Source organism: Streptomyces sp. NPDC090025, assembly GCF_044748125.1.
In the GTDB taxonomy this organism is placed as follows: domain Bacteria; phylum Actinomycetota; class Actinomycetes; order Streptomycetales; family Streptomycetaceae; genus Streptomyces.
The window spans coordinates 1-45,901 of sequence record NZ_JBIVFL010000025.1 but is presented as its reverse complement, the minus strand read 5'-3'; the positions used below and the strand labels follow the sequence as shown (position 1 = coordinate 45,901).

Below are 45,901 nucleotides of genomic sequence, written 5' to 3'. Positions count from 1 at the left end.
TGGAAGCCCAGTAATGGGTGGAGCTGACCGGTACTAATAGGCCGAGGGCTTGTCCTCAGTTGCTCGCGTCCACTGTGTTTGTTCTGAAGCAACGAACAGTTGCTGGTATGAGAGCAGAACACAACTTTAAAGTGTGCTTGTTCGCTCGAAACCGATAGGGTTTCGGTGGCCATAGCGTTAGGGAAACGCCCGGTAACATTTCGAACCCGGAAGCTAAGCCTTTCAGCGCCGATGGTACTGCAGGGGGGACCCTGTGGGAGAGTAGGACGCCGCCGAACAATCTTTCAGGACCCCTGGTCCCAGCGTTCACGCTGGGACCAGGGGTCCTTTTGTTTTTCCTTGAAATTGCTGAAAGCGCGCCGCGGTGCCGGCTGCGCGAGAATGATGTAGTACCCGAAGACAGGAGTCACGTCGATGTCCACCAACTCTCCCGACGACCGCCCCGAGCGCGAGCCGCGCCGCCGGGACGGTGGCGAGCGGGGCGGCTTCCGTGGCCCGCGTCGTGACGACAGCCGCGGCGACAACCGTGGTGGCGGCGGCTACGGCGGCGGTGGCGGCGGTTACCGTGGCCGCGATGACCGCGGTGGCGACAGCCGTGGCGGCGACCGTCCCTCGTACCCCCGTCGTGACGACAACCGCGGTGGTGGCGGCGGCTTCCGCCGTGACGACCGTGGTGGCGACAACCGTGGTGGCGGCGGCTACGGCGGTGGCGGCGGCGGTTACCGTGGCCGCGATGACCGTGGTGGCGACAGCCGTGGCGGCGACCGCCCGTCGTACCCCCGTCGCGATGACCGTGGTGGCGACAACCGTGGTGGCGGCGGCTACGGCGGCGGTGGCGGCGGTTACCGAGGCCGTGACGACCGGGGTGGCGACCGCCCGTCGTACCCGCGCCGCGATGACAACCGTGGCGGCGGCGGTGGCTACCGTGGCCGCGACGACCGGGGCGGCGACCGTCCCTCGTACCCGCGCCGTGACGACCGTCCGGACTTCCGCCGCGACGACCGCCGTGACGACCGTGGTGGCGACCGTCCGTCGTACCCCCGTCGCGACGACCGTGGTGACCGGGGCGACCGCCCGTCGTACCCGCGCCGTGACGACAACCGTGGCGGCGGCGGTGGCTACCGTGGCCGCGACGACCGGGGCGGTGACCGTCCCTCGTACCCCCGTCGCGACGACCGTGGCGGCGACAACCGCGGTGGTGGCGGTGGCTTCCGCCGTGACGACCGGGGTGACCGTCCCTCGTACCCGCGCCGTGACGACCGTCCGTCCTACCCGCGTCGCGACGACCGCGGTGACCGGGGTGACCGTCCCTCGTACCCGCGTCGTGACGACCGTGGTGGCGACAGCCGTGGTGGCGACCGTCCCTCGTACCCCCGTCGCGACGACCGTCCGGACTTCCGTCGCGACGAGCGTCGTGACGACCGTGGTGGCGACCGTCCGTCGTACCCCCGTCGTGACGACCGTGGTGACCGTCCCTCGTACCCGCGCCGTGACGACAACCGTGGCGGCGGCGGTGGCTACCGTGGCCGCGACGACCGGGGCGGCGACCGCCCGTCGTACCCGCGTCGCGACGACCGTGGTGACCGGGGCGACCGGGGCGACCGTCCCTCGTACCCCCGTCGTGACGACCGTGGTGGCGACAGCCGTGGTGGCGGCTACGGCGGCGGGTTCCGTGGGCGGGACGACCGTGGGGGTCGTGACGACCGCGGTGGCGACCGTCGGTTCTCGGACCGGCCGCCGATCAAGCGGCTGCCGATCCCGCCGGAGGTCACCGGTGAGGAGATCGACCAGGACGTGCGGCAGGAGCTCCTGAGCCTGCCCAAGACGCTGGCCGAGGACGTCGCCCGCAACCTCGTCATGGTCGCCCAGCTGATCGACGAGGAGCCGGAGAAGGCGTACGAGTACTCCCGCGTCGCGCTGCGGCTCGCGTCCCGCGTCGCCGCCGTCCGCGAGGCGGCCGGCTTCGCCGCGTACGCCACGCAGAAGTACTCCGAGGCCCTGGCCGAGTTCCGGGCCGCCCGCCGGATGACCGGTGGCGTGGAGCTGTGGCCGGTCATGGCCGACTGCGAGCGCGGTCTCGGCCGTCCGGAGCGGGCCCTGGCCATGGCCGGTGAGCCCGAGGTGCAGAAGCTGGACAAGGCCGGGCAGGTCGAGATGCGGCTCGTCGCCGCCGGTGCCCGCCGGGACATGGGGCAGCTCGAGGCCGCCATCGTGACCCTGCAGAGCCCCGAGCTGGCGTCCAGCGCCAACCACCCGTGGACCGCGCGACTGCGCTACGCCTACGCGGACGCGCTGCTCGCGGCCGGCCGTGACGGCGAGGCCCGTGAGTGGTTCGCCAAGGCCCTGGAGGCCGACAAGGACGGGTCCACGGACGCGTCCGACCGGCTCGCCGAGATGGACGGGGTCGAGTTCGTCGACGCCTTCGACGACGAGGACGAGGCCGACGACGCCGAGGACGCCATCGAGGCGGAGGAGGCCGCGGCCGAGGCCCGGCTCGACGCCGAGGCCGACGACCGTGACCGCGACGACGACCTGGACGAGGACGACGACGCGGACGACCTCGACGACATCGACGCCGATGACGACGTCGACGGTGCCGACAAGCGCTGATCGCTGAGCGACGCATGACGCACGAAGGGCGCCACCCCCACCGGGGGTGGCGCCCTTCGGCGTTCGTGGGCTCGTTTCCGGGCCCACTGGGCTCAGTCGAGCGCGAGGCTGCGCAGCACCAGGCCGGTCGCCGGCTTCGGGCCGAACGACGTCGACTTGCGCGGCATGGTGACGCCCTGCCGGGCCAGGTCGCGCACGACCTCCTCCTTCACCGGGTGCATCAGGACCGCCGTACCGCCGCGCCGCTCGGCCTGCTCGACGGCGGCGCGGGTGTCGTGGATGTAGCTGATGTCCTCGGGGGCGTCCGGGATGCCCCAGACGTGGTCCAGGAGGGTGGCGTGCAGCACGGTCGCGTCCAGGGTGCGCCATGCCTCGGGGCGGTCGGTGCGGACGGTACGGGCGAGCAGCGCCGGGTCCGGGCGGTCGAGCAGGTGGTACGTGCCGTCGCCCGCGAGCAGGAACGCGTTGCCCTCGGCGCTGGCGGCGGCCAGGGCCTCCTGGGCGGCCGCGAGCGGGCCCTCGACGCGGGTGACCCGGAAGGCGTCGCCGACGGCGGCGAGCGCGTCGGCGACCGGGAGCCTGCCCAGCAGCCGGTGGATGGCGCGGACCCGCAGCGGATAGCGGGCGGTGTCGATGAGCAGCACCAGGCCGTAGTTCCAGGGGCCCGGCACGGTGTGCTCGTCGCGCAGCCGCAGGTAGGTGGCCCAGCGGTGGTGGCCGTCGGCGATGAGGGCCTGGTGGCGGGCGAGCTCGGTGGCCACGGCCGTCAGGTCGGCCGGGTTGGTCACCGCCCACAGCCGGTGCTGGAAGCCGTCCTCGGTGGTCGTGGTGAGCAGCGGCTCGCGCTGGACGACCCGGTCGACGACGGCGCCCGCGCCGTCGCCGTCGCCGCGGTAGGTCAGGAGCAGCGGCTCCAGGTTGGCGGCGGTGGTGCGCATCAGGTCGGCGCGGTCCTCGACGACGTGCGGCATGACGTCCTCGTGGGGGAGCACGATGCCCTCGGCGGGGGTGGACAGCTCCAGGGCGCCGATCAGGCCGCGTTGCAGGATGCCGTCGCCGCGCTGCTCGTACACGTAGATCGCGGGGTCGGGGTCCGGGGCGAGGACGCCGTCGGCGAGCCAGCGGTCGAGGGTGACGGCGGCCTTGCGGTGCCGGGTGCCCGCGGTGATCGCCTGCGGCAGGATCAGCCGGACGATGTTGTGCGGGTCGGCGGACTCCAGCTCGAGCAGGCCGTCGGGCCGGACGACGACGTCGTACGGCGGGGAGGTCACGGCGGCCAGGCTGCCGACCCGTTCGGGGACGTAGCGGAGCCCCCGGAAGGGGCTCAGCCGGAGACCGGGGGCGCGGACGTCGTCGGCCGCGTGACCTGAGGTGTTCATCTCGTCATCGTAGGTGGCGGAGGGGCATGAGAGATGATCGGGGGAGCGGTGGAACAGCTGTGAGCGACGTGAGGAGTGCACGACATGACGGGATTCGGCCACGGGCGGCAGGTCAGGACTCGGCCGGATGCCAGTGAGCGGCCGTTGAGCGAGGCGTACGACACCGCCCTGCTCGATCTGGACGGGGTCGTGTACTACGCGGGCGGGAGCGCGATCGCGCACGCCGTGGACGCGCTCGGCGCGGCCCGCGCGGGCGGGATGCACCTGGCTTACGTCACCAACAACGCGCTGCGCCCGCCGGGGGTCGTCGCGGAGCATCTGACCGAGCTGGGGGTGCCGACCGGGCCCGCCGACGTGATCACCTCGGCGCAGGCGGTGGCCCGGCTGATCGCCGACGAGGTGCCGGCCGGTTCGCGGATCCTGCTGATCGGCGGTGAGGGGCTGCGGGTGGCGCTGCGCGAGCGCGGTCTGGTGCCGGTGGAGTCGCTGGACGACGACCCGGTCGCGGTGGTGCAGGGGTACGGCGGTCCCGAGCTGCCGTGGGGGCGGTTCGCGGAGGCGGCGTACGCGATCGGGCGCGGGCTGCCCTGGTACGCGTCGAACACCGATCTGACCATTCCGAGTGCCCGGGGCATCGGCCCGGGCAACGGGGCGGCGGTGGAAGTCGTCCGGATCGCGACGGGCGCCGAGCCGAAGGTCGCGGGCAAGCCGTTGCCCCCGATGCACCGTGAGACGGTGCTGCGGACCGGTGCGCGGCGGCCGCTGGTGGTCGGGGACCGGCTGGACACGGACATCGAGGGCGCGTTCAACGGTGAGGTGGACTCGCTCCTTGTGTTCACCGGGGTGACCGATGTGCGGCGGCTGCTCGCGGCGGTGCCGGAGCACCGGCCGACGTATGTGGCGGCGGATCTGCGCGGGCTGCTCACGCCGCAGCCCGGGGTGTCGGAGACCGCCGCCGGTCCGCACACCGGGTTCGCGTGCGGCGGCTGGACGGGCTTCGTGCGGGGCGGCGCGCTCGGTGTCGAGACGGACGGGGACGGGAGCGTGGCCGGGCTCGACCCGATGGACGGGGTACGGGCGCTGTGCGCGGCGGCCTGGTCGTACGCGGGGGAGGGGTCGTGCGACCTGGACCCGGGGAAGGCGCTGGCCCGGCTGGGGCTGAACTAGGGCGGGTGTCGAGCGCTGGGGCCCGGTGGAGCGGGCGGGGCCGTGGGGCGGCAGGCCCGGGGCCCGGCCAGCGGGCCCGTGCCAGGGGATCGATCACCTCTGGGAGGGTAGGCTAACCTAACCTGGTGTTGGTCGAGAGTCCCACCCGTGCGAGCGCGGAGCCGAGCGGTCCTGCCCAGAAGCCGACGCGCCGCGATTCGCTGCGTGCCGTCGGACTGGTCGCGGCCGTCGGTGTCCTGCTGCTGATCTGTGTCCTCAGCATCATGATCGGTGCCAAACCGGTGCCGCTCGGCGATGTCTGGCACGGCCTCTTCCAGAACAGCGGCATCCGCAACGACGTCGTCATCCACGACGTCCGGGTGCCCCGCACCCTCCTCGGCCTCCTCGTCGGCATCGCCCTCGGCCTGTCCGGCGCCGTGATGCAGGGCCTCACCCGCAACCCGCTCGCCGAGCCCGGACTGCTCGGCGTCAACGCGGGCGCGGCCGCCGCCGTCGTCACCGGCATCGCGTTCTTCGGCGTCACCGACGCCTCCTCGTACGTCTGGTACGCCTTCGTCGGCGCGGCCGTCGTCTCCGTGGTGGTCTATCTGCTCGGCGGCAGCCGCAGCGCCACCCCGGTCCGGCTCGCGCTCGCCGGCACCGCGGCCACCGCCGCCCTGTACGGCTACGTCAACGCCGTACAGCTGCTGAACTCGGCCGCCCTGGACCGGCTGCGGTTCTGGACGGTCGGCTCGCTCGCCGACGCCAACATGGACACGGTGGGGCGGGTCGCCCCGTTCATCCTGGTCGGCGCCGTCCTCGCGCTGCTCATCGCCCGGCCGCTGAACGCCATGGAGATGGGCGACGACACCGCCACGTCGCTCGGCGCGAACCTCAACAGGACCCGGGTGATCGCGATGGCCGCCGTCACCCTGATGTGCGGCGCCGCGACCGCCGCCTGCGGCCCGATCGTGTTCGTCGGCCTGATGGTCCCGTACATGGTGCGCGCGATCACCGGCCCCGACATGCGCTGGATCCTGCCGTACGCCGCCGTCCTGTCGCCGGTGCTGCTGCTCGGCTCCGACGTCATCGGCCGGGTCGTGGCCCGCCCCTCCGAACTCCAGGTCGGCATCGTCACCGCGCTCATCGGCGGGCCCGTCTTCATCCGTCTCGTCCGTCGCAAGAGGATGGCCCAGCTGTGAGCACCAAGTCCCTGCGGACCGCGGGCGGCCTGTCGATACGGTACGAGCCGCGCGCCCTCCTGTCCGTCCTCGGCCTGCTGGTGGCCGCGCTCGCCACCGCCGTCGTCCTCATCGGCAGCGGCGACTTCCCGATGAGCCCCGGCGACGTCGTCACCACCCTGCTCGGCAACGGCACCGAGGTGCAGAAGTTCGCCGTCATGGACCTGCGGCTGCCGCGCGTCCTGGTCGCCGTGTTCGTCGGCGCCGCGCTCGGCATCGGCGGCGCCGTGTTCCAGTCGATCTCCCGCAACCCGCTCGGCAGCCCCGACATCATCGGCTTCGGCCAGGGCTCCAGCGTCGGCGCGCTGCTCGTCATCGTGCTGTTCCAGGGCAGCGCGGCGGCGACCGCGGGCGGCGCCGTCGTCGGCGGACTCGTCACCGGCACCGTGATCTACCTGCTCGCCTGGAAGCGCGGGGTGCACGGCTACCGCCTCGTCCTCATCGGCATCGGCGCCGCCGCCATGCTCACCGCCGTCATCCACTACCTGATCACCAAGGCGCAGCTGGTCGACGCGACCCGCGCCGTGGTGTGGATGACCGGCTCGCTCGAAGGCCGGGACTGGGCGCAGTTCTGGCCCTTGTTCGCGGTCTGCTGCCTGCTGATCCCGCTGGTGCTCGGGCACGGCCGGGCGCTGCGGATGCTGGAGATGGGCGACGACGCCGCGTACGCGCTCGGCGTCAAGGTCGAGCGGACCCGGATCGTCCTGATGGCCTCGGCGGTGCTGCTCGTGGCCGTCGCCACCGCCGCGGCGGGCCCGATCGTCTTCGTGTCGCTGAGCGCGCCGCAGCTGGCCCGCCGCCTCACCCGCTCGCCCGGACCCAATCTGGCGGCCTCCGCGATGATGGGCACCGCGCTGCTCCTGATCGCCGACTGGACCGCGACCAACGCCTTCGGCGAGCGCCAGCTGCCCGTCGGTGTCGTGACCGGCATCCTCGGCGGCTGCTACCTGCTGTGGCTGCTCGTCAGCGAGCGCAAGGCGGGCCGCCTGTGACCGCCGTCGCCCACGACCACGGCCAGATCCACGGCCAAAGCCACAGCCACGACCGCACACGACCTGAAGGAAACGGGAGCAGGGGCATGAAGACCGCGCAGGGTACGAACCGGCAGCAGCAGGGTCAGCGGCTCGGCGCCGAGTCGGTCACGCTCGCCTACGACCAGCGGGTCATCGCCCGCGACCTCAGCGTCGAGATCCCCGACAACTCCTTCACGGTCATCGTCGGCCCCAACGCCTGCGGCAAGTCCACCCTGCTGCGCGCGCTGTCCCGGATGCTCAAGCCCACCCAGGGCCGGGTGCTGCTCGACGGGCAGTCCATCCACTCCATGCCCGCCAAGAAGGTCGCCAAGACCCTCGGGCTGCTCCCGCAGTCGTCCATCGCGCCCGACGGCATCACCGTCGCCGACCTGGTCGCCCGCGGCCGCTACCCGCACCAGGGCCTGCTGCGCCAGTGGTCGCCGGAGGACGAGCGGGTGGTCCAGGAGTCGATGGCCGCGACCGGGGTCGCCGAACTGGCCGAGCGGTACGTCGACGAACTGTCCGGCGGTCAGCGCCAGCGGGTCTGGATCGCCATGGCCCTCGCCCAGCAGACGCCGCTGCTGCTGCTCGACGAGCCGACCACCTTCCTCGACATCCAGCACCAGATCGACATCCTCGACCTGTGCGCCGAGCTCCACGAGAACCAGGGCCGGACCCTGGTCGCCGTGCTGCACGACCTCAACCACGCGGCCCGCTACGCCACCCATCTGATCGCCTGCCGCGACGGCGAGGTCGTCGCCGAGGGCCCGCCGGGCGAGGTCGTCACCGCCGAGCTGGTGGAGCGGGTCTTCGGGGTGCGCTGCCAGGTCATCGACGACCCGGAGACCGGCACCCCGCTGGTCGTCCCGGCGGGCCGCCAGGCGCGCCGGAAGCCGGCCGCCGCCCCGGCCGGGGCCGAGGCCGCCGACGGGACCGCCGCCGGTACCGACGCGGGGATACGGGACGGGCTCGTCGTGCCGGAGCCGGCGCGGGCCTCGTAAGGGCCTCGTACGGGCGCTCGCGGCGCGGGCCTCGTAGGGGCGCCCCCAGGCCCCGGCCCGTACCGCCGGGCCCCGGCCCGTACCGCTGTCGTCGGCGTCGCTAGAGCAGCGCGCGCAGGCGCAGCAGGTCGCGGAAGCCGGCCTCCAGGCCGACCCGGCCGGAGGCCCACGCCTTCGCGAAGTTCAGCTCGCCGCCGACCATCGCCACCAGGTCGTCGCCGGTCATCCGCAGCCGGATCTGGGCCTTCTCCGGGGGCGGGCCCGCGACTGTGTCGCGCACCTCGATCCGGCCGTCGACGAGACGGCCGGTGAAGGTGGTGTCCAGGTCGGTGATGTGGCAGCTCAGCGTGCGGTCGAGGGCGGCGGCGCCGCGCACCTCGCCGTCCGCGCGGGCCAGGTTGTCGGAGAGCTTGTCGAGTGCGGCACGGCACTCCGTGATCGTTGCCATCGGGGTCGACCGTACCCCACCCCTTCGCGGTAGCGTCGTGGCATGAACGACGCGCATCCGCAGGCCGCGGCGGCCGGGACCCCGGACCAGGGCACGCTCCCGGACGCGGCCGCGCCCCCGGCCGGGGAACCGGTGCGGGACCTGCTGCCCGTCGCCTCGGAGGACCCGGCGCACGACCCGTACGAGGCCGCCGGGCCCGCGCCGCTCGGCGTCGTCCGGGTGCTCACCGGACGCCCGGCCGTGGACGCGCTGCTCGACCGGCTCGGCGACGCCGACCACCTGACGGCGGACGGACACCTCGACGTGTACGAGGATGTACACCGAGGGCTGCGCGCCGAGCTGACCGCGCTCGACGCACCGCAAGGCCCCCGTCCGTACGACAACAGGAGCTGAACCGAACGTGGCAGGACCGGCACGCCGCCGTCTCGACGCCGAGCTGGTACGGCGCAAGCTCGCGCGCTCGCGCGAGCACGCCAGCCAGCTGATCGCCGCGGGGCGGGTGAGCGTCGGCAAGACCGTCGCCACCAAGCCCGCGACCCAGGTCGAGACCGCCGCGGCCATCGTGGTCGCCGACGACGACAGCGACCCCGACTACGTGTCGCGCGGCGGCCACAAGCTGGCCGGGGCGTTCGCCGCGTTCGTGCCGCTGGGGCTGCGCGTCGAAGGGCGGCGGGCGCTCGACGCGGGCGCCTCCACCGGCGGCTTCACCGATGTCCTGCTGCGCGCCGGAGCCGCCCATGTCGTCGCCGTCGACGTCGGCTACGGGCAGCTCGCCTGGTCGCTGCAGAGCGACGAGCGGGTCACCGTCAAGGACCGCACCAACGTGCGCGAGATGACCCTCGACGCCATCGACGGCATCCCCGTCGACCTGGTCGTCGGCGACCTGTCCTTCATCCCGCTCGGCCTGGTGCTGCCCGCCCTGGTCGCCTGCACCGCGCCCGACGCCGACCTGGTCCTGATGGTCAAGCCGCAGTTCGAGGTCGGCAAGGAACGCCTCGGCACCGGCGGCGTGGTGCGCAGCGCCGAGCTGCGCGCCGACACCGTCAAGAACGTGGCCCGGCAGGCCGCGGACCTCGGGCTCGGTGTCCTCGGGGTCACCGCGAGCCCGCTGCCCGGCCCGTCGGGGAACGTCGAGTACTTTCTGTGGCTGCGGGCCGGGGCGCCCGCACTTGATCCGTCGGAAGTCGACCGCGCCGTGGCGGAAGGACCTCGTTGAGCACTGGTTCGAGCACGTCCAACGAAAGCAGCCGCACCGTATTCCTGCTCGCGCACACCGGCAGACCCGCCGCCGTGCGCAGCGCCGAACTCGTCGTCCTCGGGCTGCTGCGCAGCGGCATCGGGGTGCGGGTGCTCGCGGCGGAGGCGGCCGACCTGCCGCTGCCGCCCGCCGTCGAGCGGGTCCCGGACGGCTGCGCCGACGCGCTCGACGGCTGCGAGCTGCTGATCGTCCTCGGCGGCGACGGCACCCTGCTGCGCGGCTCGGAGTTCTCCCGGGCCTCCGGGGTGCCGATGCTCGGCGTCAACCTGGGCCGGGTCGGCTTCCTCGCCGAGGCCGAGCGCGACGACCTCGACAAGGTCGTGGACCGGGTGGTCACCCGCGCCTACGAGGTCGAGGAGCGGATGACGCTCGACGTCACCGTCTACCAGAACGGCGACGTGCTGCACCGGGACTGGGCGCTCAACGAGGCGGCCGTGCAGAAGGTGTCGCCGGAGCGGATGCTGGAGGTCGTGCTCGCCATCGACGGGCGGCCGGTGACCGGCTTCGGCTGCGACGGGGTGATCTGCGCGACGCCGACCGGCTCCACCGCGTACGCGTTCTCCGCCGGGGGCCCGGTGATCTGGCCCGAGGTGGAGGCGCTGCTCATGGTGCCGATCGGGGCGCACGCGCTGTTCGCGAAGCCGCTGGTCACCACGCCCGAATCGGTGCTTGAGGTGGAGGTCGAGCCGCACACCCCGAGCGGGGTGCTGTGGTGCGACGGCCGCCGCACGGTCGAGCTGCCCGCCGGGGCCCGGGTCGAGGTGCGGCGCGGTGCCGTGCCGGTCCGGCTCGCCCGGCTGCACCACGCCTCCTTCACCGACCGGCTGGTCGCGAAGTTCGCGCTGCCGGTGTCCGGCTGGCGCGGCGCCCCGCACTGACCCCGGCCGCGGAGCCGGTCCGCCGGGCCGTCCGCGGCACCTCGCGTCAACGCGCCGCCGACCCGTCCCACGGCGCCCCGGAGGGGGCGACGTGGCACCGGGTGGGGAAAACCTCGTATGGTCTGGGGCGTGCTGGAGGAGATGCGGATACGGTCGCTGGGTGTCATCGACGACGCCGTCGTCGAGCTGTCACCCGGTTTCACCGCCGTGACCGGCGAGACCGGTGCGGGCAAGACCATGGTGGTGACCAGCCTCGGGCTGCTGCTCGGCGGGCGCGCCGACCCGGCCCTGGTACGGATCGGGGCGGGCTCCGCCGTGGTCGAGGGGCGCATCACGCTGCCCCCCGGCGCGGCCGTTGTCGCGCGCGCCGAGGAGGCGGGCGCCGAACTCGACGAGGGCGCGCTGCTGGTCAGTCGTACCGTCTCGGCCGAGGGCCGGTCCCGCGCGCACCTCGGCGGGCGTTCGGTGCCGGTCGGGCTGCTCGCCGAGCTGGCCGACGAACTCGTCGCCGTGCACGGCCAGACCGACCAGCAGGGCCTGCTGAAGCCCGCCCGGCAGCGCGGCGCGCTCGACCGGTACGCGGGCGACGCCGTCGCCGTGCCGCTCGCCGCCTACGGCGAGGCGTACCGGCGGCTGCGGGCCGTCGCCGTCGAGCTGGAGGAGATCACCACCCGGGCCCGGGAGCGGGCCCAGGAGGCCGATCTGCTGCGGTTCGGGCTCGGCGAGGTCGAGGCCGTCGAGCCGCGCGCGGGCGAGGACGCCGAGCTGGCCGCCGAGGCGGAGCGGCTCGGGCACGCCGAGTCCCTGGCCTCCGCCGCCGCGCTCGCGCACGCCGCGCTCGCGGGCCAGCCGGAGGACCCGGAGGCGGTGGACGCGACGACGCTCGTCGCGGGCGCCGGCCGGGCCCTGGAGGCCGTACGGGCGCACGACCCGGCGCTCGCGGCGCTCGCCGACCGGATGGGGGAGATCTCCATCCTGTTGTCCGACGTGGCCGGTGAACTCGCCGGGTACGCCGACGACCTGGACGCCGACCCGCTGCGGCTGGCCGCCGTCGAGGAGCGGCGGGCGGCGCTGACCCAGCTGATCCGCAAGTACGGCGAGGCCGGTGCGGGCACGGCGGGCGTGCTCGACTGGGCCGAGCGGAGCGCCGCCCGGCTGACCGAGCTGGACGGCGACGACGACCGGGTCGGGGAGCTGACCGCCGAGCGCGACCGGCTGCGCGACGAGCTGTCGGTGCTGGCCCAGCGGCTCACCGACGCCCGGATGGAGGCGGCCGACCGGTTCGCCTCGGCGGTCACCGCCGAGCTGGCGTCGCTCGCGATGCCGCACGCGCGCGTGTCGTTCGCGGTCCGGCAGACCGAGGACCCCGAGGGCGTGGAGGTCGGCGGTCGCCGGGTGGCCTGCGGTCCGTCCGGCGCCGACGAGGTCGAGCTGCTGCTCGCCCCGCACCCCGGCGCCCCGCCGCGGCCGATCGCCAAGGGCGCGTCCGGTGGTGAGCTGTCCCGGGTGATGCTCGCCGTGGAGGTCGTGTTCGCCGGCACCGACCCGGTGCCGACCTATCTCTTCGACGAGGTCGACGCGGGTGTCGGCGGCAAGGCGGCGGTCGAGATCGGCCGCAGGCTCGCCAAGCTGGCCAGGACCGCGCAGGTCGTGGTCGTCACCCATCTGCCGCAGGTGGCGGCCTTCGCCGACCGGCAGCTGCTGGTCGAGAAGACCAACGACGGCTCGGTCACCCGCTCCGGCGTCACCGTCCTGGAGGGCGAGGACCGGGTGCGGGAGCTGTCCCGGATGCTCGCGGGCCAGGAGGACTCCGAGACGGCGCGGGCGCACGCCGAGGAGCTCCTCGCGACGGCCAGGGCGGACGCCTGACGGACCCCGGCCGTACGGGAGCGTGAAACCGTTTCCGTACGGGGGCGGTGCGCCGTCCCGTACGGGAGCCTCCGGGTCGTCCGTACGGCGGGAGCGAGCCGTTCCGTACCGGAGGGGCGCGTGGCGCGAGGCGGCGCGCGCTCACCCGTGTGGGTGATCCCGGGCGGTGAGTTGCGGCGACGCCGACGGCAACGGGGCCTCTTCGGTGCCGGAACGTGCGTACGGACTGGCATCCTTGGGCGCGTGACACAGCTCCGTACGGTCCAAGTGCTGGGCGGCGGCAGCGCGGGCGGCAGCGCGCACGTCAGATCGCTGGCCTCGGGGCTCGTGGCGAGGGGCGTGCGGGTGACCGTCTGCGCACCGCCCGAACTCGACCAGGTCTACGACTTCCAGGGCGCGGGCGCCCGGCTCGTCCCGGTGCCGCCCCGCGGCGGCACCGCGGGCGTCGCGCTGCTCCGCAACGTCTTCATCGGCGCCGACGTGGTGCACGCGCACGGCCTCGACGCCTCCGTGCGGGCCTCGCTCGCGCTGTCCGGCGGCGCCGGGCCGCGCACCCCGCTGGTCACCACCTGGCACACCCGCAGCCAGGTCAGCGGCGCCCGCGGCGGTCTGGTCCGGCTCCTCGAACGGCGGACCGTGCGGGCGGCGGCCGTCGTCCTCGGCACCTCGTCCGAACTCGTCGACCGGGCCCGCAGGCGCGGCGCCCGCGACGCCCGGCTCGGCCCGGTCACGGTGCCCGCCTCGCGCGCCCCCGTCTGCCTCCACGACGGCAAGGCCAGGGCCGAACTCGGCGCCGTCGACCGGCCGTTGCTGATGGCGGTCGGCGCGCTCGAAGCGGGCCGCGGGTACGGCATGCTGCTCGACGCGGCCCGGGTCTGGCGGGACCTCGATCCGCAGCCGCTGCTCGTCATCGCGGGCGAGGGCCCGCAGCGCCCGCGGCTGCAGCGGCGGATCCAGGACGAAGGGCTCGCGGTCCGGCTCATCGGCCGCCGCGACGACGTCGCCGAACTCCTCGCCGCCGCCGACATCGCGGTCCTGCCGTCCCGCTGGGAGGCCCGCTCGCTGCTCGCCCAGGAGGCCCTGCGGCTCGGCGTGCCGCTGGTCGCCACCGCCGTCGGCGGCGTGCCCGAACTCGTCGGCAAGGCCGCCGAACTCGTCGAGCACGGCGACGCCGAGGGCCTCGCCGCCACCGTGTGCGCCCTGCTCGACGACACCGACCGGCGCCTCGACCTGGCGGCGGCCGGCCGGGTGCAGGCGGGCACCTGGCCCACCGAGGACGAAACGATCGCGCACGTCCTCAGCGTCTACGACGAGCTGTCCGACCGGGCCAGACCGGCTCCGGCTCCGTAGCGCCGGTCCCGCCCGGACACTCCGCCCGGCTACTCCGTGTGCCGCCGGGCCCGCAGCGCGAGGGACAGCGCGAGCACCGTCTGCGGGTCGTCCAGGTCGGTGCCGAGCAGCTCGGCGATCCGGCCGAGCCGGTTGTACAGCGTCTGCCGGTTCAGATGCAGCTCGCGCGCGGTCTCCGCCTTGCGGCCCGCGTGCGCCAGATAGGTCTCCAGGGTCGGCAGCAGCGGCGGCCGCGAGGTGCGGTCGTGCTCCCGCAGCGGGCCGATCGCCCGGTCCACGAACGCCGCCAGATCGGCGTGACCGCCCGGCTGGTGGCGCATCCGCCACAGCAGCAGATCGGTGTCGAGCCGCCGGGCGTCGTACCAGGGCAGGTCCGTCAGGCCCTGCGCGGCCGTCGCCGTCTCCGCCGCGTGCCGCAGGCCCGCCGAGGCCGCCGCCCAACTGCCCGCCACGCCCACCACGACCACCGGCGGGTGCGCGCCCGCCCGTTCCAGACCGGCCCGCTCCACCCCGGCCCGCAGCGCCGCCGCGACCCGGTCGGCGACCGCCGTCCGCTCGGTCTCGGACCGCAGCCCGAGCAGCAGCGGCACCCGGCCCTCCACCGGCCGCACCCCGAGCAGCACCGGCACGCCCACCGAGGACAGCTCCTCCAGGACCGCCCGGGCCAGCAGCGCCCAGTTGCCGGAGGGGGAGAGCTCGGAGGCCAGCCGCATCACCACCGGGAGCAGCGGTCCGTCGCCCGGCCGGAAGCCGAGCACCCGGGCCTGCGCCGGGGCGTCCTCGGCGCCGATCCGGCCCTCGGCGAGATCGCTGAGGAAGTCGCCGCGGCCGCGCGCGGCCAGCTCCTCCTCCTGCCGGGCCTGCATCAGGACCACCGCGAGCAGCCCGGCCGCCCGCTCGGCCGCCATCCGGTGCACCGGGGACAGCGGCGACGACACCGCGAGCAGCACCAGCCGGGCCCGGACCGAGGCGCTGCCGGGGCCGCCGCCGGGCACGTCGACCAGGACCGCGCCGGTCGGCGGGCCGGACTCGCGGGCCGCCCGCTGGCCGCGCAGCCCGTCCCACACCTGGAGCGGGTCGGCCGGTTCGGACTCGGTGCCCGCCGCGTACAGGAGCTGTCCGTCGGGGGTCTCCAGGAACACCGGGTTCAGCGCGAAGTCCGCCAGGATCCGCAGCACCTGCGGCACCCCGCCGCCGCCGAGCAGCGCCTCGGTGCACTGCCGGTGCACCTCCTCGGCCTGCCGGAGCAGCGCGTAGTGCCCGTTGACGATCTCGGTGTGGATCTCCTCGGTGACGGCGACGAACGGCACCTCGCGGTGCAGCTGCACCAGCGGAAGACCGGTGGCCCTCGCGGTCTCCACTATCGTCGCGGGCAGCCGGGCGAAGCGCGGGCCGAGCTCGACCACCAGGGCGGCGATGCCGCGTTCGGCGAGCCGCCGGACGAACGCCCGCTGCTCGGCGGGCCGGGTGCCGAGGCCGAGACCGGTGGTGAGGAGCAGTTCGCCGCCCTTGAGCAGCGACGCGATGTTCGGGACCTCGCCCGCGTGCACCCAGCGCACGGTGCGGTGCAGCCTGTCGGCGCCCGCCACGACCTCGGGGAGTCCGCCGCGCAGACCCGGCAGTTCGAGGGCGCGCTGGACGGTGATCCCGCCCTGACTTTCCATGGACATGGAGCCGGACGCTACCTCCCATAAGGGGTTTCTGGACATGGCCCGGGCATCACCCGGGCCGACACCTCGTCCGCCCGGGTAGACAACTCGTCGCCCCCCGGCGTCACTTGCGCGGCTGTCCGTCGAGTGTGTGCTGCGTCACGCGGCGGCGTGCGCGGCCGGGGCGATGTTGTGGTTGAAGCGGAACACGTTGTCGGGGTCGTACGCGGCCTTCACCTCGGCGAGCCGCCGCCGGTTGGCCTCGCCGAAGCCCTCGGCGACCCGCTGCGCGCCCTCGGCGCCGATGAAGTTCAGATAGACCGCGCCGGTCGACCAGGGCATGGCGTCGGCCCGTACGTCCTTCACCCAGCCGATCGCCCGCTCGTCGTCGGCGGGGTCGTCCCACACCGCGAACGGGTGGACCGCCCACGGCGCCGTCCGCCACGGCACCGGGTAGTCGGCGGGGCCGTTCGCCACCTGCCCGCCCAGCGGGAACATCACGTGCTGCATCGCCGACGGCACGACCATCCCGGCGGCGCGGGCGCAGAACACGTCGACGGCGGTGTCGGGGAACTCCGCCAGATACTCGGCGGACCAGTAGTTCCGCATCCCCGGCGGGTCGTCGAGCATGCACTGGAAGTCGGCGTACGGCACGTCCATCACCATCTCGACGGCCGGGCCGAGCGCGAACAGCGGCGCCGCCAGCTCACGGGCCCCGTCGACCGGACCGGCGTACGTCACCAGGGCGCCGCTCAGCAGGGTGCCCCGCAGCTCCGCCGGTACGAACTCCTCCGGCGGCCCGGTCAGATAGATCCCGCCGCCGCCCGCCTCGTCCGGGGCGCCCTCGGCCAGGTCGCGGAAGGCCCGGATCACCTCGGGTCCGGCCGCCGCCGGGTAGAGCAGCATCGCGATGGAGAAGTCCGGCAGCGGATGCACCCGCAGGGTCATCGAGGTCGCCACGCCGAAGTTGCCGCCGCCGCCGTGCAGCGCCCAGAACAGCTCCGGGTTCTCCTCGTCGTCCGCGTGCACCGAGCGGCCCGCGGCCGTCACCAGGTCCACGGCCAGCAGGTTGTCGCAGGCGAGCCCGAACTTGCGCTCCAGCCAGCCGGAGCCGCCGCCGAGGGTGAAGCCGCCGACGCCGGTGGTGGACGCCCGTCCGCCGGTCACCGCGACCTGGAACGGCTGGCAGGCCCGGTCCAGATCGCTCATGGTGGCGCCGCCCTCGACCCGGGCCGTCATGTTCTCCGGGTCGACGACCACCGTGTTCATCCGCCGCAGGTCGACCACCAGACCGCCGTCGTTGAGCGCCGAACCGGCCACGCTGTGCCCGCCGCCGCGGACCGCGATCGGCAGCTCGGTCTCCCGGCCGAACAGCACGGCGTGGGTGACGTCGGCGGCGGTCTCGCACTGGGCGATCACCGCGGGCCGCCGGTCGATCATCGCGTTGAAGACGACCCTGGCCTCGTCGTAGCCCGGATCACCGGGCACGTACACCGGTCCCGCGAGATCCTCGCGGAGTCCGGCGAGCGCGCTGTCCGAAGGGGTGTGCTGGGGAGCCATGGGATGCCCCCCTTCCGTGCGGGGGACGGGACACCTTCATCGTAGGTCCGGGTCCCGTCCCCGTCGTGCGCTGCGGCGGCCGCGCGGGTACGGCGCGGGGTCAGCCGCCGTACGCGCCCGAGGCGGTGAGCCGCAGCGCCGTGTCGATCAGCGGGACGTGGCTGAACGCCTGGGGGAAGTTGCCCACCTGGCGCTGCAGCCGCGGGTCCCACTCCTCGGCCAGCAGACCGAGGTCGTTGCGGAGCGCGAGCAGCTTCTCGAACAGCCGCCGGGCCTCGTCGACCCGGCCGATCATCGCCAGGTCGTCGGCCAGCCAGAACGAGCAGGCCAGGAACGCGCCCTCGTCGCCCTCCAGACCGTCCACGCCCGCCTCGGCGCCCGAGGTCGGGTAGCGCAGCACGAACCCGTCCTCGGTGGACAGCTCCCGCTGGATCGCCTCGATCGTGCCGATCACCCGCTTGTCGTCCGGCGGCAGGAAGCCCATCTGCGGAATGAGCAGCAGCGAGGCGTCGAGTTCCCGCGAGCCGTAGGACTGGGTGAAGGTGTTGCGTTCCTTGTCGTAGCCCTTCTCGCAGACGTCCCGGTGGATCTCGTCGCGCAGCTCGCGCCAGCGCTCCAGGGGTCCGTCGGCGTCGCCGGACTCGATCAGCTTGATCGTGCGGTCCACCGCGACCCACGCCATCACCTTGGAGTGCACGAAGTGCCGGCGCGGCCCGCGGACCTCCCAGATGCCCTCGTCGGGCTGGTCCCAGTGGGTCTCCAGGTAGCGGATCAGCTTCAGCTGGAGCAGCGAGGCGTAGTCGTTGCGGGACAGGCCCGTCATGTGCGCCAGGTGCAGCGCCTCGGTGACCTCGCCGTACACGTCGAGCTGGAGCTGGTTCGCGGCGCCGTTGCCGACCCGGACCGGGCCGGAGTTCTCGTACCCCGGGAGCCAGTCCAGCTCCGCCTCGCCGAGCTCGCGCTCGCCCGCGATGCCGTACATGATCTGCAGGTTCTCCGGGTCGCCCGCGACCGCCCGGAGCAGCCAGTCCCGCCAGGCGCGGGCCTCCTCGCGGTAGCCGGTGCGCAGCATCGAGGAGAGGGTGATGGCCGCGTCCCGCAGCCAGGTGTAGCGGTAGTCCCAGTTGCGGACGCCGCCGATCTCCTCCGGCAGCGAGGTGGTCGGCGCGGCGACGATCCCGCCGGTCGGCGCGTAGGTGAGCGCCTTCAGCGTGATGAGGGAGCGGACCACCGCCTCCCGGTAGGGGCCGTGGTACGTGCAGTGCTCGACCCATTCGCGCCAGAACTCGGCGGTCGCGTCCAGCGAGCCCTGCGGGTCGGGCAGCGACGGCGGCTCCCTGTGCGAGGGCTGCCAGGACAGCGTGAAGGTCACCTTGTCACCGGGGGTGACGGTGAACTCCGAGTAGGTGGTGAGGTCCTTGCCGTGGGTCTCGGCGTCGGTGTCCAGCCAGACCGAGTCGGGGCCCGCGACGGCCACCGTGCGGTCGCCGACCTTGTGCACCCAGGGCACCACCCGGCCGTAGCTGAACCGCATCCGCAGCGAGGAGCGCATCGGCACCCGGCCGCTGACCCCTTCCACCACGCGGATCAGCTGGGGAGCCCCGTCGCGCGGGGGCATGAAATCGGTCACCCGGACCGTGCCGCGTGGGGTGTCCCACTCGGACTCCAGGATGAGCGAGTCGCCTCGGTAGCGGCGCCGGTCGGCGTGCGGAGCGGGGGCGTCGGGCGGGACGGCGGGACCGACCCGCCAGAACCCGTGTTCCTCCGTGCCGAGCAGCGCCGCGAACACGGCGTGCGAATCGAAGCGGGGCAGGCAGAGCCAGTCGACACTGCCGTCCCGGCAGACCAGGGCGGCGGTCTGCATGTCTCCGATGAGTGCGTAATCCTCGATGCGCCCGGCCACGTGCTTCACTCCAGATCGAACGGCTCCGTCACCCAGCGGGGCGACGGTTACTGGTCAGCGGTCAAGGGATCGTTGACGAGCTCATGTACCGGTTGACAGCGGGGGTGGTGCCGTGCCGGTCCGGCTCGGCAGCGCGTGTCCGAGCAGAATACGACGCACCCTAGTGATCGACCGCGCCGATCTTGTAACGGCGCTGAGCCGATCGGGTGAACGGGTCTTGACCTCGGCCGAGAAGCGTCGGCACGGCGTCGTCACCCGCCCCCGCGGCCACCCGCGGTCCCCGCCGGGCACCGGCCGGGTCCCGGCGCAGGCCGGACCCGTGCCCGGCCCACGAGCCCCACCGGCGCACCCGGTCGCCGACCGTGTGCACCCGACTGCCCCGTGTGGCCGGAAGCGGTCTCCCGATGTCGCTGATACCCTGGTACCCCGTGGACCGGTGGGAAACGGCGACAGCCGAAGACCCCGAAACCGCAGCGACGGCACCCCCCGATTCTTCCCGAGGGGCCGCCGGAACGCACCTCCAGAACGCGACCACGGGAGCCCCCTCTTGGCGATGCCGCCCAATTCCACGACGACCAAGCACATCTTCGTCACCGGGGGTGTCGCTTCCTCCCTCGGCAAGGGCCTGACCGCCTCGAGCCTGGGTGCCCTGCTCAAGGCGCGGGGCCTGCGGGTCACGATGCAGAAGCTCGACCCGTACCTGAACGTCGACCCCGGCACGATGAACCCGTTCCAGCACGGCGAGGTGTTCGTCACCAACGACGGCGCCGAGACCGACCTGGACATCGGCCACTACGAGCGCTTCCTCGACGTCGACCTCGACGGCTCGGCCAACGTCACCACCGGCCAGGTCTACTCGCAGGTCATCGCCAAGGAGCGGCGCGGCGAGTACCTGGGCGACACCGTGCAGGTCATCCCGCACATCACCAACGAGATCAAGTCCCGGATCCGCCGGATGGCCACCGACGACGTCGACGTCGTCATCACCGAGGTCGGCGGCACCGTCGGCGACATCGAGTCGCTGCCCTTCCTGGAGACGGTCCGCCAGGTCCGCCACGAGGTCGGCCGCGACAACGTCTTCGTCGTGCACATCTCGCTGCTGCCGTACATCGGCCCGTCCGGCGAGCTGAAGACCAAGCCGACCCAGCACTCCGTCGCCGCGCTGCGCAACATCGGCATCCAGCCCGACGCGATCGTGCTGCGCGCCGACCGCGAGGTCCCGACCGCCATCAAGCGCAAGATCTCGCTGATGTGCGACGTCGACGAGGCCGCCGTGGTCGCCGCCATCGACGCCAAGTCGATCTACGACATCCCGAAGGTGCTGCACTCCGAGGGCCTGGACGCCTATGTCGTCCGCAAGCTCGACCTGCCCTTCCGCGACGTGGACTGGACCGTCTGGGAGGACCTGCTCGACCGCGTCCACAACCCCGACCACGAGGTCACCGTCGCGCTCGTCGGCAAGTACATCGACCTGCCCGACGCCTACCTGTCGGTCACCGAGGCCATGCGCGCCGGCGGCTTCGCCAACAAGGCCCGGGTCAAGGTCAAGTGGGTCACCTCCGACGAGTGCAAGACCCCGGCCGGTGCCGAGAAGCAGCTCGGCGACGTCGACGCCATCCTCATCCCCGGCGGATTCGGCGACCGCGGTGTGGCCGGCAAGGTCGGCGCGATCCGCTACGCCCGCGAGAACAAGGTGCCGCTGCTCGGCATCTGCCTGGGCCTGCAGTGCATCGTGATCGAGGCCGCGCGCAACCTGGCCGACATCCCCGAGGCCAACTCCACCGAGTTCGACCCGGCCACCGCCCACCCCGTCGTCTCGACGATGGAGGAGCAGCTGGCGTACGTCGAGGGCGCGGGCGACCTGGGCGGAACGATGCGCCTCGGGCTCTACCCGGCGAAGCTCGCCGAGGGCTCCGTGGTCCGCGAGACCTACGGCGACGAGCCGTACGTCGAGGAGCGCCACCGCCACCGCTACGAGGTGAACAACTCCTACCGCGCGGAGCTGGAGAAGAAGGCCGGTCTGGTCTTCTCCGGCACCTCCCCGGACAACAAGCTCGTCGAGTACGTCGAGTACCCGCGCGAGGTGCACCCCTACCTGGTCGCCACCCAGGCGCACCCGGAGCTGAAGTCCCGCCCGACCCGCCCCCACCCGCTGTTCGCGGGCCTGGTCAAGGCGGCCGTCGAGCGCAAGACGGCCAAGTAGTACGGCGCGTTAACGTAGCCGGGGTACGGGTCCTGCGACAGGACCCGTACCCCGGTTTTTTCGTCTGTGGGAGGACTTCTGATGCAGGTGCAGGACACCCCGGAGGAGTGGCAGGTCGTCGCCACCGTCACCCCCTTCACGGGGAACAAGACGAGTGTCCGCACGGACGACGTGGTGATGCCGGACGGCGCGGTCGTCCGCCGCGACTACCAGGTGCACCCCGGCTCGGTGGCGGTCGTCGCCCTCGACGACCAGGACCGGGTGCTGCTGCTCAAGCAGTACCGCCACCCGGTGCGGCAGAAGCTGTGGGAGATCCCGGCCGGACTGCTCGACGTGCCCGGTGAGAACCCGCTGCACGCGGCGCAGCGCGAGCTGTACGAGGAGGCGCACGTCAAGGCCGAGGACTGGCGGGTGCTGACCGACGTCTACACCACACCCGGCGGCTGCGACGAGGCCGTACGGATCTTCCTGGCCCGCGATCTGTCCGAGGCGGAGGGCGAGCGCTACGAGGTCTCCGAGGAGGAGGCCGACCTGGAGTACGCGCGGGTCCCGCTGGCCGAGCTGATCCGCGGCGTCCTCGCGGGCGAGCTGCACAACAACTGCCTGGTGGTGGGCGTGCTCTCGCTGGCCGCCGCACGCTCCGGCGACGGCCTCGACGCGCTGCGCCCGGCGGACGCGGAGTGGCCGGCCCGGCCGTTCCAGGTCTGAGCGTCCCCGGCGGCCCGGGCGGGTACGGGCGGGGCTCGGCGCGCGGGGGTGCGCCGGGCCCCGGCCCCGTACCCGGGGCGCCCGGTCCGACAATCCAGTGATCCGATCGGGGGATCCCTCCGCCGCGCTCCGCCCGGTCCGCCCCGTTCGCTGAACTACGCTCGGGATCGCCCGTGCGGAGCCCCCCGCGGGATCGTCGTGCGCAGCTGTGTGCGCAGGTGGACGGGAGCGTGGCCCGTGACGGATCAGGCGGTGGCAGCGGTCGGCACCGTGCGGTTCTACGGCCGTCAGCGGGAGCTGAAGGCGCTGCGGGCCGACATCGAACGCACCGGCCTCGACACCCTGACCGGCCGCAAGGCGCCCCGCGCCCGGGTGCTCCTGATCGCGGGCAAGCCCGGCTCGGGCCGCACCGCGCTCGCCGAGGAACTGGCCCTGCGGCTCGCCGACGGCTACCCCGACGGGATGTTCCGGGTCCGGCTCACCGAACCCGGCGGCGACCCGGTGCCCACCGGCCGCGCCGCGCGGGAACTGCTCGCCGCGCTCGGCGTCGCCGAACCGCCGGGCGCCGCCGAGGACGAACTGTCCGCCCTGGTGCGCGGCGCCTTCACCGGCCGCAGGGCGCTGCTGCTGCTCGACGACGCCGTCGACGCCGAACAGGTCGACCCGCTGCTCCCGGACAACCCCGACGCGCTGGTGGTCGGGGTGGCCAGGGGGCCGCTCACCGGGATCCCCGACGTCCGGCCGTGCACGGTCGGCGGGCTCGACGCCAAGTCGGCCATCGAACTGCTCACCACCTTCACCGGCTCCGTACGGGTCACCGTCGACCCGCAGGCCGCCGAGAGCCTGGCCGAGGAGTGCGGCGGCCAGCCCGGCGCGCTCGTGCTCGCCGGGGGCTGGCTGGCGGCCCGCCCCAAGTCGTCGGTCGCCGATCTCACCAAGCGGCTGCGCGGGCTCACCGGCAGCCCGGTCGAGCGGACGTTCGCGCTGGTCCACGAGTCGCTGCCGCAGCCCGCCGCGCGGATACTGCGACACCTGAGCCTGGCCCCGCTGGGCCGGGCCGACGCCCACACCGCCTCCGCGCTCGCGGGCTGCTCGGTCTCCGCCGCCGCGACCACCCTCGCCGACTTCGCCGCGCTCGGACTCGTCCGGGAGGTGCCGCAGTCGCGGCCCGTGACGGACGGCGACGGGCCCTGCGGCGACGGGCAGTACGAGGTGCCCGGGTATCTGATGCCGCTGCTGCGGGCCGAGCTGACCGAGCGGGACCGGCCGGCCGAGGTGCAGCTGGCCCGGGCCCGGATGCTGGAGCGGACGGTCCGGCTGCTGCAGTCCAGCCGCGCGGTCACCGAGCCCGAGGGCTCCGCCGCCCGCCGCCGCCTGGCCGGGCTGCCGCGCGCGCTGCGCTTCCCGAACGCCGCCACCGCCGCCGCCTGGCTGGACAGCCGCCGCCCGGTGCTGCTCGCCGCGGCCCGGCTCGCGGTCGCCGACGGGGAGCTGGACACCCTGGCCCGGCGGCTGATCGCCGCGCTGGTACGCGCGCTCGCCGCGCACCGCGGCCCGGCGGCCGCCGCCCCCGACCTCTATGGGCTGCACCGGCTCGTCCTGGACGTCGCCGAGCGGCGCGGGCTGCACCGGGAGCGGGCCGCGGCCCTCCTGAACCTGGCCGACCTGGATGCGTCCACCGGGCGCACCGAGGACGCTCTGCAACGATATCGGTTGGCTTTGGAGGCTGGACGCGCAGCAAATGACCCGTACGCCACCGGTCGCGCAATGGAATCCGTAGGTGGCGCCTATCAGGAGCTGGGCGACTGGCAGCGTGCGGGGGACTGGTACGGCCGGGCCCTCGCCCAGCGGCTGGCCCGCGACGAGCGGCCCGATCAGGCCCGGCTCTACGCCCGGCTCGGCGCCGTGCACACCTACGCCGGGCGCTACGGCGAGGCGCTGCGGAACTGGCGCGCGGCGGCCTCCGGCTACCGGCGGCTCGACGATCTCCCGGGCCACGCACGGGCGTTGAGCGAGGCCGCCCGGGTCCAGGAATACGCCGGACGCCCCGAGGAGAGCCTGCGGACCTGCGAGGAAGCGGTCGAGTGGGCCCGCCGCGCCAGGGACGGACGGCTGCAGGCCGCGCTGCAGCTCAGGCTGGCCGACACCCTCGACCGGCTCGGCGATCCGGCCGCCGCCCGGCTGCACCGGTCCGCGGCGGAACGGCTGCTCGGGGACGAACTTCTCGGATCGGAGCCCTCCGCCTACGAAATCCGTAGTGGTTCTGGCGAAGATTAGTACTTTGAAAGGCTAGACAGCGGGAAGTCCTTCATTAGACTGGGTTCGCCGCGTTCGAACGTGGTGTGTCCCGGTGCGCCGCAGTGCATCCGGGTATGTATGGCTATGTCACGTCTTTCGGCCGTGTCATGGCCGCTGCCGTGCCGCAGCGCCCCCAGCTATCCCCCCGATTCAAGGACCGTGATCGACGATGAAGGTCGGCATCCCCCGCGAGGTCAAGAACAACGAGTTCCGCGTGGCCATCACCCCTGCCGGTGTCCACGAGCTCGTCCGCCACGGCCACCAGGTCTTCGTCGAGCAGAACGCCGGTGTCGGCTCCTCGATCACGGACGAGGAGTACGTCGCCGCGGGCGCCGCGATCCTCGCCACCGCCGACGAGGTCTGGGCCACCGCCGACCTGCTGCTCAAGGTCAAGGAGCCGATCGCGGAGGAGTACCACCGCCTCCGCAAGGACCAGACGGTCTTCACCTACCTGCACCTCGCCGCCTCCAAGGAGTGCACCGACGCGCTCCTGGAGTCCGGCACCACCGCCATCGCCTACGAGACGGTCGAGACCGCGAACCGCGCGCTCCCGCTGCTCGCCCCGATGTCCGAGGTCGCGGGCCGCCTCGCCCCGCAGGTCGGCGCCTACCACCTGATGCGCTCGGCCGGCGGCCGCGGCGTGCTCCCCGGCGGCGTCCCCGGCACCGCCGCGGGCAAGGCCGTCGTCATCGGCGGCGGCGTCTCCGGCTGGAACGCCACCCAGATCGCCGTCGGCATGGGCTTCCACGTGACCCTGCTCGACAAGGACATCAACAAGCTCCGCGAGGCCGACAAGGTCTTCGGCACCCAGGTGCAGACGATCGTCTCCAACGCCTTCGAGCTGGAGAAGGCCGTCGTCGAGGCCGACCTCGTCATCGGCGCCGTCCTCATCCCGGGCGCCAAGGCCCCGAAGCTGGTCACCAACGAGCTCGTCGCCAAGATGAAGCCCGGAAGTGTCCTTGTCGACATTGCGATCGACCAGGGCGGCTGCTTCGAGGACTCCCACCCGACCACCCACGCCGAGCCGACCTTCATGGTCCACAACTCGGTCTTCTACTGCGTCGCCAACATGCCGGGCGCGGTCCCGAACACCTCCACCTACGCCCTCACCAACGCCACGCTGCCCTACATCGTGTCGCTGGCGAACAACGGCTGGGTCGAGGCGCTGCGCCGCGACGCCGCGCTCGCCAAGGGGCTCAACACCCATGACGGCAAGGTGGTTTACAAGGAGGTCGCCGAGGCGCACGGCTACGACCACGTCGAGCTGAGCAGCCTCCTCGGCTGACCCTCGGGCTCCTCATGACGGCCTGGGGTCAACCCCCGTCGTCAACCCCACGCACCGGGCCGGACCTTGATGAGCAAGGTCCGGCCCGATGTGTGTCCGGCCACCTCCGGGCCCCCGGTCAACTCGCCTCGAACGTAACTCTTTAACCGTTTCGCGCACCCCTGAAACGTGCGGTTCCATGCCTGCGCACCCTTGACAGCGAGGTGTTCGGTTGCCGACACATCGTGCCGGGTCCGGCGGATTGTGTTGCTGCGGAGCGGTGACACGCCATAGAGTCGCCAACCGTCGGCATGGTGCCACGCTGACCTATCGATAAATGTTCCTGGCCACATTCAAGGAGGTAAGACGACTTGTGAATGAGTCGACATTTACTCCCGAGGGTGGCGAGCCAGGGGCTCCGATCGGCTCCGTCGCGGTGCGGACCTTCGCGACGCACCAGCCCATGACGCCAGCCCATACGATGAAGATGACGGACGGCCTACACGTGAACGCCACGGCCGGCAACGAGATGGGCCGAGAGTCCACCCACTTCGCCGCCTATGACGAGGTGCCCGAGGGGCACTTCTACGACCCCGACGCCGAGTACGAGCCCGACCCCGAGTACGCGGCCACCCTCGCACCCGACGCTGCCCGCCAGCGCCGCGAGCGGATCGGCCCCACCGGACGGCCGCTGCCGTACTTCCCGATCCCGGGCCCGCTGACCGACCACGGCCCCGCGAAGATCATCGCGATGTGCAACCAGAAGGGCGGCGTCGGCAAGACCACGTCGACCATCAACCTGGGTGCCGCGCTCGCCGAGTACGGACGACGGGTGCTGCTCGTCGACTTCGACCCGCAGGGTGCCCTGTCGGTCGGGCTCGGCGTGAACCCGATGGAGCTCGACCTCACCGTCTACAACCTGCTCATGGAGCGGGGCATGTCGGCGGACGAGGTGCTGCTCAAGACCGCCGTGCCCAACATGGACCTGCTGCCGAGCAACATCGACCTGTCGGCGGCCGAGGTCCAGCTGGTCAGCGAGGTCGCGCGCGAGTCCACGCTGCAGCGTGCGCTCAAGCCGCTGATGAACGACTACGACTACATCGTGATCGACTGTCAGCCCTCGCTCGGCCTGCTCACCGTGAACGCCCTGACGGCGGCTCACAAGGTCATCGTGCCGCTGGAATGCGAGTTCTTCGCGCTGCGCGGCGTGGCCCTGCTGACCGAGACCATCGAGAAGGTCCAGGAGCGGCTCAACCCCGAGCTGGAGCTCGACGGCATCCTCGCCACCATGTACGACTCGCGCACCGTGCACTCGCGCGAGGTCCTCGCGCGCGTGGTCGAGGCGTTCGACGACCACGTCTACCACACGGTGATCGGCCGGACCGTGCGCTTCCCCGAGACCACGGTCGCGGGCGAGCCCATCACCACGTACGCGTCGAACTCCGTGGGCGCCGCCGCCTACCGTCAGCTCGCCAGGGAGGTGCTCGCCCGGTGTCACGCCGAGTGAGTCTGCCCGGCGCCGACGAGCTGTTCCGTACGACCGGGGGGATGGCGCTGCAGTCCTCCTCGCCGCGCAGGACCGTACCGGCACCCGCGGGGGAGAGCGACCCGGTGGCGTCCGCGGACGCCGGCGCCGAGCACTCCGCCGCGGCCGCGGAGGAGGCGGCGGAGCCGCGCGCCCGGACGGCGGAGGCACCCGCCGCCCCCGCGCCCGCACCGGTGCCCGCACCCGCCGCCGGGCGGCGGCGGGGCGGCGGCCACGGCGCCAACCGGCGCCCCAGCGGCCGCGAACGGCACGACGAGAAGATCACGGTCTATGTCTCCGCCGAGGAGCTGATGGACCTGGAGCACGCCCGCCTGGTGCTCCGCGGTGAGCACGGTCTGGCGGTCGACCGGGGCCGTATCGTCCGCGAGGCGGTCGCGGTGGTCCTCGCCGACCTGGAATCCCGTGGCGACGCGAGCATCCTCGTCCGCCGCCTGCGCGGCCGCTGACGATAGCCTGCGCCGAACCGCCTTCCCCCGCTCCACCAGGATCCCTCTTGCCCCTCCCCCCTGACGAAACGTCCCGCCCGGCCCGCAGACGAGCCCTGGGGAGGGGCCCGGGGGCGGACCTGCCGGAGGCGCCGGTCGTGCCGGAGCCGACCCCTGAGCCCGAACCGGACCCGGCCGCGGAGCCGGTCCCGGTCCACGCACCTGCCCCGGAGCCCGAACCGGACCCGGCCCCGGCCCCGGAGCCCGCACCGGACCCGGTCCCGGAGCCGACGCCCGAGGCCCCCGGCGACGGCCGCTTCACCGTCCGGCTCGCCAACTTCGAGGGGCCCTTCGACCTGCTCCTCCAGCTCATCTCGAAGCACAAGCTCGACGTCACCGAGGTCGCGCTGTCCAAGGTCACCGACGAGTTCATGGCGCACATCCGGGCCATGGGGCCCGAGTGGGACCTCGACCAGACGACCGAGTTCCTGGTGGTGGCCGCGACGCTGCTCGACCTGAAGGCGGCCCGGCTGCTGCCGACCGCCGAGGTGGAGGACGAGGCGGACCTGGCGCTCCTGGAGGCGCGGGACCTGCTGTTCGCGCGGCTGCTCCAGTACCGGGCGTACAAACGGATCGCGGAGATCTTCAGCGAGCGGTGGGAGTCCGAGGGGCGCCGGTACCCCAGGACCGTCGGCCTGGAGCCGCAGCACGCCGAGCTGCTGCCCGAGGTGGTGATCTCGATCGGCGCCGAGGGCTTCGCGCGGCTCGCCGTGCGGGCGATGCAGCCGAAGGCCAAGCCGCAGGTGTACGTCGACCACATCCACGCCCCGCTGGTCAGCGTCCGCGAGCAGGCCGGGATCGTGGTCGCCCTGCTGCGCGAGCGCGGCACGCTGGGCTTCCGGGAGCTGGTGGAGGGCGCCCCCGACACCCTCACGGTGGTCGCCCGCTTCCTCGCGCTCCTGGAGCTCTACCGGGAGAAGGCGGTCGCCCTCGACCAGGAGACCGCTCTCGGCGAGCTCACCGTCTCCTGGACCGGCGGCGCGGACGTGAGTTCCGCCACGGCCGCCGTCACCGACGAGTTCGACCAGGAAGACCGAGCGGACCGGGAGGACACCGCACGATGAGCGATCCCACGTTGAAGCCCGCCCTCGAAGCCGTCCTCATGGTCGTCGACGAGCCCGCCACCGAGGCCCACCTCGCCAAGGTCCTCGACCGTGCCCCCCGCGAGGTCGGGGACGCCCTGCGGGAGCTGGCCGACGAGTACACCGCCCAGGGCCGCGGCTTCGAGCTGCGGCTCGTCGCCGGGGGCTGGCGCTTCTACACCCGGGCCGAGCACGCCGCCGCCGTCGAGGCGTTCGTCCTGGACGGCCAGCAGGCCCGGCTCACCCAGGCGGCCCTGGAGACCCTCGCGGTCGTCGCGTACCGCCAGCCGGTCAGCCGTTCCCGGGTCTCCGCCGTGCGCGGGGTGAACTGCGACGGGGTCATGCGCACCCTTCTGCAGCGCGGTCTGGTGGCGGAGGCGGGCGCGGAACCCGAAACAGGTGCGATCCTGTACAGGACGACGAACTACTTCCTGGAGCGGATGGGCCTGCGCGGCCTGGACGAGCTTCCGGAGCTCGCGCCCTTCCTCCCCGAGGCGGAGGCGGTCGAACCGGAGAGCCTGGAAGGAGTCCCGTCGTTCGATCCCGACGCAGACGAGAACGAGAAGACGACGGAAGTTTGATGCGAAGCAGCAGCGGCAGGAACAGCGGAAACAACGGCGGGAGCCGTGGTGCCAAGAGCGGCGGCCGCGGCAACAACTACCGGGGAGCCGGCAACGGCCGCGACGACCGCGGTCAGGGCCAGGGCCGTGGTGGCCAGGGTCAGGGCGGCGGCCAGGGCCGTGGTGGCCAGGGCGGCGGTCAGGGTCAGGGCCGTGGCGGCCAGGGCCAGGGCGCCGCGAGCCCGCGCCGGCCCCGCCCGGAGGACCGCTCCTATGACGTGGCGATGCCCTCCGACGGCCCCGGCGGTCCCCGCCGCGGCCGGGGCGACACCGCCCGTGGCGGCGCCAAGGGCGGCCCCAGGCAGTCCCCGAAGCGTGGCGGCGGCTGGACCGCCCCCGCCCGTTCGCGCGAGTACGACGCCCGTACCGAGGAGCGCAACCGGGAGCGCTACGCGAACAAGCCCGAGATCAAGACCCCGAAGACCTTCCCGGGCGCCGAGCAGGAGGGCGAGCGGCTGCAGAAGGTGCTGGCCCGCGCCGGTTACGGCTCGCGCCGTGCCTGCGAGGAGCTGGTCGAGCAGGCCCGTGTCGAGGTCAACGGCGAGATCGTCCTTGAGCAGGGCCTCCGGGTCGACCCGGAGAACGACGAGATCAGGGTCGACGGTCTGACCGTCGCCACCCAGTCGTACCAGTTCTTCGCGCTGAACAAGCCGGCCGGTGTCGTCTCCACCATGGAGGACCCGGACGGCCGCCAGTGCCTCGGTGACTACGTCACCAACCGTGAGACCCGGCTGTTCCACGTCGGCCGGCTCGACACGGAGACCGAGGGCATCATCCTGCTCACCAACCACGGCGAGCTGGCCCACCGTCTCACCCACCCCAAGTACGGCGTGAAGAAGACCTACCTGGCGGCCATCACGGGCCCGCTGCCCCGCGAGGTCGGCAAGCGGCTCAAGGACGGCATCCAGCTGGAGGACGGCTACGCCCGCGCCGACCACTTCCGGGTGGTCGAGCAGACCGGCAAGAACTACCTGGTCGAGGTCGTGCTGCACGAGGGCCGCAAGCACATCGTGCGCCGGATGCTCGCCGAGGCGGGCTTCCCGGTGGAGAAGCTGGTCCGCACCGCCTTCGGCCCGATCGGCCTGGGCGACCAGAAGTCGGGCTGGCTGCGCCGGCTCAGCAACACCGAGGTCGGCATGCTGATGAAGGAGGTCGGCCTGTAGGGCCGACAGCCTCCGGCCGAGCAGGGCCCGTGACCGCCGTATCCCGGCGGTCACGGGCCTTTTTCGTACTTGTGGTCGACCCGCTCCGCCATTTATAGTCAGGATGACTCTTAAAGGGGGAGGCGGGGATGAGTCTCGCGAACGTCCTGGAGCCGCTGCAGCGTCCGCTGTTCACGCTCCTCGACACACCGGTCAGCTGGACCGAGGTGCTCGGCTTCGGCAGCGGCGCGCTGTGCGTCTGGCTCGTCGCCAGGCAGCACCTCGCCAACTGGCCCCTCGGCATCGCCAACAACCTGTTCTTCGTCCTGCTCTTCACCCAGAGCGGGCTCTACGCCGATGCCGGCCTCCAGATCGTCTTCATCGCCCTCGCCGCGTACGGCTGGTGGACCTGGACCCACGGGGGTGGCCCAGGCTCCGACACCCTGCCGGTACGGCGCACCAGCCGTACCGAATGGACCTGGCTGCTCGCGGCGGGGGCGGTGGGGACCCTCCTGCTCACCCTGCTCCTCGACCGGGCCACCGACTCCACCGTGCCCTTCTGGGACGCGCTGACCACCGCCCTGTCGCTGGCCGCCACCTACGGGCAGTGCCGCAAGCGGCTGGAGTCCTGGTGGCTGTGGATCGCCGCCGACGTCGTGTACGTCCCGCTCTACGCGTACAAGCAGCTCTACCTGACCTCGCTGCTCTACGTCGGCTTCCTGACGCTGTGCGTCGTCGGCCTGCGCGGCTGGACCCGCGACCTGGCCGCCGGACGGCCCGCCCGCACCCTGGAGACGGCGGCATGAGCGGCACCCGCTACGGCCACGGCCTCGTGCTCGGCAAGTTCTATCCGCCGCACGCCGGCCACCACCACCTCGTCCGCACCGCCCGCGAGCGCTGCGACCGGCTCACCGTGCTGGTCTGCGCCTCCGCCGTGGAGTCCGTGCCGCTCGCCGACCGGGTCGCCTGGATGCGCGAGGTCCACCCCGACGCGCTCGTCGTCGGCACCGTCGACGACGTCCCCGTCGACCTGCACGACCCCGACATCTGGGACGCCCACATGGCGATCTTCCGGGCCGCCGTGCCCGAGCCCGTCGACGCCGTCTTCACCTCGGAGCCGTACGGGGACGAGCTGGCCCGCAGATTCGGCGCCGCCGCCGTCTCGGTGGACCCCGGACGGATCCGGCACCCGGTCTCCGGCACCGCCGTACGGGCCGACCCGATCGGCTCCTGGCAGCACCTGGCGGCGCCCGTACGGGCCGCCCTCACCCGCCGGATCGTCGTCCTCGGCGCCGAGTCCACCGGCACCACCACCATGGCCCGCGCCCTCGCCGCGCACTACCGGGCGCGCGGCGGCGTCTGGGCGGACACCCGCTGGGTGCCCGAGTACGGGCGGGAGTACAGCGCAATGAAGCTCGCCGAGCTGCGGGCCGAGCGCCCCGGCGCCGACTGGTCCGACGTCAGCTTCCACTCCGCCGACTTCCCGGTCATCGCGCTGCGCCAGGCCGAACTGGAGGAGGAGGCCGCCAGGACCGGATCCCCGGTCCTCATCTGCGACACCGACGCCTTCGCCACCACCATCTGGCACGAGCGCTACATGGGCAGCAGCAGCCCCGGCACCGGCGAGATCGCCGCCCGCGGCCGCCAGCACCTGTGGCTGCTCACCGACCACCGGGGCGTCGCCTTCGAGGACGACGGACTGCGCGACGGCGAGCACCTGCGGCCCTGGATGACCGCCCGCTTCCTCACCCAGCTCGCCCACACCGGCCGCCGCACGGTGGTCCTCACCGGCCCGCACGAGGAACGCCTGGCGACCGCCGTCGCCGCCGTGGACGCGCTGCTCGCCGAGGGCTGGGCCTTCACCGCCCCTCTTCCGGAGCGCCGATGACCAGCACCACCGCCCCACCGGTCCCCGGGTACGACAAGTACGCCTTCGAGCCCTTCGCGCTCACCGCCGACCTCGCCGTCCTCACCGTCCGCGAGGAACGCCTGCACGTCCTGCTCGTCGAACGCGGCCAGGAGCCGTACGCCGGAGCCTGGGCGCTGCCCGGCGGCTTCGTGCTCCCGCACGAGTCCGCCGAACAGGCCGCCCGCCGCGAACTCGCCGAGGAGACCGGCCTGTCCGGCGCCATCGCCGCCCGGCTGCACCTCGAACAACTGCGCACCTACAGCGACCCGGACCGCGACCCCCGGATGCGGGTGGTGTCCGTGGCGTTCACCGCGCTCGTCCCCGACCTGCCCGAGCCGCGCGGCGGCGGCGACGCCGCCCAGGCCCGCTGGCTGCCGTACGAGGACGCGCGCGGCCTCGCCTTCGACCACGACCGGATCCTCGCCGACGCCCGCGAACGGGTCGGCGCCAAGCTGGAGTACAGCTGCCTGGCCACCGCGTTCTGCCCGCCCGAGTTCACCCTCGGCGAGCTGCGCCAGGTGTACGAGACGGTGTGGGGCGTCGCGCTCGACCGCCCCAACTTCCGGCGCAAGGTCCTCGCCACACCCGGCTTCGTCCGGCCCGTCGAGGGCCCGCCGCGCCGCACCGGCGGCCGCGGGAAACCGGCCGCGCTGTACCGGGCGGGCGAGGCGACGGCCCTCCACCCGCCGCTGCTGCGCCCCGAGGCCCGCGCCGAACCGGAACCCGGCCGCCCTGACACCCCAGCGGAAGGATCGAACGCATGAGCCACGGAACGACCAAGCAGGCCGCGACCGGCGCGCTCATCGGGCTCGCCCTCGGGGACGCCCTCGGCTTCCCCACCGAGTTCCACGACGTGCCGCGGATCCTCGCGACGTTCGGCCCGTGGCGCGAGATGCCGCTGCCGGTGCGCGGCGGCACGGCGTACATCACCGACGACACCCAGATGACCCTCGCCCTCGCCCGGGCCCTGCGGACCACCCTCGACGAGGGCCCGTTGACCCCGTCGCGCCTCGCCCGGACGGCCCGCGCGGAGTACGTCGACTGGTACCACGCGCCCGACAACAACCGGGCCCCCGGCCGCACCTGCCTGCTCGCCGCCCGGCTCCTGGACAGCGACCGGGCCTGGCAGGACGCCAGCCAGATCGGCTCCAAGGGCTGCGGCGCCAACATGCGGGTCGCGCCGGTCGGCCTGGTGCCCGGGCTCAGCGACGAGCAACGGTCCGGCGCCGCCCAGCTCCAGGCCGCCCTCACCCACGGCCACCCCACCGGCCTCGCCGCCGCCGACCTCACCGCGCACGCCGTGCACCTGCTCGCGCGGGGCGCCGACCCGGCCGGACTCGTCGGGCGGCTCCGCTCGTACGCCCTCGACCACCGCTCCACCTACGACGCGCACTGGCTCGGCGAGCTGTGGACCCGCTCCCAGGACCCCGACCCCGTGCACTTCGCCCGGCGCGGCTGGGACGAGTGCCTGGCCGTCCTGGAACGCCTGGACGCGGCCCAGCGCACCGCGGACCCGGAACTCGACCCCTGCCTCTCCACCGGCGACGGCTGGGTCGCCGAGGAAGCCCTCGCCACCGGCCTGCTCGCCTTCCTGCAGTTCCCCGACGCCCCGCTCACCGCGCTGCGCAGGGCCGCTTGCACCCGCGGCGACTCCGACTCCATCGCCGCCCTCACCGGCGCCTTCGCGGGCGCCCACCTGGGCGCCGCCGCCTGGCCCGACAGCTGGGCCGCCCCACTCGAACACCACGACGAACTGCGCGCCTTCGGCGCGCTCTGGGACCTGTGATCCACTGATGCCGCTCTCGCCCAAGCTCCTGCCCGCCCCCGTGCCCGGCCTCGCGCCCGGAGGCGTTCTCGGGGACGTACCGGACGTCGACCTGTCCGCCGTCGTCGCCGACCAGCCCGACCCGGTGCTCTTCGCCACCGTCTCCGGCGCCCACCTCTACGGCTTCCCGTCCCGGGACTCCGACGTCGACCTGCGCGGCGTCCATCTGCTGCCCGCCGCCGCCCTGGTGGGCCTGCGCGAGCCCGAGGAGACCCGGACCCGGATGTGGGACCAGGACGGCGTCGAGATGGACCTCGTCACGCACGACCTGCGGAAGTTCGCCCGCCTGATGCTGCGGCCCAACGGCTATGTCCTCGAACAGCTCACCTCGCCGCTGGTCGCCCACACCACCGACGCCCACGCCGAGCTGCGCGCCCTGGTGCCCGACGTGCTCACCTCGCACCACGCCCACCACTACCGGGGCTTCGCGGGCACCCAGTGGCGCCTGTTCGGGAAGACCGGTGAGCTCAAGCCGCTGCTCTACACCTACCGGGCGCTGCTCACCGGCATCCACCTGATGCGCGCCGGCGAGATCCAGGCCCATCTGCCGACCCTGGCCGGCGAGGTGCCCGAGGCCCCGGCGCGGCTGCCCGGGCTGATCGCGGTCAAGGCCGATGCCGAGCACGGGGCGGCCGACGTGCCGCTCGACGCGGTGACGGCCGAGATTGAGCGGCTGCACCAGGTGCTCGACGCGGCGCAGCAGGCGTCAGCGCTGCGCGCCGAGGCCCCGGTGGCCGACGCGCTGCACGACCTCGTCGTCCGCGTCCGGCTCGCGCACGCCGAGGGCTGACGCCGCCGACGCCCGGCGGGCGCGGGTCAGGAAGTCCTCGATCCGCGCCGTGTCCGGGACGTCGGGGAGCGGGCTGCCGGTGTGGGCGCGGTCGGCCTCGTCCTGGAGGAGGTTCATCCAGCGCTCCACCTCCGCCCAGGACAGCTCGCCGCGCTTCACCGCGAGCAGCCGGTCGCGTTCCTCGCCGACCTCGATGCGCAGCTCGCCGGTGCGCAGCAGATCGCGGCAGCTGGTCAGCAGCCGCAGCAGGTGCATCGCGTGCTTCCAGCGCGGGGCGCCGTGGGTGCGGACGTCCGCCTCCAGCTTGCGGCGCTGGCCGCCCGCGTAGCGGACGAAGGTGCCGTGCGCCTGCCGGGACAGGAACGCCGAGCGGAGCGAGAGCAGTTCGCGCCCGGTCGCGTCCGCCCGCTCCACCAGCGGCGAGTGCAGACACTCCAGGACGTTGGGGTTGTTGCGCAGGGCCAGCTCGCAGAAGCGTTCCAGCTCCCAGCTGAACTGCTCGTCGGCCGGGCCCTCCACATGCGCCGGGGGCTTGTCGAAGCGCCAGAACAGCGGCGTCGGCGCGAGGAACACCCCGCGCCGGTCGGTGTCGCTGTCCTCGGTCGCCAGACCGAACGCGCGCGACCCCATCACACAGGAGTAGATCGTGTGGTCGCGCACCAGTTCCTCGGGAGTCATGCGGCCAATCTAGGCCCCCCGATCCGGGAGCCCTAGGTGAGGGTGATCTCACCGGCCGAGACATTGATCCGCTCCGCGGGCAGCGGGCGCGGCGCCGGGCCCGCCGCCACCGAGCCGTCCGCGATGCGGTAGCGGGAGCCGTGGCAGGGGCAGTCGATGGTGCCGTCGGCGACCTTGTCCACCAGGCAGCCCTGATGGGTGCAGACCGCCGAGAACGCCTTGAACTCGCCCTCCTTGGGCTGGGTCACCACGACCTTCCGGTCGGTGAAGACCTTGCCGCCGCCGACCGGGATGTCCTCGGTCCGCGCCAGCGCCGACGCCGACGCCGACGCCGTGCCGGGGGAGGAGGGGGAGGGCGAGGAACTGGTTCCGGAGTCGGAGCCCGAGCCCGAGCCGCAGCCCGCCGCCAGGACCAGGCTCGCCAGCAGCGTCGAGCGACGGGACAGGGCGGCGAGCGGGGGAACGGTGGCTGGCGGGGCGTCGGCGGACGCGGCAGCAGTCATGGCGCCCAGCTTGGCCAGGCCCGCCGCCCGCGCGCCGCGACACGCCTACGCCCAGGGCGTCAGCTCCCTCGCACGGCCGTCCGCGTCCCGGCCCACCTCCAGGACGGCGACCACGGCCGCGCGCTCGATCGGCCCGTACACATGCGGGAAGACCATGTCCTCCGAGCCCTCCCAGCGGACCTCGCCGGACAGCCGGGACTCGTCGATCACCAGGACGAGCAGCGGCCCGTGCGCGTCGCGGTAGTGGGCGTCCGCGATCGCGAGGGCGGTCGGCTCGTCCGGCGAGCAGTGCACGAAGCCCTCGGCGGCGAGGGACGGCGGGGCGTAGGGGAGGCCCGGGTCGGCGGACCATTCGTCGAGCGGTACGACATGCAGCAGCATGCCGACAGTTGTACCGCGCGAGCGGCGGGCCCGGGACGGCCGCCCGGCGGGGCTCCGCTACCCCGAGTGGCGGAAGGTCCCGGTCTGGGTGACATTGACCGTGTTCCGTACCGGAAGAAAGGCGTGATCATGGCAGGAAACGATCTCGGAAGTCTGCTCGGCGGCCTGCTCGGCGGTGCCCAGGGCGGCCAGGGCGGCGGTGGCGGCGCCGGCAACATCCTCGGCTCCCTCCTCTCCGCCCTGACCAGCGGCAAGGGCGGTGCGGGCGGCGCCGCAGGCGGCGGCAACCCGCTCGGCGGCCTCCTCGACATGCTCACCAAGTCCGGTCTTGTCGACCAGGCCCAGTCCTGGGTCGGCTCCGGCGAGAACCAGTCCGTCAGCGGCGGCCAGATCGCCCAGGCCCTGCCCGACGAGACGCTGCAGCAGGTCGCCCAGGAGGCCGGGGTCACCCCGCAGCAGGCCGCCGACGAGATCGCCCAGTCGCTGCCGCAGGTCGTCGACAAGCTCACCCCGCAGGGCCAGGTGCCCGCCGGTTCCCTGGAGGACATCATCCGGCAGCAGCAGCTCTGAGCCCGCTGCCCGGCGCGTGCCGCCCGTCTCGGCAGACGGGCGGCACGGCGCTGCCCCCGGACGGCTGACTAGGCTGGCCGGAGCAGTGCAGCGGGTGAAGCCGGGCGAAGGAGTGGTGGACGACGTGGCGGTACGAGCGGTCCGAGGCGCCGTCCAGTTGGAACGGGACGACGCCGGACACATGCGCGAGCAGGTCGAGGAGCTGCTCGGCGCCGTGCTGAGCCGCAACGGGCTGACCTCCGACGACCTCATCAGCCTCTGGTTCACGGCCACCCCCGATCTGCGCAGCGACTTCCCGGCCGCCGCCGTCCGCGACGCCGGGATAGTGGACGTTCCGCTGCTCTGCGCCCAGGAGCTCGACATCGAGGGCGCGATGCCGAGGGTCGTACGGCTCCTCGCGCACGTCGAGTCGGATCTGCCCAAGTCCCGGATCGCGCACGTCTACCTCGGTGCCGCGGCCGCCCTGCGCAAGGACATCGCCCAGTGAGAACCGCCCTCGTCATCGGAACCGGCCTGATCGGCACCTCGGCGGCGCTCGCCCTGGCCGGCCGCGGTGTCGCCGTCCACCTCCGCGACCACGACCCGGCCCGGGCCCGGACGGCCGCCGCGCTCGGCGCGGGCACCGACGAGGCGCCCGCGGGACCGGTGGACCTGGTCCTGGTCGCCGTACCGCCCGCGCACGTGGCCGGCACCCTCGCCGAGGCGATGCGGGCCGGGCTCGGCCGCGGCTACCTCGACGTGGCGAGCGTCAAGGGCGGACCGAAGCGGGAGCTCGAGGAGCTGGGGCTCGACCTCACCACCTACCTCGGCACCCACCCGATGTCCGGCAAGGAGCGCTCCGGGCCGCTCGCCGCCACCGCCGACCTCTTCGAGGGCCGCCCGTGGGTGCTCACGCCCACCCGGGACACCGACACCGAGGTCCTCAACCTCGCCCTCGAACTGGTCGCGCTGTGCCGCGCGGTGCCCGTAGTCATGGACGCCGACGCCCACGACCGCGCGGTCGCGCTGGTCTCGCACACCCCGCAGCTGGTGTCGTCGATGGTCGCGGCCCGCCTGGAGAGCGCGGACGAGACGGCGGTACGGCTGTGCGGCCAGGGCATCCGGGACGTCACCCGGATCGCCGCGTCCGACCCCCGGATGTGGGTGGAGATCCTGTCCGCCAACCCCGGACCCGTCGCCGACGTGCTCGCGGGCGTGGCGGCCGACCTGGACGAGACGGTACGGGCGCTGCGCTCGCTGGAGTCCGGCGACGACGCGAAGCGCCGGGCGGGCGCGTCGGGCGTCGAGGACGTGCTGCGCCGCGGCAACGCGGGCCGCGCCCGGGTCCCCGGCAAGCACGGCGCCGCCCCCGCCAGCTACGACACCGTCGTCGTCCTCATCAGCGACCAGCCGGGGGAGCTCGCCCGCATCTTCGCGGACGCGGGCCGCGCGGGCGTCAACATCGAGGACGTCCGCATCGAGCACGCCACCGGCCAACAGGCGGGCCTCGTCCAGCTGATGGTCGAACCCTCCGCCGCCCCGGGCCTCGCCGAGTTCCTGCGGGACAGGGGCTGGGCGCTGCGGCAGAGCTGACGTCCTCCTGGCAGGACGCCGGGCCCCGACCCCACGCCGGGTGGCAGCGGCGCGAGGTGCTGGGACACCCTTCCGTCCCGGCTGTGATTCACGTCACTGTCGGTGGCTCGGTGCAGCACCCGGCCCCGTTCCGCCGTCATGGGGGCAGTGATCGGGACGGGATGAGGAAAGGGGGTCGGCGGGTGAGGTTTCGCAGGAGCGGTCCGGGCAACGGATTCACGGAGTTCGTCGCACAGCGGTCAAGAGCGTTGTTCCGCACCGCGTATGCGCTGACCGGTGACGTGCACGTGGCCGAGGATCTGGTGCAGGAGGCGCTGGAGCGGGCGTGCCGACACTGGCGGAAGGTCGAGGTGGCGGACTCGCCGGAGGCGTACGTGCGCAAAGTGCTGGTCAACCTGGCCAACGACCGCTGGCGGCGGCTGTCGCGCCTGGGCGAGCGCCCCGGGCTGTCGGGGGTGCCCGAGACGGCCGACCCCCGGGACCGGTTCGGGCAGGTGGAACTGCGCGCGGAACTGATCGAGGCACTGCTCGGGCTGCCGATGGGCATGCGCAGCGTGGTGGTCCTGTACTACCTGCACGATCTGGACGCCCGGCAGATCGCCGGCGTCCTGGACATCTCTTCGAGTGCGGTGAGGTCCCAGCTCGCCCGCGGCCTGGCCAAGCTGCGCGATTCCGTATCGGGCGCCCAGGCGCCGCACACCCCGTCGGCCGCTTTCGGAGGTACGAAGTGAGGAACACGTCGTCGGGACCCGCCCCGTTCGAGCCGGGCCTCGAAGCCGAGCTGCGTGCCGCGGTGGCCTCCTTCGCCGACGGGCCGACGGCGCCGGTCGTCGACGCGGCCGCGATCGAGCGAGCCGTCAGCCGCAGCCGCACCCGCCGGGCGCTCCTCGGCACCGCTGCGGCGTGCGGCGTGCTGGCGTGCACCACGGTGGGGTTCTTCGCGCTGAAGCCCGTGCCGCCCGCGCCCGGCGCCTCCCCGTCCCTGTCCCCATCGGCGAGCGGGGCGTGCGCCCCGCTCGCCACCGGAGCCCCCAGGAGCGGAAGCGCCGATGCGACTCCGACACGGGGGCAGGAGCGGACCGGGGGAGCGGGCGTCGCGCTGCCGGACCTGGCCGGCATGCCGGTCGAACAGGCCGGAAGTCTGCTGCGCGGACTCGGACTGAGCTGCACGATCATGCGGCACACGGACTGGAACGCTCCCGCCGGGCAGGTGATCAGCAGTGCCCCCCGGGGCGGCGCGGAACCGGTGGCACCGGGCTCGTCCGTCCTCCTGCTGGTCTCGACGGGCAAACCCGGCAGGACCTGAGCGACCGGGCCCTTCGGCTCGCGCACCGGCAGGACGGCGCCCCGTCCTGCCGGGCAGGGGAGCCACCCGGAGCGGGGGACCGGCTGCGGGTGGCGGGCTCCGGTGCCGTCAGCCGCGCGGTTCGCCCGGCATCGTCCTCGGGTTGCGGAGGTCCTGCCCGAGGCGGCGGCCCCGACCGCACCGCCAGGGCCCCTCGGCGGGGCTCTCGGGGGCCGCTGGGCCGAACGGGGGTGGGGGACTCGGTAACCTTGTGGGGTCCCCCGTACATTCGCCGGGGGCCTGCCGCTCATCCAGGAAGGCGTTCCCCACCGTGGAAACCGTGATCGTCGCCATCGACGGCCCCTCCGGCACGGGCAAGTCGAGCACCTCGAAGGCGGTGGCCGCCAAGCTGGGGCTGAGCTACCTCGACACCGGCGCTCAGTACCGGGCCATCACCTGGTGGATGATCAGCAACGGGGTCGACGTCCACGACGCCGACGCCGTCGCCAACGCCGCCGCCAAGCCGGTCATCGTCTCCGGCACCGACCCGGCCCGCCCGACCATCACGGTCGACGGACTCGACGCCTCCGGACCGATCAGGACCGAGGAGGTCACCTCCAAGGTCAGCGCCGTCAGCGCCGTCCCCGAGGTCCGCGCCCTCATCACCGAGCTGCAGCGGTCCATCGCCCGCGGCGCCGAGCAGGGCATCGTCGTCGAGGGCCGGGACATCGGCACCACCGTGCTGCCCGACGCCGACCTCAAGGTCTTCCTCACCGCCTCCCCGGAGGCCCGCGCCGCCCGCCGCTCCGGCGAGCTCAAGGGCGCCGACGTGGCCGCCACCCAGCAGGCCCTGGTCAAGCGGGACGCGGCCGACTCCAGCCGCAAGACCTCCCCGCTCGCCAAGGCCGACGACGCCGTCGAGGTCGACACCACCGAGCTCACCCTCGACCAGGTCATCGAGTGCGTCGTCACCCTGGTGGAGGAGAAGCGGAGTCCCGAGCAGCGGGCGGCCGCCCGGTGACCGAGCCCTCCCTGAAGGGCGCCGCCGTCGGCCGCCGCATCGGCATCGGACTGATGTACGGCCTCTGGAAGCCGCGCGTCCTCGGCGCCTGGCGGGTACCGGCCGCAGGCCCCGTCATCCTCGCCGTCAACCACGCGCACAACCTCGACGGCCCCATGCTCATGGGCACCGCCCCGCGGCCCGTGCAATTCCTCATCAAGAAGGAGGCGTTCGTCGGCCCGCTCGGCAGCTTCCTGGAAGGCATCGGGCAGCTCAAGGTCGACCGGCACTCCACCGACCGCGGCGCGATCGGCAACGCCCTCGCCGTCCTGGAGCACGGCGGCGTCCTCGGGATCTTCCCCGAGGGCACCCGGGGCGAGGGCGACTTCGCCTCGCTCCGCGCCGGACTCGCCTACTTCGCGGTCCGCAGCGGCGCCCCGATCGTCCCGGTCGCCGTCCTCGGCAGCACCGAGCGCCCGGGCCGCCTGGTCAAGGCGCTGCCCCGGCTCCGTACCCGCGTCGACGTCGTCTTCGGCGACGCCTTCGAAGCGGGCGACGGCAGCGGCCGGCGCACCCGCAAGGCGCTGGACGAGGCGACCGTCCGCATCCAGGAGCGGCTGACCGACCACCTGAAAAACGCCAGGCGCCTCACCGGGCGCTGAGCGACACTCTGAGTAGTGGGCCTCGGCGACGGGGACCCACCGACCACGAATGATCAAGGAACGGACTTCATGAACGACCAGCACGACCACGGGGCACTTGGCGACGCCGAGTACGCGGAGTTCATGGAGCTCGCCGCGGAAGAGGGCTTCGACGTCGAGGACGTCGAGGGCGCGATCGAGGAGGCCGGACACGGCCCGCTCCCCGTCCTCGCCGTCGTCGGCCGCCCCAACGTCGGCAAGTCGACCCTGGTGAACCGGATCATCGGCCGCCGCGAGGCCGTCGTCGAGGACAAGCCCGGCGTCACCCGTGACCGCGTCACCTACGAGGCCGAATGGGCCGGGCGCCGCTTCAAGGTCGTCGACACCGGCGGCTGGGAGCAGGACGTCCTCGGCATCGACGCCTCCGTCGCCGCCCAGGCGGAGTACGCCATCGAGGCCGCCGACGCCTGCCTGTTCGTCGTGGACGCCACCGTGGGCGCCACCGACACCGACGAGGCCGTCGTCCGGCTGCTGCGCCGCGCGGGCAAGCCCGTCGTCCTCGCCGCCAACAAGGTCGACGGCCAGTCCGGCGAGGCCGACGCCGCCGCGCTGTGGTCGCTCGGTCTCGGCGAGCCGTTCCCGGTCTCCTCGCTGCACGGCCGCGGCACCGGCGACCTCCTCGACGAGGTCCTCAAGGCGCTGCCCGAGGCCCCCGAGCAGCGCTTCGGCAACCCGGTCGGCGGACCGCGCCGGATCGCCCTCATCGGCCGCCCCAACGTCGGCAAGTCCTCCCTGCTCAACAAGGTCGCCAACGAGGACCGGGTCGTCGTCAACGAGCTGGCCGGCACCACCCGTGACCCGGTCGACGAGCTGATCGAGCTCGGCGGCGTCACCTGGAAGTTCGTCGACACCGCCGGTATCCGCAAGAAGGTGCACCTGCAGGAGGGCGCGGACTACTACGCCTCGCTGCGCACCGCCGCCGCCGTGGAGAAGGCCGAGGTGGCGGTCATCCTGATCGACACCACCGACCACATCTCGGTGCAGGACCAGCGGATCATCACCATGGCCGTCGAGTCCGGCCGCGCGATCGTCATCGCGTACAACAAGTGGGACGAGCTGGACGAGGAGCGGCGCTACTACCTGGAGCGCGAGATCGAGACCGAGATGCAGCAGGTCTCCTGGGCGCCCCGGGTCAACGTCTCCGCGAAGACCGGCCGCCACATGGAGAAGCTGGTCCCGGCGATCGAGACCGCGCTCGCCGGCTGGGAGACCCGCGTCCCCACCGGCCGCCTGAACGCCTTCCTCGGTGAGCTGGTCGCCGCCCACCCGCACCCGATCCGCGGCGGCAAGCAGCCCCGCATCCTCTTCGGCACCCAGGCGGGCACCAAGCCGCCCCGCTTCGTGCTCTTCTCCTCCGGCTTCCTGGAGGCGGGCTACCGGCGCTTCGTCGAGCGCCGGCTGCGCGAGGAGTTCGGTTTCGAGGGCACCCCGATCCACATCTCGGTGCGGGTGCGCGAGAAGCGCGGCCGCAAGAAGTAACCGCGGCAGCGCGCCGACGGGACGGACACGGCCGGGGGGGGGGGGGGGGGGGCGCCCGGCCCCCCCCCCCCCCCCCCGGGAGGACCCCCGCCGCGGCGGGGGCGGCGGGGGGCGGGGGGGGGGGGGGGGGGGGGGGGGCCCCCCCCCCCCCCGGGGGGGGGGGGGGCGGCCGCCCCGCCCCCCCCCACCCCCCCGCCCGGGGGGGGGGCCGCGGCGCCCCGCCCGGGGGGGGGGGGGGGGCCCCCCCCCCCCCCCCCCCCCCCCCCGGCCGTTGTCATCCTGACCTGGCAGGACGGCTCAGATGCTGTGCCGGGTGCCCGGCGGCAGCGCGTACGCCGACCCCGCCGACCCCGCCGAGCCCCCCGTTCCCCAGTTCGTCCAGCCCGTGTACGGGGAGGGGGACGGGGACGGCTGCGGGCGCGGCGACGCGAAGCCCTGCGATCCGAAACCCTGCGATCCGAAGCCTTGAGTGCTGAAGCCCTGCGCACCGAAACCGTGGGAGCCGAAGCCCTGCGAGCCGAAACCGTGCGACGGGGCGAACCCCCGGAAGTCCAGATCCTCCTCGCCGCTGCGGTCGCCCGGCAGCGTACGGAACGACCTGCGGTACTCGGAGTACAGCGCGTCGTAGATCGGGGTGGCCGAGAGGCCCGCCGCACCGTCCTGCGCCGGGCGCATCGCCGGGATCGGACTCGCTGCCGCGGCCGGGATCGGCACCGGAGCAGGACTCTGGCTCGGATACTGCTGGCGGAATGGGTCATATGCGTGCACGTAGGTGCCAACGACCCCGCCGTCCGTCGGATGCGGGCGCTGCCCCTCGGAAAGCGGCGCCCGGGGGCGCGGCACGGTCGGCGCCCCCGGGACCCGGGCCGGCCCTATGCCGGGACGGGCGTCATCCATCACGTGCCGGCCAGCGGCATCGCGGCGGCCACGAGCCGCCCGTTGGCCGCGGCCTTCTCCAGCGCGTCCCGCAGCAGGTCCTCGCGCGGCTGCTGGCCGATCGAGCCGACCGGCGCCGCGAACACGAGCACCGTGTGCGACTTGTTCGCCGCGGCCCGCCAGCCGTCGGTCACCTGGAGCGGCTGGTGCGCCTGCCACCAGGCCGCCTGGCCGGTGCCACCGGCCCCCGGCTGGAGCACCGAGTGCAGCTGGCCCATCGCGACCAGGACCGACCAGCCGGGCAGCACGGCCGGCTTGGCGTCGAGGTCGGGGAGCGGCTGGAAGCCCTGCTCGGCCAGGAGCGGCAGGAACTCGTCGGTCAGGCCGTCCGAACCCGGGCGGGCGACCGGCGCCGTCGGCTCCACGACCAGCGCCGGGTGCAGCTCGCCGTCGATCAGGACCAGACCGCTGGTCACCCCGAGCACGGCCTGCTGCGGGTGGGCGGCGGCGAGCGAGTCGGCGGCGTCGGCCGCCGCGATGGACGCGACGGCGCCCTGCAGCTGCTCCTCGGCGACCCGCACCACCTGGGACGGGATGCAGGTGGCGTGGGCGAAGGCGAGGACGGCCGTCTCGTCGCCGACGAACAGCACCGTGCTGGTGCGCTCCTGGTCGGAGTCGCCAGGGGTCCGGCAGGAGGTGCAGTCGTAGCTGCCCGGGGCGTTGTCGCCGGCCAGCAGCCGGTCGGCTTCTTCGTCGCCGATCTCGGCGCGTACGTCCTCGCTGACGTCGAGCATGCGCGGCACGGGGGGCTCCCTGGACTCGGTGCGTGCGACGCCGGGCGGTTCCCGGTCGTCTCATGCCGAGTTCAACGGGGAAGGCTCGGCCGGGGTCACGCGCGGAGGGCGGGCAACTTGGCCGACGGCATGTGACAACGCCGCTCGGCCGCGCCCCTGGCGGGCTCCCGGCGCGCGTGACTCCGACCGGGTGGCATGTGAACGGTGTTCCGCGCGGCACCCGCCCGGCCCCACGGGCCGCTGCCTAGCCTGCCGTGATGATGATCCGATCGTGGGCCCGCGGGTGGACGACGGGCCTCGTCCTGGCCTCGGCCGCGCTGCTGGCCCCCGAGGCCGCCGCCGCGGCCGCCGCGCCCGCCGCGCCCAGCCCCGTCGAACCCTGCGCGCGCGACCAGTGGCCGTGGGGCTGCGTCGCCGCCTGCGAGAGCGACGGCGACTGGCGGGCCAACACCGGCAACGGCTTCTACGGCGGACTGCAGTTCTGGCAGCCGACCTGGGACGAGTTCGGCGGCCGCCGCTACGCCCGGCGCGCCGACCTCGCCACCCGGGCGCAGCAGATCATGGTCGCCGAGGACGTGCTCCGGGTGCAGGGCTGGTCGGCCTGGCCGGTGTGCGCGCGGCGGTACGGGCTGAGCGGCCGGGCCCATGTCGTCCAGGCCGGGGACACCCTCACCTCGATCGCCCGCCGGTTCGCGGTCAAGGGCGGCTGGGAGGCGCTGTACGCGGCGAACCGGGCCGCGATCGGCCCCGACCCGAACCGGCTGATGCTCGGCACGATGCTGCGGCTGCCCTAGGTTCTGTCGTCAAATGTCAGGCCCACATCAGGAGTGATGCGAGGGTGACGGCTGCTTCGTAGGACTGTGCGGTCTTGTCGTAGCGGGTGGC

45 protein-coding genes and 1 rRNA gene are annotated in these 45,901 nt (G+C 73.6%); 35 read left to right on the top strand and 11 right to left on the bottom strand.

The window, feature by feature from the left end:
- Window positions 1–161 precede the first annotated feature (161 nt).
- Window positions 162–278 (top strand): 5S ribosomal RNA (gene rrf, locus ACIPXM_RS35010).
- Window positions 279–284: 6 nt separating this feature from the next.
- Here the strand turns inward: rrf and ACIPXM_RS35005 are convergent.
- Entirely contained in the window at window positions 285–422 is a 138-nt protein-coding gene (locus tag ACIPXM_RS35005; RefSeq protein ID WP_401664056.1) for a hypothetical protein, read from the bottom strand.
- A gap of 152 nt (window positions 423–574) precedes the next feature.
- On the opposite strand from ACIPXM_RS35005, the gene ACIPXM_RS35000 reads away from it, so the two are divergent.
- The gene (locus tag ACIPXM_RS35000) at window positions 575–1,813 is read left to right on the top strand and encodes a hypothetical protein (RefSeq protein ID WP_401664053.1); all 1,239 of its coding nucleotides are present in this window, start codon (window positions 575–577) and stop codon (window positions 1,811–1,813) included.
- Window positions 1,795–2,610, top strand: coding sequence for a hypothetical protein (locus ACIPXM_RS34995; protein ID WP_401664051.1), 816 nt, complete (start codon window positions 1,795–1,797; stop codon window positions 2,608–2,610). Before ACIPXM_RS35000 ends, ACIPXM_RS34995 begins: the two co-directional genes overlap by 19 nt.
- A gap of 92 nt (window positions 2,611–2,702) precedes the next feature.
- On the opposite strand, the gene ACIPXM_RS34990 is transcribed toward ACIPXM_RS34995, so the two are convergent.
- On the bottom strand, window positions 2,703–3,989 hold the full coding sequence (locus ACIPXM_RS34990) for a DUF1015 domain-containing protein (protein ID WP_401664049.1): 1,287 nt from the start codon (window positions 3,987–3,989) through the stop codon (window positions 2,703–2,705).
- A gap of 84 nt (window positions 3,990–4,073) precedes the next feature.
- Between ACIPXM_RS34990 and ACIPXM_RS34985 the strand changes: the two genes are divergently transcribed.
- The 4 genes from ACIPXM_RS34985 to ACIPXM_RS34970 all read left to right on the top strand — a co-directional run bounded on the left by ACIPXM_RS34985 (window position 4,074) and on the right by ACIPXM_RS34970 (window position 8,390).
- The gene (locus ACIPXM_RS34985) at window positions 4,074–5,156 is read left to right on the top strand and encodes an HAD hydrolase-like protein (protein ID WP_401664046.1); all 1,083 of its coding nucleotides are present in this window, start codon (window positions 4,074–4,076) and stop codon (window positions 5,154–5,156) included.
- Window positions 5,157–5,281: 125 nt separating this feature from the next.
- The gene (locus tag ACIPXM_RS34980; protein WP_401664044.1) at window positions 5,282–6,337 is read left to right on the top strand and encodes an iron chelate uptake ABC transporter family permease subunit; all 1,056 of its coding nucleotides are present in this window, start codon (window positions 5,282–5,284) and stop codon (window positions 6,335–6,337) included.
- Entirely contained in the window at window positions 6,334–7,368 is a 1,035-nt protein-coding gene (locus ACIPXM_RS34975) for a FecCD family ABC transporter permease (protein ID WP_401664042.1), read from the top strand. Before ACIPXM_RS34980 ends, ACIPXM_RS34975 begins: the two co-directional genes overlap by 4 nt.
- Window positions 7,369–7,454: 86 nt before the next feature.
- Window positions 7,455–8,390 carry an ABC transporter ATP-binding protein gene (locus ACIPXM_RS34970; protein WP_401664040.1) on the top strand — a complete coding sequence of 312 codons (936 nt, stop codon included), beginning with the start codon at window positions 7,455–7,457 and terminating at the stop codon, window positions 8,388–8,390.
- A 100-nt stretch (window positions 8,391–8,490) separates the two neighbouring features.
- Here ACIPXM_RS34970 and ACIPXM_RS34965 read toward each other — a convergent pair whose 3' ends face one another.
- Entirely contained in the window at window positions 8,491–8,838 is a 348-nt protein-coding gene (locus ACIPXM_RS34965) for an SCP2 sterol-binding domain-containing protein (RefSeq protein WP_401664037.1), read from the bottom strand.
- 42 nt (window positions 8,839–8,880) lie between these two features.
- Between ACIPXM_RS34965 and ACIPXM_RS34960 the strand changes: the two genes are divergently transcribed.
- The 5 genes from ACIPXM_RS34960 (at window position 8,881) to ACIPXM_RS34940 (ending at window position 14,193) form a co-directional block, all read left to right on the top strand.
- Window positions 8,881–9,231, top strand: coding sequence for a hypothetical protein (locus tag ACIPXM_RS34960; RefSeq protein ID WP_401664035.1), 351 nt, complete (start codon window positions 8,881–8,883; stop codon window positions 9,229–9,231).
- Window positions 9,232–9,238: 7 nt separating this feature from the next.
- Complete coding sequence (locus ACIPXM_RS34955) at window positions 9,239–10,054, top strand: TlyA family RNA methyltransferase (protein ID WP_401664033.1); 816 nt, start codon at window positions 9,239–9,241, stop codon at window positions 10,052–10,054.
- Window positions 10,051–10,974, top strand: coding sequence for an NAD kinase (locus ACIPXM_RS34950; protein ID WP_401664031.1), 924 nt, complete (start codon window positions 10,051–10,053; stop codon window positions 10,972–10,974). Before ACIPXM_RS34955 ends, ACIPXM_RS34950 begins: the two co-directional genes overlap by 4 nt.
- A gap of 117 nt (window positions 10,975–11,091) precedes the next feature.
- Window positions 11,092–12,843 carry a DNA repair protein RecN gene (recN, locus tag ACIPXM_RS34945; RefSeq protein ID WP_401664029.1) on the top strand — a complete coding sequence of 584 codons (1,752 nt, stop codon included), beginning with the start codon at window positions 11,092–11,094 and terminating at the stop codon, window positions 12,841–12,843.
- A 243-nt stretch (window positions 12,844–13,086) separates the two neighbouring features.
- Window positions 13,087–14,193 (top strand): glycosyltransferase family 4 protein, encoded by a 1,107-nt coding sequence (locus ACIPXM_RS34940; RefSeq protein ID WP_401664026.1) that lies wholly within the window; start codon window positions 13,087–13,089, stop codon window positions 14,191–14,193.
- Window positions 14,194–14,222: 29 nt separating this feature from the next.
- Here ACIPXM_RS34940 and ACIPXM_RS34935 read toward each other — a convergent pair whose 3' ends face one another.
- The 3 genes from ACIPXM_RS34935 to ACIPXM_RS34925 form a co-directional block, all read right to left on the bottom strand.
- Window positions 14,223–15,857 carry a PucR family transcriptional regulator gene (locus tag ACIPXM_RS34935; protein WP_401664060.1) on the bottom strand — a complete coding sequence of 545 codons (1,635 nt, stop codon included), beginning with the start codon at window positions 15,855–15,857 and terminating at the stop codon, window positions 14,223–14,225.
- A gap of 144 nt (window positions 15,858–16,001) precedes the next feature.
- The gene (locus tag ACIPXM_RS34930) at window positions 16,002–17,402 is read right to left on the bottom strand and encodes an FAD-binding protein (protein WP_401664024.1); all 1,401 of its coding nucleotides are present in this window, start codon (window positions 17,400–17,402) and stop codon (window positions 16,002–16,004) included.
- Between the two features lie 100 nt (window positions 17,403–17,502).
- Window positions 17,503–19,305, bottom strand: a complete 1,803-nt coding sequence (locus tag ACIPXM_RS34925) for a glycoside hydrolase family 15 protein (protein WP_401664022.1) — start codon at window positions 19,303–19,305, stop codon at window positions 17,503–17,505.
- 553 nt (window positions 19,306–19,858) lie between these two features.
- Here ACIPXM_RS34925 and ACIPXM_RS34920 point away from each other — a divergent pair.
- The 14 genes from ACIPXM_RS34920 (at window position 19,859) to ACIPXM_RS34855 (ending at window position 35,177) form a co-directional block, all read left to right on the top strand.
- A complete protein-coding gene (locus ACIPXM_RS34920; protein ID WP_401664020.1) occupies window positions 19,859–21,508 on the top strand; it encodes a CTP synthase in 1,650 nt (549 codons plus the stop codon).
- Window positions 21,509–21,589: 81 nt separating this feature from the next.
- The gene (locus ACIPXM_RS34915) at window positions 21,590–22,216 is read left to right on the top strand and encodes an NUDIX domain-containing protein (protein WP_401664018.1); all 627 of its coding nucleotides are present in this window, start codon (window positions 21,590–21,592) and stop codon (window positions 22,214–22,216) included.
- 237 nt (window positions 22,217–22,453) lie between these two features.
- Window positions 22,454–24,493 carry a tetratricopeptide repeat protein gene (locus ACIPXM_RS34910; protein ID WP_401664016.1) on the top strand — a complete coding sequence of 680 codons (2,040 nt, stop codon included), beginning with the start codon at window positions 22,454–22,456 and terminating at the stop codon, window positions 24,491–24,493.
- A 190-nt stretch (window positions 24,494–24,683) separates the two neighbouring features.
- A complete protein-coding gene (ald, locus tag ACIPXM_RS34905) occupies window positions 24,684–25,799 on the top strand; it encodes an alanine dehydrogenase (RefSeq protein WP_401664013.1) in 1,116 nt (371 codons plus the stop codon).
- Between the two features lie 460 nt (window positions 25,800–26,259).
- The gene (locus ACIPXM_RS34900) at window positions 26,260–27,285 is read left to right on the top strand and encodes a ParA family protein (protein WP_345492490.1); all 1,026 of its coding nucleotides are present in this window, start codon (window positions 26,260–26,262) and stop codon (window positions 27,283–27,285) included.
- Entirely contained in the window at window positions 27,282–27,770 is a 489-nt protein-coding gene (locus tag ACIPXM_RS34895) for a hypothetical protein (RefSeq protein WP_401664058.1), read from the top strand. The genes ACIPXM_RS34900 and ACIPXM_RS34895 overlap by 4 nt, the downstream gene beginning before the upstream one ends.
- 47 nt (window positions 27,771–27,817) lie before the next feature.
- Window positions 27,818–28,873 (top strand): segregation and condensation protein A, encoded by a 1,056-nt coding sequence (locus ACIPXM_RS34890; RefSeq protein WP_401664011.1) that lies wholly within the window; start codon window positions 27,818–27,820, stop codon window positions 28,871–28,873.
- Entirely contained in the window at window positions 28,870–29,472 is a 603-nt protein-coding gene (gene scpB, locus ACIPXM_RS34885; RefSeq protein WP_401664009.1) for an SMC-Scp complex subunit ScpB, read from the top strand. Before ACIPXM_RS34890 ends, scpB begins: the two co-directional genes overlap by 4 nt.
- Window positions 29,472–30,674 (top strand): pseudouridine synthase, encoded by a 1,203-nt coding sequence (locus ACIPXM_RS34880; protein WP_401664007.1) that lies wholly within the window; start codon window positions 29,472–29,474, stop codon window positions 30,672–30,674. Before scpB ends, ACIPXM_RS34880 begins: the two co-directional genes overlap by 1 nt.
- A 128-nt stretch (window positions 30,675–30,802) precedes the next feature.
- Window positions 30,803–31,459, top strand: a complete 657-nt coding sequence (gene pnuC / locus ACIPXM_RS34875; protein ID WP_401664005.1) for a nicotinamide riboside transporter PnuC — start codon at window positions 30,803–30,805, stop codon at window positions 31,457–31,459.
- On the top strand, window positions 31,456–32,541 hold the full coding sequence (locus ACIPXM_RS34870) for an AAA family ATPase (protein WP_401664002.1): 1,086 nt from the start codon (window positions 31,456–31,458) through the stop codon (window positions 32,539–32,541). Before pnuC ends, ACIPXM_RS34870 begins: the two co-directional genes overlap by 4 nt.
- A complete protein-coding gene (locus ACIPXM_RS34865) occupies window positions 32,538–33,326 on the top strand; it encodes an NUDIX hydrolase (RefSeq protein ID WP_401664000.1) in 789 nt (262 codons plus the stop codon). The genes ACIPXM_RS34870 and ACIPXM_RS34865 overlap by 4 nt, the downstream gene beginning before the upstream one ends.
- Complete coding sequence (locus ACIPXM_RS34860; RefSeq protein ID WP_401663998.1) at window positions 33,323–34,348, top strand: ADP-ribosylglycohydrolase family protein; 1,026 nt, start codon at window positions 33,323–33,325, stop codon at window positions 34,346–34,348. The genes ACIPXM_RS34865 and ACIPXM_RS34860 overlap by 4 nt, the downstream gene beginning before the upstream one ends.
- 7 nt (window positions 34,349–34,355) lie before the next feature.
- Complete coding sequence (locus ACIPXM_RS34855; RefSeq protein WP_401663995.1) at window positions 34,356–35,177, top strand: DNA polymerase beta superfamily protein; 822 nt, start codon at window positions 34,356–34,358, stop codon at window positions 35,175–35,177.
- Here the strand turns inward: ACIPXM_RS34855 and ACIPXM_RS34850 are convergent.
- From ACIPXM_RS34850 to ACIPXM_RS34840, 3 genes are read right to left on the bottom strand one after another with little or no spacing between them, the layout of a single operon-like run.
- Complete coding sequence (locus tag ACIPXM_RS34850) at window positions 35,094–35,855, bottom strand: DNA polymerase beta superfamily protein (protein ID WP_401663993.1); 762 nt, start codon at window positions 35,853–35,855, stop codon at window positions 35,094–35,096. The genes ACIPXM_RS34855 and ACIPXM_RS34850 overlap by 84 nt on opposite strands.
- 32 nt (window positions 35,856–35,887) lie before the next feature.
- Complete coding sequence (locus ACIPXM_RS34845; RefSeq protein WP_401663991.1) at window positions 35,888–36,358, bottom strand: Rieske (2Fe-2S) protein; 471 nt, start codon at window positions 36,356–36,358, stop codon at window positions 35,888–35,890.
- Between the two features lie 45 nt (window positions 36,359–36,403).
- Entirely contained in the window at window positions 36,404–36,739 is a 336-nt protein-coding gene (locus tag ACIPXM_RS34840; protein ID WP_401663989.1) for a DUF952 domain-containing protein, read from the bottom strand.
- A gap of 129 nt (window positions 36,740–36,868) precedes the next feature.
- On the opposite strand from ACIPXM_RS34840, the gene ACIPXM_RS34835 reads away from it, so the two are divergent.
- From ACIPXM_RS34835 to der, 8 genes are all read left to right on the top strand, one after another.
- Window positions 36,869–37,309: a YidB family protein gene (locus ACIPXM_RS34835; protein WP_401663987.1), complete on the top strand. Its 441-nt coding sequence runs from the start codon at window positions 36,869–36,871 to the stop codon at window positions 37,307–37,309.
- 124 nt (window positions 37,310–37,433) lie between these two features.
- Window positions 37,434–37,796, top strand: coding sequence for a chorismate mutase (aroH, locus tag ACIPXM_RS34830; RefSeq protein WP_401663985.1), 363 nt, complete (start codon window positions 37,434–37,436; stop codon window positions 37,794–37,796).
- Window positions 37,793–38,881: a prephenate dehydrogenase gene (locus ACIPXM_RS34825; RefSeq protein WP_401663983.1), complete on the top strand. Its 1,089-nt coding sequence runs from the start codon at window positions 37,793–37,795 to the stop codon at window positions 38,879–38,881. Before aroH ends, ACIPXM_RS34825 begins: the two co-directional genes overlap by 4 nt.
- Window positions 38,882–39,129: 248 nt before the next feature.
- On the top strand, window positions 39,130–39,612 hold the full coding sequence (locus ACIPXM_RS34820) for a SigE family RNA polymerase sigma factor (protein WP_401663981.1): 483 nt from the start codon (window positions 39,130–39,132) through the stop codon (window positions 39,610–39,612).
- The gene (locus ACIPXM_RS34815; RefSeq protein ID WP_401663979.1) at window positions 39,609–40,187 is read left to right on the top strand and encodes a PASTA domain-containing protein; all 579 of its coding nucleotides are present in this window, start codon (window positions 39,609–39,611) and stop codon (window positions 40,185–40,187) included. Before ACIPXM_RS34820 ends, ACIPXM_RS34815 begins: the two co-directional genes overlap by 4 nt.
- A gap of 310 nt (window positions 40,188–40,497) precedes the next feature.
- Window positions 40,498–41,187: a (d)CMP kinase gene (gene cmk, locus ACIPXM_RS34810; RefSeq protein WP_401663977.1), complete on the top strand. Its 690-nt coding sequence runs from the start codon at window positions 40,498–40,500 to the stop codon at window positions 41,185–41,187.
- Window positions 41,184–41,828: a lysophospholipid acyltransferase family protein gene (locus tag ACIPXM_RS34805; RefSeq protein ID WP_401663974.1), complete on the top strand. Its 645-nt coding sequence runs from the start codon at window positions 41,184–41,186 to the stop codon at window positions 41,826–41,828. Before cmk ends, ACIPXM_RS34805 begins: the two co-directional genes overlap by 4 nt.
- Before the next feature lie 69 nt (window positions 41,829–41,897).
- A complete protein-coding gene (der, locus tag ACIPXM_RS34800) occupies window positions 41,898–43,346 on the top strand; it encodes a ribosome biogenesis GTPase Der (protein WP_401663971.1) in 1,449 nt (482 codons plus the stop codon).
- Window positions 43,347–43,643: 297 nt separating this feature from the next.
- On the opposite strand, the gene ACIPXM_RS34795 is transcribed toward der, so the two are convergent.
- A complete protein-coding gene (locus ACIPXM_RS34795; protein ID WP_401663969.1) occupies window positions 43,644–44,021 on the bottom strand; it encodes a hypothetical protein in 378 nt (125 codons plus the stop codon).
- A gap of 221 nt (window positions 44,022–44,242) precedes the next feature.
- Window positions 44,243–45,025 carry a hypothetical protein gene (locus ACIPXM_RS34790; RefSeq protein WP_401663967.1) on the bottom strand — a complete coding sequence of 261 codons (783 nt, stop codon included), beginning with the start codon at window positions 45,023–45,025 and terminating at the stop codon, window positions 44,243–44,245.
- Between the two features lie 248 nt (window positions 45,026–45,273).
- Here ACIPXM_RS34790 and ACIPXM_RS34785 point away from each other — a divergent pair, with 248 nt between their 5' ends.
- Window positions 45,274–45,810: a transglycosylase family protein gene (locus tag ACIPXM_RS34785; protein ID WP_401663964.1), complete on the top strand. Its 537-nt coding sequence runs from the start codon at window positions 45,274–45,276 to the stop codon at window positions 45,808–45,810.
- Window positions 45,811–45,901: the final 91 nt, after the last annotated feature.

What these genes read in the sequence shown, in the direction of transcription:
- ACIPXM_RS34900 (WP_345492490.1), top strand. Translation starts at nt 26,260, where the DNA reads ATGAAGATGACGGACGGCCTACACGTGAACGCCACGGCCGGCAACGAG.
- ACIPXM_RS34860 (WP_401663998.1), top strand. Translation starts at nt 33,323, where the DNA reads ATGAGCCACGGAACGACCAAGCAGGCCGCGACCGGCGCGCTCATCGGG.
- ACIPXM_RS34960 (WP_401664035.1), top strand. Translation starts at nt 8,881, where the DNA reads ATGAACGACGCGCATCCGCAGGCCGCGGCGGCCGGGACCCCGGACCAG.
- der (WP_401663971.1), top strand. Translation starts at nt 41,898, where the DNA reads ATGAACGACCAGCACGACCACGGGGCACTTGGCGACGCCGAGTACGCG.
- ACIPXM_RS34785 (WP_401663964.1), top strand. Translation starts at nt 45,274, where the DNA reads ATGATGATCCGATCGTGGGCCCGCGGGTGGACGACGGGCCTCGTCCTG.
- ACIPXM_RS34935 (WP_401664060.1), bottom strand. Translation starts at nt 15,857, where the DNA reads ATGGAAAGTCAGGGCGGGATCACCGTCCAGCGCGCCCTCGAACTGCCG.
- ACIPXM_RS34920 (WP_401664020.1), top strand. Translation starts at nt 19,859, where the DNA reads ATGCCGCCCAATTCCACGACGACCAAGCACATCTTCGTCACCGGGGGT.
- ACIPXM_RS34850 (WP_401663993.1), bottom strand. Translation starts at nt 35,855, where the DNA reads ATGACTCCCGAGGAACTGGTGCGCGACCACACGATCTACTCCTGTGTG.
- ACIPXM_RS34970 (WP_401664040.1), top strand. Translation starts at nt 7,455, where the DNA reads ATGAAGACCGCGCAGGGTACGAACCGGCAGCAGCAGGGTCAGCGGCTC.
- ACIPXM_RS34795 (WP_401663969.1), bottom strand. Translation starts at nt 44,021, where the DNA reads ATGCGCCCGGCGCAGGACGGTGCGGCGGGCCTCTCGGCCACCCCGATC.
- ACIPXM_RS34865 (WP_401664000.1), top strand. Translation starts at nt 32,538, where the DNA reads ATGACCAGCACCACCGCCCCACCGGTCCCCGGGTACGACAAGTACGCC.
- ACIPXM_RS35000 (WP_401664053.1), top strand. Translation starts at nt 575, where the DNA reads ATGACCGCGGTGGCGACAGCCGTGGCGGCGACCGTCCCTCGTACCCCC.
- ACIPXM_RS34840 (WP_401663989.1), bottom strand. Translation starts at nt 36,739, where the DNA reads ATGCTGCTGCATGTCGTACCGCTCGACGAATGGTCCGCCGACCCGGGC.
- ald (WP_401664013.1), top strand. Translation starts at nt 24,684, where the DNA reads ATGAAGGTCGGCATCCCCCGCGAGGTCAAGAACAACGAGTTCCGCGTG.
- ACIPXM_RS34870 (WP_401664002.1), top strand. Translation starts at nt 31,456, where the DNA reads ATGAGCGGCACCCGCTACGGCCACGGCCTCGTGCTCGGCAAGTTCTAT.
- recN (WP_401664029.1), top strand. Translation starts at nt 11,092, where the DNA reads ATGGTCTGGGGCGTGCTGGAGGAGATGCGGATACGGTCGCTGGGTGTC.
- pnuC (WP_401664005.1), top strand. Translation starts at nt 30,803, where the DNA reads ATGAGTCTCGCGAACGTCCTGGAGCCGCTGCAGCGTCCGCTGTTCACG.
- ACIPXM_RS34985 (WP_401664046.1), top strand. Translation starts at nt 4,074, where the DNA reads ATGACGGGATTCGGCCACGGGCGGCAGGTCAGGACTCGGCCGGATGCC.
- ACIPXM_RS34855 (WP_401663995.1), top strand. Translation starts at nt 34,356, where the DNA reads ATGCCGCTCTCGCCCAAGCTCCTGCCCGCCCCCGTGCCCGGCCTCGCG.
- ACIPXM_RS34880 (WP_401664007.1), top strand. Translation starts at nt 29,472, where the DNA reads ATGCGAAGCAGCAGCGGCAGGAACAGCGGAAACAACGGCGGGAGCCGT.
- ACIPXM_RS34930 (WP_401664024.1), bottom strand. Translation starts at nt 17,402, where the DNA reads ATGGCTCCCCAGCACACCCCTTCGGACAGCGCGCTCGCCGGACTCCGC.
- ACIPXM_RS34990 (WP_401664049.1), bottom strand. Translation starts at nt 3,989, where the DNA reads ATGAACACCTCAGGTCACGCGGCCGACGACGTCCGCGCCCCCGGTCTC.
- ACIPXM_RS34915 (WP_401664018.1), top strand. Translation starts at nt 21,590, where the DNA reads ATGCAGGTGCAGGACACCCCGGAGGAGTGGCAGGTCGTCGCCACCGTC.
- ACIPXM_RS34965 (WP_401664037.1), bottom strand. Translation starts at nt 8,838, where the DNA reads ATGGCAACGATCACGGAGTGCCGTGCCGCACTCGACAAGCTCTCCGAC.
- scpB (WP_401664009.1), top strand. Translation starts at nt 28,870, where the DNA reads ATGAGCGATCCCACGTTGAAGCCCGCCCTCGAAGCCGTCCTCATGGTC.
- ACIPXM_RS34835 (WP_401663987.1), top strand. Translation starts at nt 36,869, where the DNA reads ATGGCAGGAAACGATCTCGGAAGTCTGCTCGGCGGCCTGCTCGGCGGT.
- ACIPXM_RS34845 (WP_401663991.1), bottom strand. Translation starts at nt 36,358, where the DNA reads ATGACTGCTGCCGCGTCCGCCGACGCCCCGCCAGCCACCGTTCCCCCG.